Source organism: Thalassotalea agariperforans (assembly GCF_053470345.1).
In genome coordinates this window covers 115343-173013 of sequence record NZ_JBQMWH010000002.1, presented here as the reverse complement: position 1 = coordinate 173013, position 57671 = coordinate 115343, and the positions used below count along the sequence as shown (strand labels likewise).

Sequence of the window (57671 nt, the reverse complement as noted above, 5' to 3'; positions counted from 1 at the left end):
AGTCAGCAAATGAACCAAAGCTTGCTGTAATTGCATCAGCTAAAGCGCCTGTTGGTTCGCCGCCACCGTTAGGGCTTAAGCTGTTCCAGTAGAAAGTATGGTTCCAGATTTGAGCAGCGTTGTTAAATACACCACCTTCAGATGATTTTACGATATCTTCTAAAGACTTACCTGCAAAATCAGTACCTTCAATAAGACCGTTAAGCTTAACAACATAAGTATTGTGATGCTTACCATAGTGGTACGATAACGTTTCAGCTGAAATGTGTGGTTCTAATGCGTTTTGCTCATACGGAAGAGCTGGTAATTCAATCGCCATTATATTCTCCAAGACTATTAATATTAACCAATTTTATGAAGTAAATTGGTGAGTAACTTAAACAAATATTCATTTAAGCAGTAATTCATTATTTATTTTTGCGCAAAAATAAAGAAGTTGTTTGCTTTTGTTAAAAACCTAGTAAAATACTCAAGAATTTATAAAGCCTGCATAGTTTACTGAAAATTATGCGCTTTGCCATCGATTTTTAAAGCGCTAAATGAATTAATTTAGTTCAAAATCAAATAATAGTCGCTATTTCATTGAATATTGCCTTATTTATCACTAAATAATGAAATAGCAATTAATATCAGAGGTTACTATGGAAACTATTGAAAAAATCAAAGCACAAATTGCAGAAAATAATATTTTGTTATACATGAAAGGTTCACCTAAATTACCAAGCTGTGGTTTTTCTGCTCAAACGGCACAAGCGATGATGGCTTGTGGTGAAAAATTTGCTTATGTTGATATTTTACAAAATCCAGATATTCGTGCTGAATTACCAAAATATGCTGATTGGCCAACATTCCCACAATTATGGGTTGAAGGTGAGTTGATTGGTGGTTGTGACATTATTTTAGAAATGCATCAACAAGGTGAATTACAACCGTTATTAAAACAAGCGGCTGAAAAAGACAATTCAGCAGCGGATGCATAATTTATTTTTCAATTTTGTATTGAAAAATAAAATTACAGCACAATACTAGTTGTACTAATAATTAGTAAGTTCAGTGCTTAAACTAATAACTAAGGTTTAAGCAATAAATAGTGGTAGCAATATCACGTTTTAAATAATAAATGGAGAATAAAATGAGTGTACTAGTAGGTCGTCCAGCACCGGACTTTACTGCTGCAGCCGTATTAGGTAGCGGAGAAATTGTTGATAGCTTTACATTAAGCGAAGTGATCAAAGGTAAAAAAGCAGTTGTATTTTTCTATCCTCTAGATTTCACATTTGTATGTCCTTCTGAGTTAATCGCTTTTGATCACCGTATGGAAGACTTCAAAGCACGTGGCGTTGAAGTTATTGGTGTTTCAATTGATTCTCAGTTTTCTCACAATGCATGGCGTAACACACCAGTAAACGAAGGTGGTATTGGTCCAGTTAAATACGCTTTAGTTGCTGATACTAAACATGAAATCTGTCAAGCATACGGCGTAGAACATGAAGCAGGTGTTGCTTTCCGTGGTTCTTTCTTAATTGATGAAGACGGTGTTGTTCGTCACCAAGTAGTTAACGACTTACCATTAGGTCGTGACATTGATGAAATGCTTCGTGTTGTTGATGCTTTACAATTCCACCAAGATCACGGTGAAGTTTGTCCAGCAGGTTGGAACAAAGGCGATAAAGGTATGACAGCTTCTCCAGAAGGTGTTGCTTCATACTTAGCTGATAGCGCTGATAAATTATAATTAGCTTGCTCATTGATAAATGAGCGATGGTTAATTAATTTCTAATTTTTTCATTGATGTTAATTGATGTTCAAAATTAGAAACATTAGCAATAAAAAAAACCGAAACATTTGTTTCGGTTTTTTATTGCTAAAAATTAAATTTTTCAGTCTGGTTAATTAAAATATCGACTTGGCGTTTGTTATTCTGCTCTGAAATCACAATGCGAATATTTTGACCATTATGTAAAAAGGTGAGGGTTAAACGCTTGCGTTTTAATTGCTCAGTTTGTATTTCCCCGTATGCGGCAGTATAAAAGTCAATCACTTGTTGCTTACTCGCCGTGGTAAAATAATTAAGCACGGCAGGTAGCTCGTCGGTAAATGAAGCAAATACTTGAGCATCAGGTAATTTAGCGACATAAATATTGCTATCTTCATTGCCCGCGCTATTTGCTAAGGCGCTGATACTGGCGAGGCTAAGGCAACAAAGTATGCCGAATTGGCGAGTTATTTTTTTTAGATCCATCTTGAGCTCCACAATTTTAAGACATCATTTCACAGCTATTGCTAGCGATATTAATAGTGTTCAGGTATTAATGATGTTACTTATTAACAACACTGTAAAAGGTCATTTTAATTCGGTCAATCTTTATTATAGCCGATGAATGTCTTTAATTTTGGTTACGCGTTACATTTTAGGTGTTTATAACGGTCAACCCATAAAGCGGTTGCGCCACAAATGGCCACCGGCATCACGATAAAATTAATCAGTGGTAACATTGAAAAAATACAGGTGGTGATACCAAAGCTATAACTTAAGCCCTTATGAGCTTGTAATATTGAGCGCATATCATCAAATGATATTTTATGATTATCAAATGGGTAATCTTTGTATTGTATTGCCATCATCCAAGCGACAAATAAAAACCAAATAATTTGCCCGACTACCGGCAATATAAAAAAGAGTAGAAGAAAACCTATAGCGCGTGGAACGTAATAAGCAAACTTTTTCCATTCACGAATAAAAGTACGAGGAATATCTTTAATAATATCAACAACACCGCCATCAGGAGGTGTTTCACCCGTTAACAGCGCTTCTACTTTTTCAGATAATAAGCCGTTAAAGGGGGCAGCCAACCAATTGGCGACAGAGGTAAAGATAAAAGAAAACAAGATCAGCATACCCACCACCGCTAATGGCCACAATAAACTGCTTAACCAAGTTAGCCAATCAGGTAATAGAGTGGTTAATTCCGCCATATAATAATCAAGTTTTTTATAGAGATACTGAAAAGCAAAAAAGAATAAAATGAGATTAACGACTAAAGGAATAAGTACGAATCGTTTGATGCCTTTTTGTCGGATCAATGTGAAGCCGAGAAAAAAATAACCGGCGCCGCTTGTTGCTAAATTGTGTTTTTGAGCTGACATAATTTTTATATAAAACAGAAATAGAATTTTATTATATAGTGATTGTATAGAATGGCATGCATTCAAGAAACGATAAATGTTACAAAATACATCAAAGTAATGATGAAGTTTTAGTGAAATGAATAGAAAACCGGCAAACTTAGCTATGTTTTATTTATTAACAAAAAAAAATCAAATTTTTCACCGTTTTACTCTGGTTTATCAGTCAAGACCGATTTATTATTGTCGGCAATTAATAACTTTATCGTTGATATGTGACATTTAAATACTAATCTCATGCGATCAAAGTTAACATGCGCTAAAAATTATAATTAACCGCATAAATAAACAATTCTTGATTTAAAATTTTTTGACTCATGTCTGGATAAGTAATTTATATCAGACATTTGTGAGTGTTATAACACAGGCGAGATGATGGAATACGATATCAGAACAGCTTTAATGATCATCAGTGCAATTGCAATTTTTGCAATACTTTTACATGGTTTGTGGAAAATTAGAAAAAACAAAAATCCCTACAAATTAAAAGCGAAAAGCGAAAATATAGAACCAATTACTCGTAGCTTTGATGGTTCAGGCTTTGATCAAGACGGTGTTAGCCAGCCACGAATTATTGGAGCGAATGCCTTTACTGGCGAAATTGAACACCCACCAGAAGAGCATGAAATTGCTCATCAGCCAGCACCAGTGCCTGAATTTAATGAAGAGCCGTTACCTAAAGATGTGGTTGAAAAAGAACAAGCGTTAGCACAAGAACCAGAGTTAGGGCTAACAGATACTGTGCAAGAACATGAAGTTACTCAGCAACCTATTGTTATTGAAAAAGAAGAAGAAATAACAACTCAGCCTGAGCCAGAAATTGAGAGTGTTTATCAAGCACCGGTGGAGAAACCTAAACCGCAAAAAATCTCAAAAACAGTAAAACGCAATAAGCCTAAAAAGCCAGTTAATCAGATTGAAATTAACTTTGGTGATGGTTTAGAGTTTGAAGATGAATTAGAGCCTGTTGTTAACGAAGCGCCAGAGCCACCAAAAAAAGCGGCTGATATTGAGCCGGAAGTTATCGTGTTATCGGTTGTTATGCCTGAAGGAACAATGATTTCTGGTGCAGCATTACTACCGACATTGTTAACTTTAGGTATGAAATTTGGCGATATGAATATTTTTCATCGTCATGAAGATAATGCCGGTAATGGTAAAATTACCTTTAGTTTAGCGAATATGATGAATCCTGGAACCTTCGATTTAGACACCATGGAAAGCTTTTCGACTCAGGGGGTTAGTTTATTTATGACCTTACCTAACCCTGGTGATGCGTTTAAAGTGTTTGAGCAAATGTTATCCGCAGCTAAACAATTAGCACAAGAGTTTAATGGTCAATTATTAGATGATAAACGTAGCGTGATGACCAAACAAACCGAGCAACATTACATCAGTAAAATTAGAGAGTTCGATCGAAAATATCGAATTGCAGCTAGCTAACATTTAGTTTAGTTAAGTTAAAGCCTCCAACAGGAGGCTTTTTTCATTATAAAATTTAACACAAAATATGCCGATACAAGCTTGCAAATAAAAGCAAAGCTTGAATATAACAACAAAAATTCATTTTGCTTTAATGCATTAATAGGTGATCGTTCATGTCAGCCATAAAATTTTCTCAAGAGCAGTTAACCATTCTTCAACAAATGAATGAAGCCGTTGAAAGTACTGTAATTGAATCATTACTGTTAGCCGATATTACGGCGTTGTCTACGGATGATTTATTACTTTTACTTAAAACCACCAATGGTTTGTATCGCTCAGGTTTTCCACTGATCAGTGACGCCAGTTATGATCTTTATCATGCGGCATTAAAAGCGAAATCTCCTGAGCATGAATATTTATCAACGGTAGAAGCGGAAGTGTTAATTGATAGCAAAACCGTTGCTTTACCTCAAAAAATGTTATCGACAGATAAAGCGTATTCTTTTGAAGAAATTAAAAAGTGGGCAACGCGGTTATTAAAAGCGGCGCAAGAAGTAGGAGTTGAGCATAAAGATGTTTACGTTAGAGTAACACCCAAATTAGATGGTTATGCCGCCTACGACGACGGTAATATGCTTTATACACGTGGTGATGGTGTCAGAGGTCAAGATATTAGCCGCGCCTTTGCTAAAGGCTTACAAGTGGCCAATAGTGGTGAACGCGGTTTAGGGCCGGGTGAAATTGTTATTAAAAAAAGCTACTTTGATACTGTGTTAAGTCAGCACTTTGAAAACTCAAGAAACATTCAAGCTGCAATTATTGCAGAAAAAAAAGTTGATGACTTAATCCAAACCGCCATTGATGAAGGTGCCTGTGTTTTTTATCCATTTCAATTAATTGATAACTGGACCGGCCATGTTGATGAAGTACTCACTGATTTTGAACGTATCGTTGAACAAATTTGGCATGCGGTTGATTTTGATATTGACGGTGTTATTTTTGAAGTAACCAATGAAGCGATCAAAGCTCATATGGGCGCAACCAGACATCATCATAGATGGCAAATTGCCTTTAAAGTGAATGATGAATCGGCTGAAGTTGAAGTGCAAAGTGTTACGCCGCAAACTTCAAGAACTGGCCGAATTTCACCTGTTGCAGAGCTTGTGCCAACAAAATTAAGTGGTGCTACTATCAGCCGAGTTACCGTTCATCATTACAATATGGTGAAAGAAAAGGGCGTTGGCCCTGGGGCGATAGTGCAAATTGTGCGAAGTGGTTTAGTGATCCCGAAAATTGAAAATGTGATCAAAGCTGTTGAGCCAATGTTACCGAGCCACTGTCCAAGTTGTCAAACACACCTTATTTGGGAATCTGATCATTTAGTTTGCCCAAATAAAACCGACTGCCCAGCACAAACAGAAAATACCTTAATTCATTTTTTTAAAACTTTAGGTAATAACGATGGTTTTGGTCCGAAAGTGATTGAAAAACTGCATGAATACGGAATAAAACGCATTCATGAAATTTACGAACTTAAAAAGCATAAGTTTGTTAGTTTTGGATTTGGCGATAAAACGGCGCAGAATTTAGTCGATCAACTTAAAGCAAGCCAAGACATAGCCATAGAAGATTGGCGTTTTCTAGCAGCTTTTGGTGTTAGTCGTTTAGCCGGTGGTAATTGTGAAAAACTACTACAGCATCATTCATTAGTAGAGCTGTTTGACGTTAGCGTTGATGACATGGTGAAAATTGACGGTTTTGCGCTGTTAAGTGCTGAAGCGATTGTTGAAGGCTTAGCAAATGTTAGATCTGAGTTTTTTAAGGTTTACGAATTAGGATTTAACTTAACAATTACGCCAAAACAAGCGGATATGGCGAACAATGATTCTCCTATTGCAGGTAAACTGGTTGTGTTTACCGGCGCTATGACTCAGGGCTCAAGAGGTGATATGGAAAAACAAGCGAAACTGCTTGGTGCCAAAGTAGGAAAATCGGTTTCAGGGAAAACAGACTTGTTAGTAACGGGTGAAAAAGTGGGTGAAAATAAAATAAATGCGGCTAGAGATAAAGGTGTAAAAGTAATAAGCGAAGCTGAATATTTGGCTTTAATTCTTGCTTAACGTTGCCATAACTTAAAGCCAAGCTTAACTTAATCAAGCCAAGCCATAGCATTGTCTTTGAGCTTTATTCATCAATTGACTCATGACAATCTTTCCTCATAACAATAAAGTAAACTAAATTGTTATGAGGAGAGCGCTTTTAAAATTCTTATTCAACCGCGTTCAGGTTATTTTAAACTCAACTTTTCGGTATTTTTCAATTCTGGGCTGCCGCCTCGATTGCCACTGCCACTAGCAATCCATAAATGATCATCGATAATCGCTACGCCAGTGCCATGGCAACCAAGATTTAGACTAGGGCCTGTTAGCCATTGCTGAGTTTTGATATCAAAAATTTCAGTTTCATGGTGCGCCGGTTTATGTGCCATTGATTCGCCGCCAATCACCCAAATTTGATCTGCTATCGCGGTGGTTATATTACCAGCACGAGGTGTTGGAAGTGGCGAGCGCGAGGTTGACCAAGCGTGTGTGTTAAAGTCATAAATATCAAGTTCATCAACAACTAAATCAAATACTTGTTTCGTTACTTGAGAGGTTGTTCTGCCGCCGGCAGCGTAAAGTTTGTTATCAACTACCGCAGCTTGGAAATGATCACGGCCATTAGGCATGTCTTTTAGCACTCGCCATTGTCCGGTTTTTGGATCATATTCATCAAACCACGATACTGTGCCTGTTCTATGTCCGTCAGTAATGCCACCAACGAGATAAATTTTATTGTTATAAACAACAACTCCGGCACCACCTCGGCGTCTATGCTCTGGTATTTCATCACCTTCTGACCATGTATCTGTACTTGGGTTATAAATCATAATGTTTTTAAGTGGTACTTCACCGGGATAACGCCCTGTCATTGCGCCAATAATGTAAATTTTATTCTCAAAAACAACCGGCTGGAAATGATGTATTTCAAGCGGTGAGGCAGACTTTGTTGTCCAAGTTGCTGTTTTGGTGTCAAAGACATTGACAGGGTTAATGCGTCTACCGCCTAATAAATAAAGCTTATCCTTAAAACCTACTAAGCCCGCTTCATGCCGTGCTACAAGGTTTCCTTTGGTGTTGACTGTTTGCCAAGTCATCTCGTTGATAGCCGTTGATTTAGCCGTTGATTTAGCGGTTATATCAACGCTTGTACAACCAATCAAACCAAACAAGACAATAGTTGCTATGAATAATTGATTAATCGCATTTAACTTAACTTTTAACGCGTCAGTATACCTTGTCATAATTTATTCCCTTCGTAATCACATGAAACGGTATTAAATGGTGTTAGCTTGCCAAGAAGGTTATCTCGGCAATGCCTGCAATTTATTATAAAAATATTGATACGCTTGTTGGTCTCGCATTTTCTGCGCAAGGGTTAAACCTAATTGCAATAACTGGCCGTCATGGATGAATCGGCCACTGATCATTTTTAATTGCGCTAACGCTTTTTTTGTCTCTCCAGTATTGTCTAAGGCTAAAATATAAATATAAGCGTATTGACTATTATTTGGCTGCAGCTTTAATGCCTTAGTAAATGAAGCAATGGAGCTTTTAACTTGCTTTAAGCGTATTTGATACAAGCCATAACTGTAATGAACAAGGTCTGAGTTAGGAACGGCTTTTAATGCGGCAAGATAAGTTTGTTTTTCTTGCTCTATATCGCCAATATTTCGATATAAGTCAGCTAAGTTGATATAGCTAGCTGGAAAATAAGGGTCAACATTAATTGCTTTTTTTAGATGAGCAATGGCTTTGCTGTTATTACCTGACATCAGTTCTAGTATCGAATGATTTAAATTACCTTCACCACGCCAAGCACTCACATCATTAGCCGTAACTAACTCGTTAAATGCTTTGTTTAGTTGAGCTTTGTTAATGTTAGGTATTGTAATTAAATGATTAGCAGCGGCGGTTCTTACCGCTTTATATTTATCATCTAATAAAGTTTGAAATGATTTTGTTCTTTCTTCAGGGGCAATAATTTGTCCGATACTGGCAAGCGCTAAACGAATTAATGGTACCTTTGAACCGACCCAGTTTTTAATATCTTGATCCGTTAATGTTGGTGTCGAGTTTGGCAATAAGCTTAGGGCGGTTGCACGAATAATATCATTACTGTTGATATCATTAATCAAGGCAAGATGAGCAGCAAGAGGTACTTGTTGACCTTGCTGTAATGCCATGTAAGTTTGCTCTGAACTTGTTAGTGCTTTAGGGCTACCGTGCCATTTTTTAATATTTTGTGCGGCCCAGCTATTGTCCTTTTCTTCGTGACATTGCACACAGGCATTTGGTGTTTGAAATTGTTCAGACAGGTGAGGGCGAGGAATTTTAAAACTGTGATCGCGGCGATCATCAACACCCATATAACGGTTTTCGGGCATGTGACAGTTAACACATAAACTACCGGTACTATTTTCTTGATGACCATGATGTTCTGGCTTGTTAAAAATTTCGTTATTATGACATTGCGCACATAAGGTGTTGTCAGGTAGCTTAATTTTCATGGTGTGTTGATCATGGCAATCTAAGCAGTTAACACCTGCTTTATACATTTTACTTTGTAAAAATGAACCATAAACATACACTTCTTCTTTAATCTGGCCATCAGCATGATATAAATTGGGTTGTAAAAAGCTTGGTGAAAATTGATCTAAAAATGCTTGGTCATGCTTAATGCCATCGGTTAATGGCGAGCGCAAGGCATGACAAGCAAAACAGCCATCCATAAATTGATTATCGCGTTTTTCGCCTTGCCATGTTGCTGTCGCCTTGCCAGCTTCAATTAGCCATTGATTAGTGTATTTAGGGATTTTAGTGCTTTTGCTGTTAGTCTTGGGCGCTTTAGCATGTTCAGTCATTTTTCCATGACACGATTGACAGCCAACATTAATGTTGTCCCATGTGGTGTTAAAGCTATTGTCGTTGGATGAATAATTACGTTTTAAACCATCTGAATGACAATCAGCACACATACCATTCCAATTTTGCAATGGTTGTAACCAATGTAAGCGGTCGTTTGGTAAAATATCTTCATCTAAATAGTTAGCGTACCAGCGCTGGCCACCATCGGCTTTTTTTCTACTATCCCAAGCAAACGGGAACACTTGTAACTTACCATTACCATGATCAACTAAATATTGTTGTAACGGGAAATGGCCAAAGGTGTAGATAACTTTGTAGGCTTGCAATTTGTCGTTATAACCATGCTCAGCCCAAAACTCGTTTCCTTTTTTATAAAAACGCGCAGTTTGAGTGAAGTGCTTAGTTTCAGCGTTATTAAAATCACCCAATACCGTGTCTTTTGTTGCTAGTGCCATGGCCTTAGCATGATCAGATTTTTGCCAGTTATGGACCTGTTCTTGATGACAATCGGTACAGACATCAATTGCCGCTGTTGAATGATCGCTAGTTATCATGGCAAAACTTTGAAAAGATAACATTGATAAAAGCATTAAAAAGCATGCATTGAATGATAAGTTACCAAACCCAAACGGATGATTTTTTAAAAAAGCGAACATAATAGACAAACAATAATATAAAAAAGGGCAGTATACATTATTCAAGTTATTGTTGAATAACATTTAAGTGTTACTAAATATGGTTTACCAGTAGAGCCAGTTTATCAGCAATGTCGTTTAGTGACCCACTATTGGATGACTAAACATAAAGGCCAAATAAACCACCAGCACAACTGATGGTTTATTTCTTAAATTAAGGTGGGTTTTGTACTTAAAATTGGCAGGTTTTCCCTTGGTTTTGGTTTTTCAACCAAAGGTGTAGTGGGGCAAAATAATCTAATATGGCACTGGCATCCATGTGTTCATTGCCGGTTAATATTTTATAGGCTTGTTGCCAAGGTTGGCTAGCGCCAAGAGTTAACATTTCATTTAATTTTTTACCTGCGGCTTTATTATTATAAATAGAACAGCGGTGAATTGATTCAGTATTACCGGCAATGTCACATAAGGCACGATGGAACTCAAATTGCTGAATATGCGCTAAAAAATAGCGAGAATAAGGGGTGTTACCTGGAATATGGTATTTAGCTCCTGGGTCAAAAGCATCGCTTGGGCGGGCAATTGGTGAACTGATCCCTTGGTATTTTTTACGCAATTGCCACCAAGCACTATTATAGTTTTCAGGGGTGATCTCGCCTGAAAATACCCCCCAACGCCATTGATCAACTAACAAGCCAAAAGGGATAAAAGCTACTTTATCTAAGGCCATTTTCATTAATAAGCCTATGTCTTTTGACTCATCCGGAATTTGCTCAATTAAACCAATTTCTTTTAAATATTTAGGGGTAACTGATAAAGCGATAGTGTCGCCAATGGCTTCATGTATGCCGTCATTAGCGCTGGTTTGATAAAATACCGGTTGCGCTTTATAAGCTCGTTGATAAAAGCTATGACCAAGTTCGTGATGAATGGTTGAAAAGTCTTCCGCGGTTTTTTCAATACACATTTTTATGCGAATATCATCTTGCCCGTCCATACTCCACGCTGAAGCGTGACAAACAACGTCTCTATCTTGAGGTTTAATAAACAAAGAGTGTTGCCAGAAACTTTCGGGTAGTGGTTCAAAACCAATTGAGGTGAAAAATTTCTCAGCGGTTTTTACCATGGCAATTTCATCAACTTGATGTTTATGTAATTGTTCGGTCAGATCATAACCTGGATCGGCGTTATCTGGCGCCACAAGATCATAAATATTTCCCCACGATTGTCCCCACATATTACCTAATAAATGGGCCGGAATAGTGCCATCACTTGGCATTTTATCGGCGCCGTAAGTCTCGGTAATTTTACCTTTTACGTAACAATGTAAATCATCGTACAAGGGTTTTATTTTTTGCCATTGTTTATCTAGTTCTTGTGAAAACTCATCTGCAGGCATATCGTAATTTGACCGCCACATTGCCCCTAAATCTTGATAGCCAAGCGCTTGTGCACCTTCATTGGCAAGTGTCACTTGTTCTTCATATAAAGGCTTCATTGGCACACTAATTTTTCGCCAACCTTGCCAAATATCTAATAATTCATCGTAGTTACGCGAATGGGCAATAATTTTCGACATTTCACCTAAGTTTAATGTTTCACCTTGCGCGGTGGTATAACTGCCTTTACCGTACATGCTGTTCATGTCGGTAGCTAATTTAGCTAAGCGAGCCGATTTTTGGCTGTCTTGTGGCGCGGGCAAAACAATACTTTGTTTTAACTTTTGTAGCTTTCTACGTTGATCTACCGTAACTTCGACATCATCAAACTTAGCCGCTTCAATGGCAAAACGTACATTTGCTTCGGTCATTTTTTGACTGGCCTTGGCAGACAGTAGCGAAGTGTCGTCAGTAATAAAATTTTGGTTGATCCAAGCCGCTCTTGCTTCTTCAATACCTAACTCGGTTTTTTCTTGTTCAACGGCCGCTAAAAACTCCGCCACAGTAAGTGCGGGCTTATTTTGTGTCGATGCTGCATTGTTGTGCTTATTCGCTTGTGCATTCGTGTTAGCTTGGTCACAACCGGTGAGCAAAATAATACTTGAAAGTAAAATAGGGGAATACTTCGTAAAAGCTTGCATATTATTAGCCTGTTTTTATTATTTAAATCAGTATATTGAATATACAAAAATAGACAATACCTGAACCTAGTTCAATTAAATTTTACCGGTTACTTTTTGTTTATGGCATGCTTTGTTTTGAATAACACTTGTATTGCTACTTTTGTTTAATGCATTATTAACCTTTGATTCTTATAATAATAGCGACTTATTTTTGTGACTCCAGTTAATCATCATCCCGTCGAACATAAAGCCTTATTTACCCTTATTTTATCTGCCTTATTATTACAATTAATTGGTCATTATTTTGCTGGTAAATATTTAGTAATAGGGAGTTTTTATACTTTATGGCCAATACTTAGGGTTGTTATTCCAATTATCATTTTAATGTTGTTAGCTATTCCATTACGCACCTTAAGTTTTCAATTACCGCGCTTTGACAAACACAGTTTAATGGTGATTATTATTGCGGTGTTTGGTTTATGTTTTATGGCTTTTTATTTGGCTAACTTTGCCGATGCTTATTTATCTTATTATCGTAAAGGGGCAACACTTGAATACTTGCACTTAACTCAGCGATTCGAGCGCTTTATGGTTTTTACGGTATCAACAGTAATTGCCTGGGAAATATTTCATCGCGGCTTTTTGTTAGGTAGCCTACGTTTTGTATTAGCACAAAAAATGGCGATTGAGCAAAGATCGGCTGATGTTATAGCTATGCTGTTTTTAGCGGTATTTGAAGCGTTATTCCATATTAAAAAACCAATGGTTGAATCTATACCTTTAATGTTTGCCTCACTTATTTTAAGTTGGTTAACGATCCGAACAGGCAGTTTGTGGCCGGCACTAATTATTCACTTTATGATCGAAGTAATTTTTGGTTATTCTGCATATATTGGTTGGTAGTTACCTTATTATATTGTTAGCTAGCACCAGCAGCTTGATAAGTTCATTGTAAAATTTTAAACGCATGTTTAAAATGAGCTCATTACCTTTAAAATAATATGGTTCTTTGTTATGACAACTAAAGACAAAATTTTAAATGCCGCTGAAAAACTGTTTGCTGAGCAGGGGTTTAACGGTACTTCGTTACGCGAAATCACCAGTGCCGCGGAAGTTAACTTAGCCGCGGTTAACTATCATTTTGGTTCGAAAAAAGAGCTAATTAAAGCGGTAATGTCTCGTTACATGAATGAGCTATCTCCTAATTTATCAGCAACTTTGGCAAGTGTTTGTGCGCTAGAAAAGCCTAATTTAACACAAGTGTTTTCAGCCTTTGTGGCACCGTTAGTGTCGTTAAATGATTTTAGAGAAAATGGCACCGCGATATTTCTTTTGTTATTAGGCCGAGGTTATAGCGATAGCCAAGGCTTTTTACGCTGGTTTTTAACTACCCGTTACCCAGAGGTGATGGAAAACTTTATCACGGCCGTAAAAAAAGCCTATCCAGAACTAAGTCAAGAAGAGATGTTTTGGCGCTTACATTTCACCATGGGAACGGTTGTTTTTACCATGTCGTCAAGTAAGGCATTAATTGATATAGCGTTAAATGATTATCAAAAAGACGTGTCAATTACCCACATTATTGAAAAAATCATCCCTTATGTTGCCGCCGGAGTAGCAGCTCCGATCACACCTTTAGCACCAGACATGGGAGTGTAATTGTTTATGGGACCTTTAATGATCGATGTTGATGGTTGTTTTGTAACCGCAGAAGATAAAGAGATCCTTGAGCATCCATTAGTGGGCGGCTTAATTTTATTTACCCGTAATTATCATGATCCAGCTCAGTTAAGTGAATTAACGCAGCAAATAAAAAAACATGCAAAAAAAGAGATATTAATTGCAGTTGATCATGAAGGTGGCCGAGTACAGCGTTTTCGTGATGGCTTTAGCCGAATACCGGCTATGGGGAAGTTATGGCAAGTATGTGATGAAAATATCCAACAAGCTCAATTGACCGCACGTTATGCGGGGCAACTAATGGCGTTAGAAGTGCACGCGGTTGGTATAGATATTAGTTTTGCGCCAGTACTTGATCTAAATGGTATCAGTGATGTAATTGGAGATCGTGGTTTTCACGCCGATGAAGCCAAAGTTACCTTGTTAGCACAAGCGTTTATCGACGGTATGCAAAGTGTTGGCATGAAAGCGACAGGTAAACATTTCCCAGGCCATGGTAGTGTTAAAGAAGACTCGCACATCGCTTTACCGGTAGATCACCGTAGCAAAGAAGAAATCTGGCAAGGTGATATTAAACCTTTTCAGCAGTTAATTGCTCAGCAGGCATTGGCGGCGATGATGCCGGCACATATTATTTTCCCTGCGGTTGATGATGAAGCGGTTGGTTTTTCTAAAAAATGGTTACAGCAAATATTACGGCAAGCGCTTGGTTTTGAAGGTGTCATTTTTAGTGATGATTTATCCATGGCAGGGGCATCTGTTGTTGGTGGTTTTGTTGAAAGGGCTGAAGCGGCGCAACAAGCCGGTTGTGATATGCTTTTAATGTGTAATGACCGAGCTGCGGCCATTGAGGTAATTGATCAAGCTCAGCTTGATATCAATAAGCAAAGCCAAATGCGTATTCGACAAATGTTAAAACCTCAACACAGTTTATCTGCTTGGTCAGCAAGAGCGCAAAGTACCGTTTGGCAAACCGCGTATAAACACATTGAACAGGTAAATGGTGTTATCGAAAATATGTCGTAAGTGCACTCGAATAATAAATAAAGAGCAATAAAACGAATGACAATTAAACTAAATAAACATGCCTTTTTGTGGCTAGCGCCATTACTTGCAATTGCTTTTTATTGTTTATTAATGTTTTTATCGGTACCTAAAATGGCCGCTATTGCAGCGGCGGTTACCGCTTTAACTGTGTTATGGTGGGTTACCGAAGCCTTACCTATTCCCGCTACTTCAATCGTACCTTTTGCTTTATTACCTTTATTTGGCGTGATTGACCATAAAACGGCAGCTTCGGCCTTAGGTAGTCATGTCATTTTATTATTAATGGGCGCTTTTATGTTATCTAAAGCACTTGAACAAAGCCGTGTTCATGAGCGATTAGCTATCTATATGGTGAAGTTTGTCGGAGTGTCGAGTGGTAAACGGTTAATTTTTGCTTTTATGCTGACCTCGGCCATGCTCAGTATGTGGATATCGAACACGGCAACTACCTTGATCATGTTGCCAATTGCTTTGGCGTTAGTGGCAAAGTTTAATAATAAGAAGCTTGCCTGCGCTTTAGTTTTGGGCATTGCTTATGCTGCTAGTTTAGGTGGCGTAGCAACCCCCATAGGCACACCACCGAATGTAATATTTATGGCGATTTATCAAGAAACCACAACAGCAAGTTTTAGCTTTTTACAATGGATGAAAATAGGCTTGCCTGTGGTGCTCATATCTTTACCTTTGATGGCATTGTGGCTAACTCGTAATATTCAAGGAAAATTAGCGTTAACCCTACCGGAATTAACACCATGGCGGGTGGCAGAAAAAAGAGTATTATTGATATTTTCGTTAACAGCACTTGCTTGGATCACTCGACAAGCTCCGTTTGGCGGTTGGTCTGAACTTTTTAATTTAAAAGGCGTTGGTGATAGTACGGTTGCTTTATTTGCCGTGGTAATGATGTTTATCACTTCTGATGGCAAAAAAGATGGTAAACATGGCCGCTTATTACATTGGGAAACGGCTAAAACCATACCTTGGGGCATGTTATTGTTATTTGCTGGCGGTATTGTTATTGCTAAAGGTTTTGTTGCCTCAGGCTTAAGTGAAATGCTGGGGCAATGGTTAGCATCATTAGCCGCTATTCCGATCATCCTGATGATATTAGTTATTTGTTTAGTAGTGACTTATTTAACGGAAATTACCAGCAATACAGCTACGGCAACTTTGTTATTACCGATACTAGCTGCAGCAGCCATAGCAATAGAACAAGATCCGTTAGTGTTTATGATCCCTGCAACCATTTGTGCGAGTTGTGCTTTTATGTTGCCGGTAGCAACGGCACCTAATGCGATTGCTTATGGCACAGGCTTGATTGATATTAAAGATATGGTTCGAGAAGGCTTTATCTTAAGTTTGTTAACTGTGTTTGTGGTTACTGGAGTCAGCTATTTGATGTTGGTTTAATGCATTTTTGACAGCGTTAATAATCACAACATAGAAACGTAAAGATATAGTAACCAGCAACTTGTTATCAAGTTGCTGGTACATTTTGCACTATAATCTTTTTAGATTGACGACACGAGCGCCAATCACAACAAAAAAGAGGGCAGTATACAGACTATAAATTAAGATCATCCATTGTGGCATTGAATAGCCTAAAAATTGCCAGTTAATATCACCGCAATCGCCAGTTGCTTCAAAGAAGAAAGGTAGCCATTCATGTAACGGTGCCCAAGTTGGAAAATTAGGAATAATGTCACAACTAAAAAATAAAGAAAAAGCCGCACCTTGCATATCAACATGTTCAATCGCAATAATTAAGCCCCAAATAGCGCCAACGGCCCAGAGGCTGTAAGCGAGTAATCGGCCAATAAGATGTTGGCAAGTAAAGTAACCTATTAAGCCAGCAAAAAAAACGGCTAATATAGCAACCCGTTGATAAATACACATGATGCATGGTGCTAAGTCCATGATGTATTGAAAATATAAAGCACAAAGCTCTAAGCTTAAGGCAGTGATCGCGAGTATTAACCAAGCTTTAGGATTATTGGCTAATGCACTTATAAAAGTGAATTTATTCTTATCGGTCATGAATGTGATCTCATAATATTTATTGTAGGTTAAATAATTTTCAGCGGAAAAAAAAGCGCCCTCAGGCGCTTTTATAGTAACAAAAGTTTAATGACCGCCAACCGAATGCTCAATTGCGTCTTTTGCTGAGTGATGTTGTATTAAGCCTGATTCATAAAAACTATCGGTAGAACTTTGTAGATAACCGCTAGAAATCGTTAATAAACCAACAATCGTTAATACAATTGTGTAAGGGAATGCCATGATCACCATACGACCATAAGATAAACGGATCAGCGGTGCTAACGCAGAAGTTAATAAGAATAAAAATGCCGCTTGACCATTTGGTGTTGCAACACTTGGTAAGTTTGTACCTGTGTTAATTGCCACCGCTAATAAATCAAATTGATCACGAGTGATTGTGCCATTAATAAGCGCATTCTTAACTTCAGTAATATAAACAGTACCAACAAAAACATTATCACTAACCATAGACAATAGGCCATTGGCTAAGTAGAACATAACCAGCTGCATATCACCTTCAAAGGTTAATACCCAAGTGATAACCGGGGTAAATAATTGTTGGTCAATAATAACCGCTACTACGGCAAAAAATACCGCTAATAAAGCCGTAAAAGGTAATGCTTCTTCGAAGGCGTGGCCAATTTGATGTTCTTCCACAATCCCAGTAAACGCGGTGGCAAAGATAATAACGGTTAAACCAATTAAACCAACGGCTGCTAAATGCAGTGCTAAAGCAACAATTAACCAAATAGCGATAACACCTTGCATCACTAATTTAACTTTATCTTGAGTGGTTCTGTTGGCGGTTTCGTTTTTATCAAAGTCGTTTAATATTTGGCGAACATTGTCAGATAAACACACGCCGTAACCAAAGACTTTGAATTTTTCAATCAACGCACAAGTTAACAAACCACAAATCAGCACAGGAAAAGTAACTGGTGACATACGAATAGCAAATTCAACAAAATCCCAGCCAGCTTGTTGGCCAATAATTAAATTTTGTGGCTCACCAACAATAGTACAAACACCGCCTAAGGCAGTACCTACGCCAGCATGCATAAGCAAGTTACGTAAGTAACCACGAAACTGCTCTAGATCTGAGCGAGATAAATCGGGAAATTCATGATCTTCCGTATGGTCATGATCGTCATGATGATGAGGTTTACCAGAGGCAACTTTGTGATAAACAGAATAGAAGCCAATAGCAACACTGATGACAACGGCAATAACGGTTAAGGCATCTAAAAAGGCTGAAAGAAAAGCACCGGAAAAACAAAATAATAATGAAACAACTATTTTTGACTGTACCTTTGTGATGATTTTAGTGAATAAAAACAACAAAAGGTTTTTCATAAAGTAAATACCCGCCACCATAAACACCAGCAGTAGCAGTACTTCGATATTGGCAACCATTTCATGCATCACTTGGTCGGGTGATGTCATGCCGATAAATACCGCTTCAATTGCTAATAAACCGCCAGGCTGGAGTGGATAACATTTTAGCGCCATGGCTAAGGTAAAAATAAACTCTAAGACTAAAGCCCAACCAGCTACATAAGGGCTGACATAAAAAAATAAAATGGGGTTAATAACCAAAAAAGCGATGATCGCTAATTTGTACCATTCAGGTGAATTTCCTAAGAAATTCTTTTGAAAGGCGGCTATAAATGATTGTTGCATAGTTAACCTTAACTAAAGTTGTTGTTAAATTATTTAATGTTCAAATTAAATAGGCGGATAAATTTGGGGCGAATAATAGCATAGATAAATAATTCATATTAATAGTGAACGTAAAAAATATTTGGAAAAGCATTATTTACTGATTTGTATCAATATGTTCTTCTGGTACAATCAGTTTACCAACGTTAATTATTTTGAGAAATTTCTTATGGTCATTAAAGCACATAGTCCAGCGGGTTTCGCTGAACAGTATATTGTTGAATCTATTTGGAATGGCCGTTTTGCACCAGGAACAATTTTACCGGCAGAAAGAGAGCTTTCTGAGCTGATTGGCGTAACACGTACTACGTTGAGAGAAGTATTACAGCGTTTAGCTAGAGACGGTTGGTTAACGATAAAACATGGTAAACCTACTCAAGTTAACGACTTTTGGGAGACTTCCAGCTTAAATATTTTAGAAACCTTAGCTCAACTTGATCAAGAAGGCGTACCTGAATTAGTTGATAATTTGATGTCAGCTAGAACAAATATTAGCGCTATTTATATTCGTGGTGCGTTAAAAAATAACCCAGAAAAAGCCATTGAACTATTATCAGCTTATCAGGATATTGAAGATACAGGTGAAGCATTTGCCGACTTTGATTATCAGTTAAATAAAGCGTTAGTGGTTGCATCCGGTAACCCGATTTATTTGCTTATTTTAAATGGCTTTAGAGGATTGTATTCTCGTATGGGCAGTTATTATTTTGCTCATCCCAAAGGACGTGATATTTCAAGACAATATTATCAAAATTTAATTACTCTTGCGCAAGAAGGGAAATTTAATGAAGCGGTTATTGTTGTCAGAAATTACGGTATTGAATCTGGAAAATTATGGGCTGAGCTAAAAGATGATATTTTAAAAGAAATGGCTGATTAAGCTGTCAACTTTTATTCCTTTAATTTATTGCCATTTTCTTACCAAAGTAAACAGGGTTTAGGTTGCGCTACTTAAATCCTGTTTTTATTTTATCAAACACTCTTTTAGTGTTCATTTCACATTACTTAATACTTAATTAGCCCTTCTTAAATTAATATATTTTGTTACATTTAGTTGCGTTTATTAACGATTTTTTATCACTTATAGAGAAAATCATTAACGGATTGTAAATTAATGTAAAGTTAGCCAGTTTTGCTTGCTAATCTAGGTACAATCAAAGGAAATATTTAGGGTAAGCAGCGTTAATTTTACTATCAATTTTTAATATTTAATGATTAACGTTTTATTTGCATTTTATCTCGTTGCGCATAATGATTAATCATGATGAATTTAAGCTTGGTTTATTGGCACTGAGCTGGAGATAAAAAGCAGGCTAACATGATAAAATGAAATGCTTTTTTCTTAGGTCTAAACAAATTTGAGAGGTAATAGCGAGTCTCGGTTTTGATTTAAACGTCGCTCTACCTTCTCAATTATTGAAGGCATAGCAATCAAATTTAACTTAACAAGAAAGAAAAATAACAGCTAGAAAGCAAGTTGTTACCCTGATTCAGGTTATTTACCATAGGTTGACTATTTTATGTTTATTAAGTTTAAACCCTGTTTTCCGATATTGCTTGGTAGCTTGCTGTTTTCATGCAGCAATTTATCTTCAATAAATGAAAATGTGCAAACACCGGTTGTGCCCGAGCAATGGCAGCAAAGCACACCACTATTAACTGTAGATAACAATTGGCTAACCGCACTTGAAAATAGTGCTTTGCAGGAATTAATCAATAAAGCCTTAACTAAAAATTATCAATTACAAGCACAGGCCTATCGTGTTGAAATTAACAAACAGTCAGTCATTATTGCTGGCAGTGAATTATGGCCAGAGCTTGATTTATCTTTTCAAAGCAGACGTAATAAAACGACTGAGCCAGACAGTTATAGTAACTCTCATGATCTCGATTTAAATTTAAGCTACGAGCTTGACCTTTGGGGCAAGTTATCGGCGGCTGAAAGACAAAATCACTATAACTACTTGGCTGAATTAGCCGCTTTTGAAGAAGCTAAGCAACAATTATTGGTTGATGTTGTTACTACCTGGTTTGCTATTGTTGAAGCAGATAAACTGCTAACTTTGTATCAACAACAAGTTGAAAACTCACAGCAAAACTTAGCGATAATTGAAGCGGGTTATAATGCCGGTTTAAATGAATCACTCGATGTGTATTTAACGCGCAATGAGTTAAATAACAAGTTAGCGCAAGTTGCCAATCAAACGACAGAAAAAACTAAGTTAGTAAGAAACTTAGAGCAACTCGTGGGTGATTATCCTGCGGGGCGTTTATTGGTTGAGGCAGAGTTACCATTAATTGAAAACCACATTCCACTAGGTTTACCGTCAGAGTTGATCAGTCGTAAACCTGCATTAAAAGCAAGCTGGTACCAATTGTTGGCACAAGATGCGGGTTTAGCTTATGCCCATAAGCAACGCTTTCCAAGTTTGAGTTTATCAGCTTCTATTGGCGATTCGCAAAATGACATTGGAGATTTATTATCGAGTTCATCATTAGCTTGGTCGTTGCTTGGCAGAATTTCTACACCATTGTTTAATGCTGGCCGCTTAGCCGCTAATGAAGAAAAAGTCCGTTTAACGTTAAAACAAACGGAACAACTTTATTTAGATACCTTATACAGCGCTTTTAGTGATGTTGAAAATGCTATTTCAACTGAACATAGCTTAAAGCAACGTTATCAAGCCATGTTAGCAGCACAAGAAAACGCTAACATTGCGGCTACGCTTTCATTTGAGCAATATCAAAGTGGTTTAGTCAGTTATACCACGGTACTTGATGCTCAAGAGCGTTTATATCAAGCACAAAGTACACTGATTCAACTTAAGCGTCAGTTACTAACAAACCGTATTAATTTACATTTTTACTTAGGTGGTGACTTTGCCACATCATCACTAGACCCTGAAGCACCACAAATTAAGGCTGAATAATTATCATGAATAAGCAAAATAACGCACTAGGTAAAATTATCATTCCCGCTATTATTGTTATTGTGACCGCAATTTTAATGAAAGTTATTTTTGATAATCCACCTGAAAATAATCGTTCAAAGCCATCTAAAGCACCGCAAATGACGGTAGCGACAACGACCTTGGAACCAAAAAACTATCAAGTGATGGTGCAAAGTTTTGGTACGGTTGAGCCAAGAACTCAAAGTGTATTATTTGCTCAGGTTTCAGGGCAAATTAATCAGGTTAGTCCAGAGTTTCGCGCTGGGGGCTTTTTTGAGAAAGGTGATGTTTTAGTACAACTTGATGACCGAGATCATCGTGCCGAAGTTAAAATAGCACAAGCAAGTTTAGTGTCGGCAAAACAAGCATTACAAGAAGAAGAGGCGCGTGTGGCCCAAGCCGAAGCTGATTGGCAACGTTTAGGTAATGGCAAAGCCCCAAGTGATCTTGTCTTACGCAAACCGCAATTAGCGGCAGCACAAGCGAAAGTGTTATCAGCGGAAGCACAATTAGATAAAGTGAAACTAGCGTTAGAGCGTACAAGAATAGTTGCCCCTTATGCTGGTCGAATTCTGAAAAAACACGTTGATATTGGTCAAGTGGTTTCAAGTAATACGGCATTAGCAGATATTTATGCGGCAGATTATGTCGAAATACGCTTACCGATAAAGAATAAAGATTTAGCTTTGATGAAGTTACCTGAAGAGTACTTAACTGAACCAAAACATCAGCAGGGTAACAATGATGTGATGATTTATTCAGATTTGATCGGCAAGCAACAATGGCAAGGCCGTATTATCCGTACGGAAAGTGCCATTGATCAAAGTTCACAACAGCTTTATGTGGTGGCACAAATTAATCGCCCTTACGATAAAAACGAAAATAACAACGGTCAAATTAAAATAGGTCAGTATGTTACAGCCGAAATTACTGGTAGAAATATTGATAATGCCTTAGTTATTCCTAGCAGTGCCATTTATCAAGGGAGTTATGTTTATGTTGTTGAACAAGGTGTATTAAAACGAAAAGACATAAAACTAGGTTGGCAAAATGGTACTGAAGCGATTGTTGCGAATGGCTTGAATGCAGGTGATGAATTGGTATTAACCTCTTTAGGGCAAGTTAATTCAGGCACACCCGTAGCCATTGAAGGACAAGTGGCACAGCGCGGTCAATCATCGCAACAGATGCCAAAACAACGCCGTGAAAAGCTTGAAAAAATGGCTGCAGAAAAAGGCGTTAGTGTTGAAGTTTTATTAGCTGAGCGCAGAAAAATGAACGGTGACAAACCTGAAAGAAAAGCGCCACAAGATAAGGTGAACAACTAATGATTGCTTGGTTTGCTCGGAATCATGTGGCGGCAAATTTATTACTCGTCACCATTTTAATTATTGGTTTATTTAGTTTAACCACACGGATACCGCTTGAGATATTCCCATCGTTTGAAACTGATAACATCAGTGTTAGTGTTTCATTACGAGGGGCAACCCCGGAAGATGTAGAGCAAAGTATTTCTATTCGGATTGAAGAAGCGGTACAAGACTTAGAAGGGGTTGAAGAAATAAGCAGCCGCTCTTCTGAAGGCTCAGCCAATGTAACCATTGAAGTTGAAAGTGGTTATGACCCACGAGAAATGTTGGCAGATATTAAAAGCCGTGTTGATGCTATCAATACCTTTCCGGCCGATGCGGAAAAACCGATAGTTGCGCTCGCAACTCGTAAACGTGAAGTGATTGCCGTGACTATTGCTAGTATTTATGGTGAAAAAGAAACACGTGAATATGCAGAAAAAGTACGTGATGACTTATTAAAAATCCCCACCATCACCCAAGTTGAATTAGCGGGTATTCGTAATTATGAAATAGCCATTGAAATATCACAAGATACCTTACGACAGTACAATTTGAGTATTGGGCAAGTTTCATCGGCTATTGCTAGCTCCAGCACAGATATTTCGGCGGGTAACCTAAAAACGCAAGGCGGCGATATTTTATTACGTTCGAAAGGGCAAGCTTACCGTAAAGATGAATTTGAAAAAATCGTTATTAAAACCAATGTTGATGGTTCTATCATTCGCTTAGGTGATATTGCCAATATAAATGACGGTTTTGAAGAAACGCCAGTACGAGCGCGTTTTAATGGTAAACAAGCGGCATTTATTGATGTTTATCGCATTGGTCAACAAAGCGCTATTGAAGTTGCTGCGGCGGTTAGAAATTATATTGAAGAGCAACAAGATCTATTACCTGAGGGCTTCGATTTAAGTTTTTGGGATGACGATTCACAAATTGTTAAAAACCGTATTGCTACTTTAACCACCAGTGCTTTGCAGGGCGGTATTTTAGTGCTGGCGTTATTAACCTTATTCTTAAGGCCATCTATTGCCTTTTGGGTGTTTATCGGTATACCTGTGTCATTTATGGGCGCGTTTATTCTTATGCCTGTTTTTGGTGTAACCCTTAATATAATGAGCTTATTTGGTTTTATTTTGGTGCTTGGCATTGTGGTGGACGATGCCATTGTTACGGGGGAAAACATATATACCAAATTAAAAACAGCCAAATCAGGAGAAGAGGCCGCAATATTAGGTACGCAAGAAGTAGCAACGCCTGTTACTTTTGGTATTTTAACAACCGTAGCTGCCTTTTTGCCTTTAGCTTTTATTGAGGGCAATAGAGGCGCTTTATTTTCACAAATTCCGGTTGTGGTTATTCCCGTTTTATTATTTTCATTAATCGAGTCAAAGTTTGTTTTACCCTCACATTTAAAACACTTAAAACTTCGCTCTGAAAAAGAGAAAAAATCTAAACTTAGCTTATTACAACAACGTTTTGCCGATGGTTTTGAACAAACCATTATAAAATATTATCAGCCGCTGTTAAAACGAGCGGTTATGCATAAAACCACGACATTATTAGGTTTTATTGCCGTATTTTTAGTTATTTTATCTTTAATTATGAGCGGTTGGACTAAGTTTATTTTCTTCCCGCGTATTCCAAGTGAAACTATCCGTGCGTCAATTACTTTACCTGCGGGCACGCCGTTTGAAGTGACTAATAAGCACATTATTAAAATGGCAGACAAGGCACAAGAGTTACAACAAAAGTACATTGAGCCGTCTACTAATAAAAGTGTCATTATTAACATTTTAGCGTCAACTGGCGGTCGTGGTGGTTCTTCTAATAGCGGTAGTGTGCGTTTTGAAATTACCCCGCCAGAATCACGAGAACTCGCCATTACTTCGGGTGAGTTATTAAGAGAATGGCGTAACTTAATTGGCACCATACCTGGGGCTGAAACGATTAGTTTTAGGGCGGAAATTGGACGTTCATCAGATCCTATCGACGTGCAATTAGCAGGAAGTTCGTTAAATACTTTGCAGGTAGTTGCCGAAAAAGTAAAAGAACGTTTAGCAACTTATCCCACAGTATTTGATATTGCCGATAGTTTATCAAACGGTAAACAAGAGCTACAAATTGAATTAACAGAGCAAGGTAAAGCATTAGGTTTAACTCGTACTAGTGTTTCTAATCAAGTACGACAAGCATTTTTTGGTGCTCAGGTTCAGCGAATTCAACGTGGTCGAGATGATGTTCGTGTGATGGTACGTTTACCGCTAGAAGAACGAAGAACAACTGCCGACCTTGAAGATATCTTGATCAACACGCCAAGCGGTGGTTTAGTGCCGTTATCGCATGTTGCAACATTAATTCCGGGAACAAGCCCATCAACGATCACACGTATTAACTTATACCGAACTGTAAGTATTACTGCCGATATTGAAAAAACAAATACTAATATGACCATTTTACAAGCGGATTTACGCGCTTATATGGACGAGCTGGTTGCGCAGTACCCAAGTGTAAGTTACACACTTGAAGGTGAAGCAAAAGAGCAAAGTGAATCGTTTGGCTCTTTAGGGTGGGCACTAATGTTTGTATTCTTTATTATTTATGCCTTATTAGCGATCCCGTTTAAGTCTTATCTACAACCCATAGTTGTGATGAGTATTATACCTTTTGGCATGGTTGGCTCGGTAGTTGGACATTGGATAATGGGTATGGAATTAACCATTATGAGTGTGTTAGGAATGTTGGCATTAATTGGCGTTATTGTTAATGACTCCTTAGTATTGGTTGATTTTATTAACAAAAAACGCCTTGAAGGCATGGCGGTGATGGAAGCCGTATTAACCGCCGGAGCTGCCCGATTTAGACCGGTTATGTTAACTAGTTTAACAACCTTTATTGGTTTAATGCCTTTGTTATTTGAACAATCGACACAGGCACAGTTTTTAATACCAATGGCAGTATCATTAGGTTTTGGTATTTTATTTGGTACCTTTATTACCTTAATTTTAGTACCCGTGAATTATTTAATTATGGAACGCTTAATTAACTTGGTTAAAGGTGTTAAACCACAAGCGCAAGTACAATATAACCCTGAGTCATAAGGATTAGTTATTATTTAACAGCGTATATTTAGTTAAATTTGTAAATGAACATTCAAATGCAAAAATTTGCATATAAAAGGCGGGTTTTAAATACGGATGTTCTTTTGAGTCGCGTCTTTATATGGTAGATTGTTAACTATAATGTTTATTTTGGAAAATTTTAATGAAAAAATATACGCGATTTATGCCATTAAGCTTACTATTAACAGCGGGCTTAATAGCATGTACTCAAAGTCCTCATGTCGTCGAAAAAACCGATGGTTTTGATATATCACAATACAGCCAAGCTGATTTTGACTATTTAGCGATAAAAGACCCTACCAAATTAAGTGCAGCATCAAAACGAGCATTAGCACGAAACTACCATAAAAATGCAGAATGGTTCGGTTGGTTTAGCAAACAAAAGCTAACCGGTGATTTTGCCTTTGAAGCTGGCGTAACAAGACGTGACCCTTCAAAAGTATTGTTTATTGACGGCCTTTATTACACTTGGTATTCAAAAAGTGTAGGGCCAAGCTTTGGTTTTGGTTCAGACGATCCTGAAGCGAAAGTATTTCCATGGGATAAAACCGAAGTGTGGTACGCCACGTCTAAAGATGGCAACCATTGGGATGAACAAGGTATTGCGGTTGGGCGAGGAGAACCAGGCCAATATGACGACCGTTCTGTGTTTACGCCAGAGGTGATGGCACACAAGGGTAAATATTATCTTGTTTATCAAACCATAAAAGCGCCGTATTTAAATCGCACTAAAAATGAAGTGGGTATGGCAATTGCTGACTCTCCTAGAGGCCCATGGAAAAAATTAGCCAAACCTATTTTAAAACCAGCAGATAATGGTGAATGGTTAGGCGAAGAAGATAATCGCTTTTTAGCGAAAAACCAAGGCGATTTCGACAGCCATAAAGTACATGATCCAACATTGATGTTTTATAACAATCAATTTTATTTGTATTATAAAGGCGAACGTTATGGCGAAAAAACAACTGCCGGTGGTCGTGAAATACGATGGGGTGTGGCGATTGCTGACAAACCAGAAGGGCCATATATTAAATCTGAATTTAATCCTATTACCCAAAGTGGTCATGAACTTGCTATTTGGAAATATCGTGATGGTATTGCCATGATCTCCTGTAAAGATGGGCCAGAGCAAGGCACAATGCAGTTTTCAAATGACGGTATTAATTTTGAAATTATGTCGTATATTCGTAATGTTCCTGACGCGATAGGTACTGTTGAATCACTTGATGGTGATCAATATCCAGGTGCTGCGCTAGCATGGGGCTTATCACATGAATATCATACAGAGCCAGGCCAACAATGGTTTGAAGGATATAATTACATGACTAAGTTTACTTTTAAAGCGAACCGCCCAGGCCCTAAAAGAGAAGCGGTGATGGGTAAAAAGAAAGCCGAATAATAGTTCATTTCTCTGATTGCTCCAATGGAGTATCAGTAACAAGGTGACAACATTAATAATGCCGTTCATTTTTGAGCGGCATTTTTTTATTGGTTATTCCCAATTCGGGCTATTTACTGCTCATATAGAAACTCAATCACCGACGTTTTAATAAATTTTACTCGATTGGCTAATATTGCATGACGGTTCATCGACAAATAAAGGTTTTCACAAACAGGATGGTTAAGTGGGTGGATCTTGATTAAATCTTGTCGATGAAACGCTTTAACAGCATGTAACGGCAATACGGTAAAGCCAAAACCTTTACTTACAGGCGTGAGTATTAAACTGATTTGATTAGAAAAGCCTTTATTATCAAACTGGGCGATGGTTTCAAAAGCCGTAAAGTTCTGACTTAATAATAACTGTCCGTGGTGAGCTGCATCAGGATGAGAAATAAAGCCAAGTGTTAATAATGTTTGCCAGTTTATTGTGCCAACTTGGCTGGAAGTTACTAGCACTAACGGCTCAATGGCAATTTGTTGGCTGACAAGGTTAGTATTATTACTAAGTGTTGTGATCAAACCTAAATCAATATTACGTTCAACTAAATTTTGCTCAATGGTTTTATTCGGCGCAAAGGTATGCTCGATAATGAGTTTAGGGTAACGTTGCTGAATTTCTAAAAGGAAAGGATAAAGCTTTAAACCAACACTTCCCGGTGACGCTATTTTGATTGTACCTTCGTATGGCTGATCATGCTTAATTAAGCTTTCTAACTCTTCTGATGACTTTAACAGCTGTTGCCCTTTTTGATATAACTTTTGACCTGCATCCGTTAACAAAAATGACTTGCCGTCTCTTATCAATAAAGGGATATCTAGCTGTTGCTCTAATTTTTTTATTTGTTGGCTAACACCAGACTGCGTCATAAAAAGTTTATCCGCGGTTTGTGTAAAGTGACCAACATCAACCAAGGTGCAAAATGTTTTTAACCAAATAGGATTAATCATTACAAATCGTACTTATAAATATAATAAATGATAATTTTTTATACTTTATCATGCGGGATATACTTTAACCATCAAATCAGTTGAGGAATTTAAGTATGAATAACACCTATCCAAGAACCTTTTCACATATTGGTATTTCAGTACCCGATCTAGAAAAAGCGGTTGAATTTTACACCCAAGTGTTGGGCTGGTATTTGATCATGGCACCCACGGAAATTACTGAAGATGCAAGCCCTATTGGAGAAATGTGTACCGATGTTTTTGGTGCTAATTGGCAAAAATTTAAAATTGCGCATTTATCTACAGGTGATCGCATTGGCGTGGAATTATTTGAATTTGTGAATCAAGAACAACCGGAAAACAATTTTGAATATTGGAAAACCGGCGTATTTCATTTTTGTGTGCAAGATCCGAATTTAGAAGAGTTAGTCGAAAAAATTGTTGCTGCTGGTGGTAAAAAACGGATGGAAAAACCACGTTATTATTACCCAAATGAAAAGCCTTACCGCATGATTTATATGGAAGACCCATTTGGTAATATCCTTGAAATTTATAGCCACAGTTATGAGTTAACTTACGCAGCAGGTGCTTATTAACTGTTAAGCAAGCATAAACCGCGCTTAGTTTATGCTTGGTATTTTAAGTTGAAAATTTCTTTTTTTTCATTAACTACCTCTAAAAAAGCCGCCAGTTTTGGCGGTTTATTTAAGCCAATACGGTAGACCACTGAAATCGGTAAGTCGTCGTTTAGCCAGTTAGGTAATAAATGGCAAAGTTTACCGGCTTTAATCTCATCTCTTACCGACAACCAAGGCAGTTGTGCAATACCCGTTCCTGCCACCAAGGCATTTTTTAACGCTTCCATATCACTGCATTGAAACGTTGTTGGCATGGCAAGGTTATGTTCGCTTGACGAATTTTTTAGTTGCCAATTTACCGTGGTGGTTGAAAATATTTGTAAACACCGGTGACCGAGTAAATCTTCAGGTTTGTTAATTGTAGGAGCATTCTTTAAATAAGACGGTGCTGCTACCACCACACGGTTAGCGAAGCCGAGGGGTTTTTCGATTAATGACTCATCACGATTTTTACCCATGCGAAAGGCTAAATCCAGTCCTTGTTTAAATAAATCCTCGTATTCATAAGATAATTTAAGGGTTACGGATACCTCAGGCCACTTTGCTAAAAAAGCGGGAATGATCTCAGTTGAAATATAGCGGCCTAAAGTTGGCGGTGCCGCAATGCGTAATTGCCCGTTAACTGACGGCTGTAACGTTTGCATATCGGCTACAATATGTTTAGCTTCATCGAGTAATGATTGCGCGCGAGCATATAATATTTCACCGGCTTCGGTTAACAATACAACCCGTGATGATCGTTCAAATAACTTAATACCTAAATTATCTTCTAGTTTAGCAATCGCTTTACTCAGCGCTGACTTGGGGATGTTTAGTTGTTTCGCCGCTTTGGTAAAGTTCAAAGTGTCAGCAGTAACAACAAAATAGCGTAGCGGCTTTAATTCAATCATCTTAATTCCATCTGCTCAATCTCATACTTTATTGTTTCTAAAATGGTAACGGTAGGTTTCTTTTTATTCTATTGTTTCTTATCTATTAAAGCACGATACTTTCACCATAATTGATGGTAACGAACATCGAGCTAAATTTAGCGCGGTGTAATTAACATTAAAAATACTAGCTTAGAGTCAAACAACGGAGAAATTTATGTCAAACAGTTCAATTTCTAAAAGTAGCAGTTCAGCGGATATGGCGTTGAATAAATCGATGATCAAAGCTTATGCTGCTAAAGAAGCGGGTGGTTTATTAGAAGCATTTGAATATGATGCTGGTGCTTTAGCGAAAGATGATGTTGAAATTGACGTTGAGTCATGTGGCATCTGTCATAGTGATATTAGTATGTTAGATAACGACTGGGGCTTTACTCAATATCCATTCGTACCAGGGCATGAAGTTGTTGGTACTATTGCAGCCGTGGGTAACAACGTTAGCTCGTTACACGTTGGCCAGCGGGTTGGCTTAGGTTGGCATTCGGCTTATTGTAATGCGTGCCATACCTGTAATTCTGGTGATCACAACTTATGTGCAAGTGCGCAACCAACCATTGCTGGTCGTCACGGTGGCTTTGCAGAAAAAGTAAGAGCACAAGCAACTGCAGTTGTTTTATTACCTGAAGGCGTAAATCCTGACTCTGCAGGACCATTGTTTTGTGGCGGTATTACGGTATTTAATCCGCTGGTGCAATTCGACATTAAGCCAACGTCAAAAGTTGCGGTAATAGGTATAGGCGGTTTAGGTCATATTGCATTGCAGTTTCTAAATGCCTGGGGCTGTGAAGTAACAGCGTTTACTTCAAGCGATGCTAAAAAAGCCGAAGCGCTAAAAATGGGGGCACACAAGGTATTAAATTCTAAAAATCCTGAGGAATTAGAAGCCGCAGCCAGTTCATTTGACTTTATTATTTCAACGGTCAACGTCAAACTTGATTGGAATGCTTATATCGCCACATTAGCACCGAAAGGGCGCTTGCATTTTGTTGGGGCAACATTAGAGCCGCTTGATATTGCGGCGTTTCCATTAATTTCAGGCCAACGTTCAATTTCAGGCTCACCTGTGGGGAGCCCTGCCGTTATAAAAGAAATGTTAGATTTTGCCAATTTACATCAGATAGAACCGGTAACTGAATATTTTAGTTTTGACCAAGTGAATGAAGCAATTGCTCGTTTACGTGCGGGAAAAGCTCATTATCGTATTGTTTTAAAACGTTAATATTGAAATTGATTAATATTTCAAAGAACTCCGGCTTATGTCGGAGTTTTTTGTTTTAATGGCTATTAATATTTAACATTTACTATTCCCTTACTAAGAAGAAAAGAATTACTTACATTACTTAAAGTAAGGTTTTCTTTACTTTTGTTATTGTAAGGTATACATTACATAATGTCAGGTATGTAATGTATACCTCAATATTAAAAAGTAAGGATGATAAAATGAAATCTGAACTTCAAAATGAAAAAGAGTTCACCATAAAATTTATGTTAGCGATGATGGTTTTTCTGTTATTGATTGCTCTTCAAACGTTTTCGATAGAATTACTAGATTTGGCAACTTGGTTAAAAGTAGTGGTTACTTTAATACCGGTCTTACCTTTAATTTGGGCGTTTAAAATTTATCAAACACGATTTAAATCTTTAGATGAATACATGCAAAGATTAACCGGAGAAGCGTTTTTATGGTCGATGGGCATCGTTGGCTTTTTATCATTCTCTTATGGCATGTTAGCTATGAAATTTTCAATACCTGAAGTTAGCCTTGCCTTTGTTTTACCTGCAATTTTTGGTGGTCATGGTTTGGTATTGTTTATTTTGCTAATGGTTGACGGTAATGAAGAATAGACTCAAAGTATTACGGGCTGAACGAGATTGGTCGCAGGAAGAGTTAGCTAAACGGCTAGGGGTTTCAAGGCAAGCGGTAAACGCTTTAGAGCGAGGTAAACATGATCCATCTTTAGGGCTAGCATTTACTATTGCCAAAGTCTTTGAACAAGCCATTGAAGCGATATTTTTCCCTGAAGAAGAAAGCGAATAGCGATAAATCGGCCAAGTAATCAAGGTCTATCAACTTGATTTTAAATATAATCATGTAGTTAGAAAAATAGAGGAACTTTAAAAATTGAATCAATTAGCTGAAAAGTCTATTGGCTGTCCTTACTGTGGCGAAATCATTAAAGTGCTGATTGAACCATCTGACGCGGATCAACAGTATATTGAAGATTGCCAAGTATGTTGTAAACCTATAAATTTCATCATTTCTGAAAGTGTTAATGGCGAACTATTGGTTAATGTTTATAGTGATGATGATACGTTTTAATAAATACATAACAAGCTCAAGGCAAAAACATAATTAATACTGTGTGAACGGTTGTAATCTCGGACTTCTTATCGTTCAGATGTATTGGTTCCGGATCTAACATTAACGTCTGCTTGGCGGCGTTGGGTTGTTTACTTAATAAGTGGCTAATGTAAATATCTCATTTCTGTTCAGTACTAAGAATTAAGCTTTTAATTTGGTTAATAAATCGTGAATTTCCGCTTTTAGTTCTTTATCAATAATTTTATTACAACTGATTTTTGCCTGTTCTAAATACTCGATCGCACCTAGTTTATCGCCTAACTCTATTTTTAACGCAGCAATGGAAAAGGCGATAGATGAGCAAAAGTCTTTTGAGTTAATCGCTTGTGCTTTGGCTAATGCTTGTTGATAAATGGTTATGGCCAAGGCTAAATCATCGGTAAAATCGGCTAAAGTTTCCCATTGAACGGGGTGATCTTTGTCGGTATTTTCATGCTCAAGGCATAATTGATTTAATTCGTCATAGAATGCATCGAATCGCTTTTGATTTTTTTGTTCAACCGCGGCCATTAAGCTGTCTGTTAGTGATAGTACACGTTTGTATATTTTGGTATTCATTTTATGGCCTTGTAATTATGGTTAAACAATGAGAGTCAGCCATTATAGGGACTTTGTTTGAACAAAACAGATCTTATTTCGATAGAGATAAAAATGTGAAAGCTAGTCGTTTGACTGTGCAAAAAAGTCTTCGCTAGCCAAGTAGTAATGCAAATGATTTTTGAATAAACAGTGCGGTTAAATAAAAAATCCATGAGCAGAATTTTTGTTTATTCTGGCTCATGGATTTTCAGTTATTAGTAATAATGGTGTTAACCAGTATTAATAATTTGCGAGTACTTTCAAGGTGTATTCTTGCAATACTTTTGGTGACTTAGTCATTAGCACATCTAAACAACGTTTACCTTCACAGGCAATATTGTTGTCAGTAATGTATAACATAGCCGCTTGTTCCAAAATTTTACCTAATACAATTTTATCAAAATGTTTGTCAGGATTTGACAAGCAGAATTGGGTGTAGGCGTATAACACTTCAACAATCGCTGATTTGAAATATATTGGGTGCAAATGCAAGATCAGAGCATCTATTTTACTGGCGAAACTTTCTTCTCTAGGAGTCATAGAGCTTCTGGTTTCGGCGGCGTCTAAGTGCTCATTGGTGTTTTGATTATCGCCAAAAATAATCGCATTGGTGTTTGCTAAACTTTGCCAAATATTATTTAAAAATTCATCGTCAAAACGTGTTACTAAGCCACGAGTTGAGCGCCATTGTAACCAGTCGGTGTCCATGGCATTACCTAGGTTATTACTGGTTGAATTTTCAAGTTGGCGAGCAAAGTTAAACTCTTCATCCTGATTTAAGCTTTCTTGCTGCGCGGTTAGCACATCTGAGATCAATTCTGATAATTGAAACGGTGATTTACTGGCTAAGGTAATTAAGGTTTCTTTATCACATTCATTTTTAGCGTCACATAAGGCTAACAAGCTATTTAATTTTATTGAGCGAATACCTCTAAATATTTGGGGTTTAGTACGAATACTATTACCTAAAATAACCAAAGATTCTTGCACTAGGCTACGTTCAATAAGATCCGTACAGGCACTATCTAATAACTTGATTAACTCTTTTGGTTTCATCAAGGCATGTTCACCAATAAGCACTACGTCATTGTTGTGGCCAATAACAATAGAAATATTACGGGCGCATACTAATGAAACATCATCGGCTAAATCTCGTTGTACAAAGTTTAATAGTGAAAAACAACAGCGAGCGGTTAACCAAAACTGCTCATGTTTTGCTTTGTCATAAATAGCTTCAATGAGTGCTTGAAAGCTTATATTAACGTCAGCATTCTGGCTTAATTCAGAATTTAGCGCGTAGTGGGTTAACCATTGTTGAATTTGCTGATAGCTGGCTAAATCGTCTTCTTCAAATACTTTTAATTGGTTTTGTAATTCTTGCGTAAATACATTGATATCAAAAGGTAACATGCGCGAGCTTGAGGTCATTGGTGATTCTTCCAATGAGGTGATCGCATTGTTTTTCATGATGATGGTGTTTTGTTTTGAAGCTCGGTAGGCGAGGCTGGCTGAAGCATAACCAACATCGGTGTGCTCTATACGCAACTGAAGATTTTTAATAGTGGTTAACAACACATCGACATTCACCGAATCTAACATATCTTGGGTTAATAAATAAGAAAATACCGCCGCTTCTTTGTTGATCCAATATTGGCAAATATAATTAATTTCACGTGTTAGGTTAGCGCTGGCCAGTTCGGCATCAAACAAACGATAGTTATCTTCGTCGTATTGTAAGCTTGAAAGTGATAAATACGCTTGGTTGTTGATCATGTAAGTTTGCGCTGTTGCTAAGCCTTGAAAGCGACGTTTTGGACGACCGGTTAAGCCTAAACTTTCATTTTCACCGACATGGCGATAAGCCTTTACCAGCTCAGCTGCGGTAATAACTTTGATCGGACTGATATCAGAAATTGTTTCAGCAATAACCCCTTTAGCGGATAATTGTTCTTTTACACTGTTGTTTTCAGCAAGTACCACTAAGGCAAGTTGTGAATTTGTAATTTGCGATGAGCGTACACTTAAACGTAATGGGTCTAGATCGGTTTGCTCGATTAAGCCTTCATCTAACATTAAGCCGGTGTAATATAAACTTTGTGCCCATACTAAAGGGAGGTTTTCATTCGGTGTTCTTGGTTGCGAGCCTGGGGCATTACGCTCAGCTTCAATATTTTCAGCTTCAACAAAATACAACTCAGGTAATAATTTTTTACCATCAACTTCTACCATCACGTTTTCTAAACGGTTACGGTATTCTTTGGCTTCATCAAAGTTATTGTCGAATAATGCTTGAATATACAAGTAGGTATAAAATAACGGCCATTCTGATTCAATATTTTCGAAGTTTGCTAGCTCTGAATGCTCGTAATGTATGCGTGAGTGATCTTCAACAGCCGTTTGATGGCCATCCCACAAAAAACGTTTACAACCGAATTGACCACCCAATTCAGATAAAATTTTGTCTTTGGTTTTTTTCACTAAGCTTTTATCGCCAATGGTAAAAGCTGGAAAGCCAATAATACTTAAAATAGCACTATCGACTTCTTTCGAAATTGACTCGCGTGGTAATAAGCGGGCGAGGGTATTACGTGCTCTTGAAATAGCATCAGGAATGGTATGAATAACCGCTCTTGGGTTACCGTCACGGCCAAATAAGTTAAAGCCGTCTAATGCTTCAAGTGCCGCTTTGGCCATACCCACTGAGCTGGCATTAATTTCGGTATTACCATTATTAATTTTATTACCACGTTCCCAGATCCCGTAATCTGGCGTGCGATAAGCAAAAGCAATGTAATAAACTAAGTTTTGAATAAAATCGACTTCGTCGATGGTTTTAATGATGCGTAAACCTGAAGCGCTCATTTGTGCGATCATTAATAGGAATAACGATGTGGCATCAATTTGTAAATGCCCCCATTCGTGATCATCTACAATGGTTAGCCCTGAATTGGTGTCGTATTTAGCGTGTAAACAATCCATTGGATCTAAGGTATGTTTAAATTTTTCAACTTTCGGTGATTGGCGCATCATAGATTGTAATAAACCGCGCATTAGTTTAACGGTAGATTGCTCTAATTCATCACTTCTGATTTTTTCACCTGAGCGACGATAAGCCATGCCAAGTGTCCAAACACTCAGTATTGAATAAACGTTATCTCTAACCCAAGCATCAGTGTAATCACCGTGGGTTGTTATCGCGGTACTTGCGGGTAATAAGCCAGTAACAGGGTGCTGCCTTTTAATAATGATATCGGAAATGTCGCGATAAAGATTATCTAATAATGATACGTTTTTCATAATTTTAATGAGCCTTCGTATAGCCTAAAGAAAATACTATTATTTTTAATAAATATAGTAGTAGCAAAATATTACTATTATTGCTGCAAGCGCTTTTAATCTAAGCAGATATTTATTTTCTGCTTTACCATAGTCGAGAATAGTTATTCTAACAATGTCATTAACTTACCGCATGTTATTTCGATCAAAATAAATTAACTTATCGTTTTTATTATTTTTTGTAGGGTGAGCAAAAGAAATATTTTTGTTTTACGTTAATGGCCAAAAATTATAATAACAATCAAACGTTAAATTCCAATGACACTTATAGTGAAAATGTGCATGTTGATTGTCGATAATAACGCTTTGGGCTGTTAATTATCGTAGAATAAATAGCCCGTCATAGTTAGCTTTATGGTGGATTTATACGTTGGATGTTTTGTTGATTTAACGTGATGTTTTTAACACCAGGGGAATTTAAGCTTGTGATTAGGAAAAACTGATTTAGCAAGTAAGTGTTTATTTCAACTCAGATTCATGTAGCACTTAGAGTACTACTTGAATCTGACAGAAACGGTTAAATACACTTAAACACTAGGTTGATATAACGGAGCTTTTGTCGTTTTTTTGCCTAAAGTAAAGTAGGAAATAACCACAAAGGCACTAACAATTGCGCCTAAAATTTTATAGGTTTCAGGAAACCCAATGGCATCGTACATAGCACCAACTACAACCGATAAGCCGCTGGCAACTACTTGCGACATAAATTGAAAACCAACAATGTAAATGGTGGCAGAATATTTATTGTCAAAGGTTATTGAAATATATTTAAAAATAGCAACTAGCATTATTGGTAATTCGGCAGCATGTAAAAGTTTCATGATAGAAATAGTGATAGTGTCGTCAGCATAACCTGAACCAATAATTCTCATTGCCATAATCACGCCACTTAAAAGTAATCCATTTTTAGCGCCAATTTTATTAACAATAAAAGGCGCAACAAACATACCTCCAGCTTCAAGAAATACTTGAAAAGAGTTTAGGTAGCCGTACATGGCATTACCTTCATCTTTAGTTGGGAATAAGGATGAAAAGTAAATAGGAAATTGTTGATCGTAGACGCCGTAAACGCATGATACCCCCATAATGAAAGTAGCGAATCCCCAAAACTCTTTTAACGTTAGAATTTTTACCGCATCTCTGAGGTTAACTTTGCTGGCTGAGGCGTTATCATTGTTAGCTTGGTTACTCGCTAATTCATCACTGTTAAGAAGTGCTATTGAAAGTAAAAAAATACAAGCAGAAGCGCTGGCCAACATAAAGTTGTATTCGGGATCAATGTTGAATAAAAAACCGGCAAAGAAGGTAGCCGTTGCCCATCCTAATGAGCCCCACATTCGGGCTCTGCCGTATTCAAAATTAGCCGCTCGGCTAACCCGTTCAACATAGGTTTCTACGGCACCAACCCCAGCAGAAAAAGCGGCACTAAAAAATATGGCACCCAATATCGCACCAAGATAAAAATGACTGATCAGGAGCGGGCCATAAATGAAAATAAAAAATGGTCCCGATAAAAAGAGTAAAGCGCCAACGGTTATTAATAACCCTTTACCTAAGCCTAATTTATCTTGTATAAAACCATAACAAGGCATAACAGCTAGTGCTGCAAGCGCACTGATACTAAAAATAATACCTGTTTGTTCACCCGTTAATCCGATGGTTTGATTAAGCCAAATAGGAAATAAAGAAAACCCAAAAGACCAAGTTAGGAAAAATGAAAAGAGGGCGCAACTAAGCAGCCAATATTTAGTGTTATTTGAATTGTTCATTTTTCCTCAACTTAGTTAAATTTGCTTATTTAAAATGGATAGCCGCTCGACAAACTCGCCGCTAACCTTGTGTACTTGTGCTGATTGTTCTTGCGCTATAGCTAATTTCGCTGCTAGCTGTCCCATACTAAAATAAGGTAGGGTTACTGTGCTTAATTGCGGCACTAAGTTTTCAGCGATCATTTTATAGTTATCGTAGCCAACAATTGATATTTGCTCTGGTATTTGGTATCCCATCACGCCTCGAATTAACATAAAAACCCGCATTGCCATTTTGTCGTTACCACACATAATGGCTGTTGGTGGGTTAGGTAATGCCATCAATTCACGTAATACACCTTCTAAATCAACGAATTCGTCGTTATCATCTTTAAACACACCGCGTCGTATTAAGTTGTCATCAATCGGAATATCATGGTGCTTATGAGCTAATTTATAACCTTGTAATCGTAAATTGGTTGCAACCATGTCTTCAAAGAGGGTTAATGATGCAATTCTGGTGTGTCCCTTAGCTATTAAATGCGCGGTTGCTTCAAAAGCCCCTTTTTCATCATCCGGAATAATAGTTGGATGGTTTGTGTTTTTTTCAAAGCAGTTAACTAAAATGAGCGGACATTGCTTAAATGCCTGAGTTATCTCAACTTCTCGGTGATAAACTGTTGCTAGAATTATCGCCTGTGCTCTTTGTCTTCTAAAGTCTTCTACTAATTTTGAAAAGTTCGCCATGCTACCGCCGGTTTCACCAATCATTAGTAGTAGGCCATGCTTTTCACAAATATCTTGTATACCAGCCACAATGCCGTATGAATAAGGCGTTGTTGTTAGGTTGTCGGTAATTAAACTGACAATGCCAGCACCAACACCTTTTAACGCTTGTGCTGCGGCAGACGGGTAATATTCTAATTCCGCCATTGCCTTATTTACCTTTTCTACGGTTTTGGGGCTGACACCTTTAAAACCATTTAAAATACGTGACACGGTTTTTACAGAAACACCTGCATGTGCGGCTACATCTTTAATTGAATTCATTTTTTTCTTCATAATTTGTTGATGTTTCTGCAAGTATATCAAGCTAAATAATCTTTCAGGATTATTTATTTTGATTATCTATCTAAATTTCTATGGTAATAGATTAGCAATTAAATTTATTTATGTCCAACGTTAGACATAAATAAATTTTTAGGGTAAATTACATCATAAGTAAATTACATTGCTGGAACGATATGAAAAATTCAGATATTGCAACGACAGAACATTGGCGCCCATTTATTCATTTTACCCCTGAGAAAAATTGGTTAAATGATCCAAATGGTATGGTTTATTTTGATGGTGTATACCACCTGTTTTATCAATATAACCCTGCCGGCGATAAGCACGCTAATATGCATTGGGGTCATGCTAAATCAACTGATTTAGTGAATTGGCAACATGCAGATATTGGTATTTATGCCAAGCCCGAAGAATTAGGATATGTTTTTTCAGGAGGTGCCGTTGTTGATGTTAATAACACGAGTGGTTTAGGTGATGGGCAAACACCACCTTTAGTTGCAACTTTTACACATCATTCTGTTGATGAAGTGCAAGTACAAAGCATAGCCTATAGTCAAGATGGTGGAAATACTTGGCAGGAATATGTTAATAACCCAGTGATCGCTAATCCTGGAGTAGCTGATTTTCGTGATCCTAAAGTTATTTGGGATGAAAAAAGTAAGCAGTGGGTAATGACATTAGCAGTTGGTCAGGAAATACACTTTTATCGTTCGGACAATTTAATAGAATGGCAGCTTATAGATAAATTTGGTGAAGGTTATGGAGCACATGGTGGCGTTTGGGAATGCCCAGATTTATTTCCGTTAACAACCGCATGTGGGATCAGCAAATGGGTATTGTTAGTGAGTTTAAATCCAGGTGGGCCAAACAAGGGATCTGCGACTCAATATTTTATTGGCGAGTTTGACGGTAATAAATTTATCTCTGATCACACTGAAGAACGTTGGTTAGATTATGGTCCTGATAATTATGCTGGCGTTACTTGGGATGGCTTACAAAGCACAAGCAATAAACGTATTTTTGTTGCTTGGATGTCTAATTGGGATTATGCCAACGAATTACCGACCAATCCGTGGCGAGGGGCGATGACTCTCCCTAGAGAGTTAACGCTGGTTAAAAATAAAGACACCTTTTTACTAGCGAATTTGCCAATTGAAGAAATTCGAGCAAAACGTAATGAATTTATTTTTCAAGGTAAGCAAGAAATCGATCAATCATCAACACCATCTAATTTACCAAAGTCTTGTGCTTATGAAATTACTTGGCAAATAGATAAAACTATGGGGGATAATAGCATCACGCTTTTCAACTCTGCGAATGAAAAATTAGTATTGAGTTATGTTGCTGCTGATAACTTGGTTTTACTTGATAGAACACAATCTGGTTGGACAGAGCATGGCTTTGGCCAGATCGCCAAAGCCCCTTTAAAACATGCGTTAGATACGGAAATTGTCTTTTCGATTATTATTGACCAATCGACGGTAGAAGTGTTTACAGAGGATGGTTTAACCACGTTAACATCGAATATTTTTCCTAAGCTTCCTTATAGTCAATTAAAAGTTAGTGGTGAAGCTCAAGTAGGGTGTTTTACGTTGACTGATTGTTTAGCTGAATAAGTTAATCATTATGAATGTAGGCCATGGCCTTTCAACTTTTTGTTGAAAGGCCATTTTTTTAATTGATTACATATATACCAATTCCATTAAGTTTGTGGTCTTGTTGTGCGTAGGAAAAATTAATCATGGCAAGGCGCTTGATTGCGTAATAGCTGGCAATTGAGGGAAAGCAACTTAGCTATGGAATATTTTAACCCGTGTAAGTGGGCAGTAATTTAATGAAATTGGTATCATTAACCGGCATTGTTAATCTGAGTTTCTCTACTTTACTAAAATACCTACATGAATATCATTTTTGCCTAAACCGTTAGTTGGTCTGACGGGAGCAATTCTTCGAGCTATTTGGTTATTTTCTGTCACCAATCAAAACATTTGTCTGAAAATTTAGGGGCAAGGAGACAGGAGAAAAGCGATGAATGACCATAGCTATTGGTAGATATGATCACAAATTATGGTTTAGCGAGGTATCAATAAAACGGTGCTCATGTTGAACTTAATAATAACCAAGCGTAACTTAAATGTTAGGCTTGGTTATTATTAACAGTAAAATTTTCTGTAAATAGTTTACTAGTACCTTTTAATTATTCATTAGCATTGTTGATGGCGCGTTTGATGATAACGGGTAAATTTCAACTTTGCTAAAGTGTGTACTTGCGCCTTTAGAGTATAAATAAATTTCATCACTGTCGATCCTACTTGGATATATGCGGTTAGCAAATACGGCTTTATCATTGATAAAAACTGAAATAACGGAGTGATCTATAAATACCCGAAACTTTTTGGGCTTGCCAAAAACAACTTCATCATAAGCCGCGCGATATACAGCGGTTTCTTCGAAACCAGCGGTTAAGGTTGATTTAGACTTGTCTATGACTATATTTTCACCATCGTAATAGACTTTCGTTACTTCTTCTTGCTGTGGTGATGCTCCTAGGTAAAAACCATATTCACTTGCTTGAGTGTTATCATCAAGCGTAATTATCATTTCAAGTTGATTGCCGCGGGTTGCAAGTTTGTATTCGCCATTAATATTAAGATTTTGCTCTGAATAAACATTAGCGGTTTGGCGTAAAGTGGTCAGGCTTTTGGCGGGTTGTTGACCAATTGTTTTACCATCGTCTAATAAGCGAAGCTGACGTGGTAAGCTAAAGGTATGTGCCCAACCAAGGTCATGTTGAAATTGCGAATGAGTTCGTTCATCAACAATACCAATGGCAATTAGTTCACCATTTTCATTTCTTACAACAGCTGGCGATAAATGCCCGTGAATAACATCAAAATTCTTCGGTGTTGTTTCGTCGGGTGTAAATTGCCCAGCAATACCATCAATGGCTGTTGTCCAAGTACCTACCCAATAAACGCTACGAACAAAAGGGGCGTGATTTTTTTTCATACGACCACCGATTGGACTAACAATCAGTGCGTATTTTTTTTGGTTGTTATGGGTGCCAATATATTCGAAAACGGGCATTTCCCAGATACCTGAACCTATATCCATGTCTGAAAAAGCGACACTAGAAAAAGGGTGTTTTGCTCGTTGCCAATTACCCGAATTAATATCTTTGGTGGTATAATACTCAATACCGCCATGTTTGCCATTAGCACTGCCAATAATCATGTGCCAGTTATTTCCCTCTTGCCATAAATACGGGTCTCTAAAGTCGGCAATATTTCCTGGATTTGGATGGTTTTTATCAATTATTCCACCATGTTGTGTCCATTTTTCAAGCCGCTCATCGGTACTGGTTGCCCATGCAATGCCGGGGTCGTATTTGCCATCAAAATTAACCGTTGTATAAAAGGCATGAGCTTTACCCTTGTTATCAACTACAACATCTCCTGACCAAATTCCTTTAGAGCCCAAACCAGAATGGGTATTTGTATTTAGTTTCGGGTAGAAAGCATCTTTTAAATTATGCCAGTTGACGAGATCTGTACTGGCCATATTACCCCAATGCATCATCCATTTATAAGGACCATTTGGAGTACGTTGATAAAACATATGGTACTTCCCTTGATAAGCCACTAAACCGTGCGGTTCATTGGTCCAGTTAGCAGGGGGCATAGCGTGATAACGTGGACGTAAATGATCATTTGCAAAACGGCTTGAAGGCACGGCAATAGATTGTTGCCACGGTGTATTTTTACCTTGCTGATACGTTGTTAATAATTCGTTATTTGTTTTTGCTTTATTATCAATTTTTGTTTCATCATAAGCTGCATTAATCGCGTTGACTTCAAACACGCCAAAAGAGAGCTGTGGCTTAAATGCTCGACCAATAGTTAGCGGAGTACTAGCTGAAAATTGAACGTTGCCGGTTGTCGTCATTTTTTCAGCAACCACTTCACCATTAATAAATAAGCGTATTAAGCCGTTATCAACAGTGAAGGCTAAATGAGTCCAGTGATATAGCGGAAAGGGGCTAGGTGCATCAATACGAAAGTTTTGGTGATTGATATTTATATCTAACCACCATTGTCCATAGGTATTAATCCCTAAATTAAAACCGGTATTAACCGACTTTTGATGTATTAATGATGAGGTTTGTAAGTTATTTTCTTCGGTAGAAGGAAAGCTTTCTAAAGCTACCCATGTTTCTAGTGTCATCGCCTTTAGTGGCTGAGAATTAAATTCACCAGCTAACCAGGTTGTATATCCGTTCGTACGAAATGCATTTCCTTCAATACCGGGAACTCGTTCTGGCGCTGTGTTGGAATATTGAATGGTAAAAGGAGTATTGTTAATTCTATTGAGGGTTGTGCTACTGCCATTTTTTTCGTTGTATGCTAGATGAAGTAACGGTTCAGCGAAGCTGTTAGATATACAGGTTATTGATAATATAATAATTAACCAAGGTGATTTTTTCATTAGCGACATTTTTATCCTTATCTTAAACTGTGTTGGTGGTTTCTTTCACTCAGCGCACTTGCATTTTCCGTATGTAAAGTGGTTACCCCAAGCTAAGTTCAATTATTTGTAACCATGTTCAATGAGTCTAGCCGATAACTGATTGCCTTATTCAAACTCTCTCATGGTATTTTAAAAAAAGGCCGCTATAAAAATAGCGGCCAAACGGGTGGTACTGGTTTAAGAGTACCTAGTTAAAAACAGTTTACTTAGAATGTATAAGTTAATGATGCTTTCATTGTTCTACCTAATAACGGACGAGCTACACCAGAATAGCTACCATCAGAGAAAGATAGGCCACTTTCAACAGAAGAACCTTCTGTGAAACTGTCAGCGTCATTTAAATTACTAATGTGAAATTGAAATTCTAAATCATCGCTAAATGAGTAGAGTGCACCAGCATTAATTTGTGTATAAGCTGGGTAGATTGTTACGTTAGTATTACTATCTGACGCGAAGCGATCGCTGTAATACATAATTTGACCATAAATTGTTAATGGTGTTTCTTCAAATTCAAAAGATGGTCTTATGTTAACTAACCATTGAGATTGTCTTCTTGGACGTCTTTTGTCACTTGTTGAAATATCATAAATTCTTGTGTCATTGATATTATCATTGTTAGTATCAATCTCTGATATAGCGTTTCTAACGGCATTACTTTGACTTTGCTCAGGATCTTGCCAAACAATACTACCTTGTAGGGTTAAACCTTCTAAGAAGCTTGGTGAGTAGGAACCTTCTAATTCAACACCGATGGTTTCTAAAGTGGTTCTAAAGTTATCTCTAATTTTTGGACAATCCGCTGGCGCTGGAACTGTTGTACAGCTAACACCACCTGCACCATTAGCATTTAAGTCATCTAAAGCGGTAGATAAGTTTTCTTTAGCGGCAAAGTCGATGTAAAAGCTACTAACAGCTAGGGTAAGCTCTTTATCTGAATATCTAAAACCACCTTCTATTTGACTAATACTTTCAACTAGGTCACCACGAGCAATTTCGCCTGTAGAAGGGTTAGTTGCTGGTCCGCCAAAAATATAATCTTCAAAACCTGGTAAGCGGAAAGAATCTGAAACACTTAAATAAAGTGAATAGTTTTTATCCAGTTTGTAGTTTGCACCGATAGACCAGCCCATATCGTCATATTCTTCAGAGGCAAATTGAGGTGTACCATCAGGGACATTAACAAAGTTATCAGATAGGGTATCACTTGTTGAACCAACAACAATATCGCTTGGTGTAAAGTCGTTTGAAGTATTACCAGGATCAAATGAATTAGTTGTTACACGGTCAACTGATAGCTCTTGCCATCTTAAACCAATATCCACCTGTAAATCGTCATCTAATAATGAGATATGATCAAGGATATATAGGGCGTTAGTACGCATAGTAGAATCAGCACCTAAACCAAATAACGCCGGTTGATCAACCCCGCCTAGTGTAATTGAAGGTCCTACTTGTTGTTCATTTGCATCAACAGCATATAGGTCAACTAAACGTGAGTTTTTACTGATATCACTCCAGGCACTAGCAAATACTGAAGATACATCGTAGGTATAATGACTTGTATACATACCAAAAGTAAAATTATGGTAATTGCCACCGATGTCAAATTCTTTACTTAATTGAAAATCACCCGTGCTGCTGGTTGCATCAACTTTGCCATATACTGGAATGTTGTGTGCTAAAATACTTGGTGCTTCAGTGGCGGTTGATAAATCTGTGCCATTAACCGTATCAGTATAATATGCTTTAACACCAGTAGCATCATCATATGCACCTTGCAAATCACCACCAAGGCTTTGAATACGACTAAACTGCTCTGCCACTAATGCCGAAGTTTCTCTTGCAGGATCATTAAATAGAGCATTAAAACCGTTTGAGCCAGAGGTTGAACGAAGTGATGCTTTAAAACTCCAATCATTAGCGAAATCTTTAATAAATTCAGCCGTATAAATATTGAATTTAGGGGCAATACCATCGGTAATGTCTAGATTTAGTGCCGTACCGTCTTTATTAAATAAGTTATAATTACTGGTTTGATAAGACATTACAGTACCATCACCAAAATCGACCCCTAAACTGTTTACGTCACTAGGTGATATATGGAATGGGTTATCTTCTGTTCCCGGTGCTCTTGTATTATCAATAGAGTAGGGGATGTTTTGATAAAAATTGGTTTTATCATTAATGGTGTGTGCTTGTAACTTTAATTGAGTTGTTCCATCGTCACTGATGTACATTAAGTTACCGCGCATTTGGCCACCTTTGTTACCAGTGTAACCCGGATCTCTTATACCTTCAGCGACACGGTAAAAGCCACCTACGGCAAAAGTTAAGTTTTTATTAATTGGTCCCGCAACATAAAAGTCGTTTCGTACATGACCCCAGTCACCCACTTCAAACTTATAAGCGCCTTCAAATTTTTGTGTTCCTGTACGAGTAATATAGTTAACGGCAGCACCTAAAGCATTTGAATAGATGATAGCGCCAGGACCACCTTTAACAGCTTCAACGGCTACAGTCATCAAGTCAGGTTTGATGAAAACATCATTGTTCATAAAAGGTGCTTCAGGCTCTTCGTAAGCAGGTAAGCCGTCGAGTAGGTTAGGTACATAGCGGTAACCACCAGCTTGCGGTAATCCTCTAACAAGTACGTTATTGTGCGATTCACCCGCAGTTCCACCTTCAGGGAAAAAACCAGGAATATTACCTAACAATTCTGCTGCTCCATGTGGAGCTAATTTTTGAATTTCAGCAGGTGTTATTGTGTTGATTGAGAAAGTTGCATCCAACTTTCGTGTGTCTTTGGCGACACCAGTCACAATGATCACTTCGGTATTTTTATTTTCGACAGCATCTTCGATATTTTTATTTTCTTGCTCTTGTGCATAAACAGCACTAGAACCAGCTAACAAGGATATTGCTGCTAAATGATGTATGGTTTTATTCATGTCATTCCCCTGATATATATTATTTGTATAGTTCAAATATTTATTTTTATCACCATGTCCATCGTTGGACATGGTAATTCAAAAAATATATATTTATTTGTCTAACGATGGTCATTATGGCACCATCTTTAATACTGTCAATACAAATTTTAAACAAATTTAATAAAAACATTTTAATTTATTGTTAATAAATAACTTTTTTATTTTAAGCGGAAAATAAAATAGTAATTAAACGAAAACATTTTTTGATATAAAAAATAATCATGGCAAGGCGCTGATTGAGCAGTAGCTTGTTATTGGGATTGAAAGCAACGCAGTCATGGAATATTTTAACCCGCACAAGAGGGCAAGAATTTAATGAAATTAGTATATGTTTGCTGCCAATTAGAAAACAACTTCACTAATAATATTTTCACTTAACATTTACGTACTGAAAAATGTTAATCAAGGCGGCGGAGATTGCTTGGAGAAATTGCAGTTTAACTTACGCTAACTCTAAATTTTGTGAGGTGTGGACTTGCTAAAATGGATTATTCCGACCAATACCAGCTAGTGATGTTATAGCGAAATTCATCTGTATATTCTTTGTTTAATCGCTTTACCCAATGTTCGGACCCCTTTGATGATGGGGCAAACAAGACACAGCGGTTATATAAAGGTGCGATACTTATTGGTTTATCATCACCGCTAAACACAAGTTCGCCGCCGGCGTTACATCTCCAATTTTTATTTAAATACAATAACATGCAAACCTCTCTTCCTGGGGAGTCATCGGCATGTTGTTCAACAAAGTCATTTGGGCTTAAGCGAAAATAATTTGTGTTAATGTTGGGATCAGCTACATGGATATCGGTTAGTCTGACATTAAAGATGCGTGACAATACCGACATAAATTCCTCGCTACGTAAAAAGGCTAAAAAGTCATGGGCAATTTTTAAGTGTTCTTTATTGCCGTTTGCGCAATTTTCACTTAACGCTGTCCGTGGCAGCACATCACGCTTAACAAAGCGCTGATCTTCAGTGGTTTTTTCCCATTCGCTATTATCAACATATAAACTTGCATAGGTATGCTTTTGTGTTTGCCAGTTTGTCGCTTGGCTCAATACCTTAAGTACTTCATCAAGTTTGTTTTCATCAAATAAGCCATCGATGACAACATGATTAGGGCAAGTGTTTAACAACAAGCTTCTGTATGTGAATATTGCCGAATCGTTTAACAGCTTTTCATTTAACCACATCAATACTGACCGTCTGTATTAGCAATTGAAAACGTAGAGTATACCCCGTTGCCTTGCTATTCGTTAGCTATAGCAAGTACTTAACCGCAATTTTTTAGTATTTAACCTGAACTCGGGAATAAATTAGCTAACAATTGTTTATCGCTTGGAACATGATATCTAAGCGATTATGCTTTGATGAAAAACATTCACTAAAAAATAAAGAAAGTTGTGTTAAATAGGGCATTTTTTTGTAACTATATTGTTAAAATTCCGTAAGCAGATCGCTATAGGTATTTTAGGGTAATGCTTGGTTATTAAAGTGTTCTTTAGGTATTGAATAAGAACGTAAGTTTATTTTATGCGCAAAAGGTTTTTTAAGTGATTGATAAAGAAGAAGTTAAAAACGTCAAATCGGTATTGATGGTCTGTATGGGCAATATTTGTAGATCACCAACGGCAGAAGCGGTTTTTCGTCATAAAGCGAAAGAACAAGGGATTGAACTTGTAATCGACTCTGCAGGTACTATTGGCTCTCATGCCAAAGAAAAGCCCGATCATAGAGCCATCAAAGCAGGTGAAGCACGTGGTTATTCTTTCAAAGGCTTAAAAGCGCGTAAAGTCACAGAAGATGATTTTGAAAAATTTGATCTTATCTTAGCGATGGATGACGATAACCTTGCTTATTTATTACGTAAAGCGCCAGAGCATAGAAAATATAAAATTAAGCTGTTTTTAGAGTTTAGTGAAAACTTTGAAGATACCGAAGTGCCTGATCCTTATTATGGTGGCGCGGGTGGCTTTAAATATGTGCTCGATCTTGTTGAAGATGCAAGTGATGGATTACTTAAATTAATGAAAGGATAATCCGATGGAATGGGGCTTTATCTGGGCAAGTTTTATGAACTTGGCGATTAATTTAAGTTATACCGTTATTGCTTTGTTTGTCGCGGTTTACGCTTTGACATTAATCGATAAAAAATTATTGAAAAATGTCGATATTCAAAAAGAATTAAAAGCCAACAATATTGCGGTGGCTATTTTTTCATCTTCATTATTAATTTTTGTAGCTTTGATCATTTGTTTTGGTTTGAAATCATAAGTTATGGTTATTCAGCTATTACTTGATATGTGTTGATGCGTTTAATAATACTTCTATTATCCCTTTGTATTGCGGTAGTTGCTGGCGGCTATCGTGAAAAGTTAGCTCAATCGCCTTTGGTTGATAAAGACGCGCTTCTTTTTCAGCAGGTACAGCAAAGTATTCATCAAATGCCTGTTGAGCTAACCAGTAATAAACATCAAAAGGGTACAACAACTTTTCTGGCGAATAACCGGGTTATTAGTGAAGACTGGTTACATCAATATTTAAAGAAAAATAACTTAAAAAGTACAAACAGCAGCAGTTTTGTTTGGTATGACGATAATAAAAATACCGCAACTATGTCAGCAATGGGCATAGATTGGCAACATCACTTTGTAAACAGTTATTTAGTGGGGATTCGACCTTTTGCGGTCGAGAACCCTTGGTTACCACTTTATGTTATTGCCAAAACTAAAACGTATCAATTAGATTCAGAGCAATATAATACCTCTGAACTTTGGCAGAACTCAGCTCAAGCCTTTATGTTACCCAGAGGAGATTGTGAAGATCATGCCATTGCGTTAGCTGACTGGTTAATTTCAGAAGGAATTGATGCGCGTGTTGTTGTTGGTGAATACAAAGAAGGTGGTCATGCTTGGGTGGTTGCTTATCGAAATGGCCATGCTTATTTATTAGAAGCTACTCAAAAGCGCGTACGTAAAACATGGAATCATTATCCATTAGCTACTGTTGCTCAGCATTATTACCCTAAATATATGTTTAATCGGCGTGATTTCTGGGTAAATACCGGCCCAACAACCACAAAAAATTATCAAGGCAGCCATTGGGTAAAGCGTTCTACATTTAAAAAATCAAGTTAACCTGTTACAGTGATTGGCTTGTAATCTCATCGAATAAAGCAGCTGTTGTTAAGGAGTAACCATGCAATCGTTAGTCAATAATGTGCTTTTACAAATAGAGTCTGTTGTTTTAGGCAAACCAAAGCAGGTTCGGTTAGCGTTGGCATGTTTGTTAGCCAAAGGTCATATTTTAATTGAAGATTTGCCCGGAATGGGAAAAACGACTTTAGCGCATATTTTGGCTTCTTCATTAGGATTAAGTTATCAGCGTGTGCAATTTACCAGTGATTTATTGCCGTCTGATGTTGTTGGTATTTCAATTTTTAATACGACAAGCCAAAGTTTTGAGTTTCATCAAGGGCCGTTATTTAACCAAGTGATCTTAGCAGATGAAATTAATCGCGCTAGCCCTAAAACCCAAAGTGCTTTATTAGAAGCGATGGAAGAAAGGCAGGTAAGTATTGATGGCCAAACTCATCAATTAGCCGCACCTTTTTTTGTTATCGCCACGCAAAACCCATTATTTCATGCGGGTACTTATCCGTTACCAGAATCACAACTTGATCGCTTTATGATGAAGTTATCGTTAGGGTTTCCGGATCGCCAAGCAGAAAAACAAATTTTATTATCCCCCGATCAACGTGATAAGTTTCATCCTAGTGATGACAACTTAACCATAGAACAACTAACGTCAATGCAAATAGCGGTTGAGCAAGTAACGGTAAAAGAAAGTGTTTTAGATTATATTATTTCATTATGCCAAGTTACCCGTGAAGCCAACAGCCAAGTTAACCCATTATCTCCTAGAGCAGCTAAAGCCTTATTAGCAGCAGCGAAAGCGTGGGCATTTATTGATAATCGTGATTATGTGCTACCTGATGATATTCAAGCCGTTTTTACCGCGGTATGTGAGCATAGAATGGTAAACTCTGACATCAATGTTAATGCCGATGTTTGTCAGAAAATTCTTCAACAAGTGGATGTGCTAGCATTTAATTAAGTGGTTAATATGTTGCGTATTTAGTTTGTAACAGCCTTAATACGTTGAACAAGCAGTTAAAAGGAAGATAAGTTGTTTTATTCAAGCGTTAAATTTCGGCTGAAACATGCTTTAAAACTTCCTTTTCAACACATTTTTGCTAAATGGTTGGCAAAACGTATACCCGCCAATAACCAACAACAACTGACCAGTAAAAACATTTTTATTTTCCCATCTTTGTTTGGCTTTGCGTTTTTAGCCTTTATTTTGCTGTTGTTTTTATTAGGAACCAATTATCAAAACAACATAGTGTTATTACTGTGCTATTTATTGGTGAGTTTTTTTATTACTGCCATGTTGCACAGTTTTTTCAACCTATCGGGGATTCGGTTACAAGCAGATAGCCATGTTACAGGTTTTGCTGAGCAAAACTTACATTTAACTTTAACCATAACTACCGGCAAACCACGCTTTCATTACCAGCTTGCGGTGAAAAAGCAAAACACGGTTGTTTATAATGTAATTGAAGCAGGTAAAACCAAGTTAACCATACCTTATTGTCAGCCGAAACAAGGTGTTTATTCGGTTGAACGTGTCAAAATTAGCAGTTATTACGGCTTTGGTTTATTTGTTACTTGGACCCATTTAGATCTAGCCTATCAGGCGGTAATTTACCCAAAACCTTTACCTTTTGATAACTTAAAAGCGCTTGCTGTGATGCCACAAAATAGTGCTGAAAATAACCGTGGTTACCAAAATCAAATGACATTGCGAGGCAATGATGATTTTTTTGAGTTAAGAGCATACCAAAAAGGGGAGTCGTACAATCATGTTGCATGGAAGCAGCTTGCGAAAGGGCAAGGCTGGTTAACAAAAACCTATGGCGAGCAGCAAAACCAACAAAGGCAATTACAATTATTGCAAATGCCAGCAACCACACTCGAACAAAAATGCCAGCAGCTATGCTTTTTAATTTTAGAATATCATCAGCTTGGCGATGAATTTTCCGTGCAAATATTCGATAACCTTATTCCACTAGGGCATGGCGAACAGCATCTTGAACAGTGTTTAACGGCATTAGCCAAAGTTAAGCTTCCACAGCATGAGGTTGCTTAATATGAGAAAAAATATGGCTAATGCTAAGGCGAAAAATTTCAGTAAGCCACAATCGGCTAATGCCCTCCATATTCAAGCCCCGTTATTAAGCCAAGTATCTGGTTTGCGTGTTAATAGCCTGTGGTTATTGCTTAGTAGTCAGTTATTAAATTTAACTATGATCAGCGATCAGCTCAGTGTTTGGATGTTAGCCATTATTGGCTTATGTTTATGCTGGCGGGCATTAATGAATGTGCAAGAAACCGCAAAACCATCAAAAGGTGTCTTGGTATTATTAGCGCTTTCTGGCAGTGTTTTGCTGGCGGTGATGGGGAAACAACTTGGTTTGTTAAACAGCATGGTGCATTTGTTATGCTTTGCTTATGGCTTAAAAAGTTTAGAACTTAACACCAGAAAAGATATTTACCAGCTGAGCTTATTAGGCATATTTGTTTTAGCATCAGCACTGATTTTTAGCCAGTCTATTTATTTTTCATTGATTGTGTTTTTGTTTGTAGTTTTTAATTTTGTCCTTTTAAATAGCCTATTTATGGTTGAGCAAACCACGTTAAAGCAAGCAAAAACTACCGGGATATTATTTTTACAAAGCTTACCTTTAGCGATAGTGTTATTTATTGTTTTTCCTAAGCTACCACCGTTTTGGAAAGTGCCATTAGCTAAATCAAGCACAACGGGTTTGTCTGATTCTGTGCAAATTGGTGATATTGCCAATTTGGTGGGGTCGGATGCTTTAGCTTATCGTGTTGATTTTGGCGACTTTAGCCCAGCTTATCGTCAGCTATATTGGCGTACCTTGGTGCTAGATCATTTTGATGGCGTAAAATGGACCACGAGTCATTATTTTTCAACTGAATTAACACAACATCAAGCAAACATTAACGCAAACCAGCAAGTTAATCATCAGCCATTACGGCAAAATTCACCCTCAAATATTATCAGACGAAACCCCTCAGCTGATGTGATAAAGGTGACCGATGAAGTGATCAATTATCAAATTATTGCGGAGCCGAGCTATCAGCATTGGTTATTTGCTCTTGATGTTGCAAAAGTTAATGAAGGACAAAAGATAATACAAACACCGTATTATAATTTGTATGCCGAACAAGAAGTGACTAAAACTTTACAATATTCGGTAACGAGCAACCTTTCTATGCCGCTTGAATTAAATCTCTCCAAGTTAGGTCGAGAAACAAATTTAGCCATTCCTGAACAATCTAATCCGCGTTTAACGGCAGAAGGGCGCAGATTAAGAGCAAAGTATAAAACCGATGAGGCGATTATTAGCGCTGTACTAGAGCATTTTCGCCAACAAAACTATTTTTATACCTTGCAACCACCGTTACTCATTAATAATAGTTTAGAGCAGTTTTATTTTGAAACTAGAGCGGGCTTTTGTGAATATTATGCCAGTACCTTTGCCTATTTAATGCGGGCTGCCGGTATTCCTACTCGTTTGGTGTTAGGTTATATGGGCGGAGAATTAAACCCGAATGGTCGGTATTATAGTATTTATCAGCGTGATGCCCATGCATGGACTGAAGTTTGGCTAGCAGGTAAAGGTTGGCAACGGGTTGATCCAACGGCAGCGGTGCACCCATCAAGAGTAGAAAGTGGTTTTAATGACAGTTTATTGGCTGAGCAAGCGAGTTTGTCGAACAGTTTATTTAGCGCTCAAACCTTTGAAAACTTGGCTTTTTTAAATAATATTCGCATGCAATTACAAGCATTAGATTATCAGTGGACCCGCTGGGTGGTTGGTTATTCGAGTGAAAAACAACTTAACTTATTAAGTCAGTGGCTAGGAAAAGTAAAACCATGGAAAATGGCGCTGATCATTGGCGTTATATTAGTCAGTATGATGTTAGTACTTTGGCTAGCCCATTTTATTAAAAATAAAGAAAAAAAACGGGTGTTAAAAAACCATCAACAGCTTTATCAAACGGCGTTAAATATTCTTAGTGCGAAAGGTTATTGTCGTACAAGTAATGAGTCGGCGAAACAGTTCGCTGAACGAGTCATGCAAGAACTCCAAGCATTGCCAAAGTCTTATGCTGGCTTAATTAATTGCTTTTTAAAAATTAGCCAAGCGTTTGAAACGTTAGAGTATCAAACTTTAACCGCGGCGGAAAAATCATTAATGAATGCTAATATGAAAAAACTTTATAAGCGTTTTAAAAGTCATAGCAAACACTTATAATAGCTAGCTTATCAGCGGTTTTTAAAGTTATTTTATGAAATGTATGACAGAGGTTATTGCGCGTTTTTATCTTTTAATTAGTTTTTTATTATTAAGCATCATCACCTTACTGTCGTTATGGCCCGTTGCGCAATTACCCGCCGTACCAGGTACAGATAAAACCCATCATTTTATTGCTTATGGCGCGTTAATTTTACCGGTGGCGATAAAACAACATAAACAGCTTTGGTACTTTGTACTTGGCTTTGCTTTATACAGTGGCTTAATTGAGTTAATTCAACCTTATGTTAATCGCTACGGTGAATGGTTAGATTTAGCGGCGAATAGTTTGGGGTTGTTATGTGGTTTAGCCTTGGCAAAGCTATGGCTTTTTTGCGCAGGACAATCAAGCAAATAGCGCAGGTTAATGTCTATTTGGTGTGGTAGGGCAAAATAGATTGAAACTAAACAATAAAGTATGAAACTGGAACAATAAAGTTTAGAACTTTCTGACTAGTTTTCTCGACCGCTTCTAGCCTAAAGCGGACATTAGCTTTTAAGTTACTAGGACGGCTCAGAGCCTAAAGTGGTCTTGATACTGATTCAAAAAATAGCTAGAGCCTAGGTTTTTAGCATTCGGATAAAGTTGTAATAAAGTTTTTAAATAATTTATACATATTTATCGGAGAAAGCGTGCATTTAACTATCTTTTCACAACCACATTTTTATTAGAGTAATTAATTACTTGATACTATAGGATTATATTAGTAAGTTTTATCCTACTAATATTTACAATATTCGGGGATAGCTTGTTTAAAAAAGGGCTTTTTCACGTTTAATAAGTGTTATATTTTTCTAGAATGCGGAGTTAACATCCATACTTTTATGTAATATTCTCACGATAAATATTTGATTGTTTTTATACTCTTTGTAATAGATAACATGGCTAGCTTGTGGGTATTTTCTGTAACCTTCTCTTATATAATCACAGTTAATACCTAGCTCGGGATCACCAGCTAATAAGTGGAATGTGTTATCTAATACTTTTAGGTAATCATTCCGTTGAGAGAGTCCCCAAGTTATTTGGGTATATTTAGCTATTTTAATTAAGTCTGTTTTGGCTTTCGAAGATAATACAAACTTATTCATTAATGGTTATCTTTATCTAATTCAGTCAATAAACTTTCATAGCTGTATTCGGCAACACCGCTTTGTTCGCCTTCGATTAACATATTACGTAAATTTAAAAGTTTAGCTTCTTGATCTTCCAAAGCTCTTAATCCAGCTCTAACGATTTCACTTGCTGAGCCATAACGACCAGTGTTAAGTTGTTGGTTTATAAACTTATCAAAATGATCGCCTAGTGTAACGCTTGTATTTTTAGCCATAATGTAAAACCTCATAAGTACCTATATATAATACATTATGGTATAAAAAATATAACAAGTCACTCAAAAGGACAAATAACAGTTGGTTTTTGCTCCTTCGTCGCTTATTTTAACCAACTATTACTTGCCTCTTAGTGAGGCGTTATATGCTCAATCAGGCCCTGTATGCTTGTCGTCTATAAGTTGAATGGAGGTCACCGTTTTGAATTCAGCAAAGTTATGGAACTTATCGCCTGAAAAGTTTAATGAATGGCGAAGAAATCACGACTACCCTGCGTTATTTAAGGTCTTTGAAAATAAACTCCCTCATTATAATGAGTGGATAGAAAGTCAAAACCTGTCCTCAGATCTGTTGTTTAAACATGGGTTTGCACGTTTCATAAGCTCAGACGAGCCGTTGATCTTATGTGAATATAAGAACAACGATGCATATATGCTGTTCGAAAAAAGCTTCAAGAAGTTGAATTCTATACGGAAAGCTGGTTGGATTAATAAAGAGGTGGAGTATCAGCCGTATTTTTACTGGCTTAATAACAACTACGATAAAACTACTTACGAAGAGACAAAGCGGGAATTTAGAATATCTAGCTGGATCGGCGGACGTCCTCAGTTTCTTAAAGAACACTTTCTTTTAAATCTTGGAGGTGTTCATTTAACTGCGCCCATGTTATCTGGTCGGTTACTTGACTTCACGTGTTTAGATAATTTAAAAATCATTGGTGCCCATAGTAATACTCATACTTATTTGTGGCATTGCTCTGCAATTGGACTTGAAATTTCTGGCGGTCTAGCATTCCTTGATTTTTATAATACAAAGCTATGGGATAACGGTTACGCTAGCGTTAAAAGAGAACTAACTTTAAAAGACGGAATTTTTCAAGATTTCCATTTTAAAGATTGTGAACTTCACTTTCATGCTACAAGAAGCACTCTCACTCGATGTTCCATCGAAGGTAAAAACTTTGACGCTACCCTTGAGCATAGCAAAGTCGACAATTTCTCGTTTCGTTCAATTAGGTCTAAAACCAATCCTTTCCACTCTAGAAAGAACTTCTATGCTAAAGCTAAAAGTTTATTTTCATCAGTAGGTAACACTTCGGAAGCTGGACATTACTTTTTCAAAGAGCAAAAAAATCATATGTTGTCACTCTTGTTTCCTAAAAAATCTAATTGGGAAGCTTGGCATCATAAAAATACGGTCTCAAAAGTAATTTTGGGATTGAAATCATATTTAAAATTCTTAGGTAGTTTTGCTAATTATGTTGTTTGGGGCTTTGGGGAGCGACCAATTAGAAGTCTATTCTTTTCTTCAGGTGTAATTGCTGCTTCTGCTTTAGTATATTTATTAAGTCCTGACTCAGCCACATACAAAGATCCAGTTAAATCCATTTACTTTAGCATGGTTACTTTTGTTACATTAGGATATGGAGATATTTCACAAGATAAGCCATGGCTTCAAATATATTCATCAATTCAAGCATTTTCAGGAATGGTATTGATGGGTTTATTTCTTGCGGGTTTTGCATCAAAATCAAAGTCATACTAATGTAGGCGCATATAACAAGTCGTTTAAAAGGACAATATAGTTGGCTTTGCTCCTGCGTCGCTAATTTTAACCAACTATTTTTTGCCTCTGATTGAGGCGTTAGCTTTCAAATGAACATCGTCGAAATCAATGCAATGATATTAGCCTTGGAATGCGGGGCTTTAAAACTAAATAATGTCACAGAGTGGGCAGATTCATTGATCTTAAAATCCGATGAGCCTGATCACAGGCTATTTGATGTGTCGGTTTCAAAAAATATTAATGACGCAGTGGTAGCGCTTTACGAATTTGGTATCTCAACTAACTCTAAATTAGTAGCAAAACAGGCTTTTTCTTTATTCGTAAAAGCATTAGAAAGCAATACAACTAGTTACGAAAAAGTGTCACAGAAAATTTATGAGATGGCTTTTGAGCCAAATATTTTCATACCGGACGAACAAGCCGAAGGTCACATGATGAGTTTTTGGGATTCTCTAGATATTGCTAATGATGGTATTTACGGAACCCCTGCAGCAATAAAAATGGAGATGTTGGCTTTTTTAAAGCAATATGAAAGCTAACAAGAATCTTAAGCACGGGACACATAAAAT

47 protein-coding genes (1 of these 47 cut by a window edge) are annotated in these 57671 nt (G+C 37.4%); 28 read left to right on the top strand and 19 right to left on the bottom strand.

Annotation, left to right across the window (positions count from 1 at the left end; genetic code table 11):
* Positions 1-319, bottom strand: partial view of a superoxide dismutase [Fe] gene (gene sodB / locus ACSLUO_RS03965; protein WP_448246399.1) — the 5' portion only. 263 nt of this gene lie to the left of the window's left edge; 319 of the gene's 582 nt are visible here — the first part of the coding sequence; the start codon lies at positions 317-319; the stop codon falls past the left edge of the window.
* A 322-nt stretch (positions 320-641) separates the two neighbouring features.
* Here sodB and ACSLUO_RS03960 point away from each other — a divergent pair, with 322 nt between their 5' ends.
* Positions 642-980 carry a Grx4 family monothiol glutaredoxin gene (locus tag ACSLUO_RS03960; protein WP_448246397.1) on the top strand — a complete coding sequence of 113 codons (339 nt, stop codon included), beginning with the start codon at positions 642-644 and terminating at the stop codon, positions 978-980.
* Positions 981-1132: 152 nt separating this feature from the next.
* Complete coding sequence (locus tag ACSLUO_RS03955; protein WP_448246395.1) at positions 1133-1735, top strand: peroxiredoxin; 603 nt, start codon at positions 1133-1135, stop codon at positions 1733-1735.
* Positions 1736-1864: 129 nt separating this feature from the next.
* On the opposite strand, the gene ACSLUO_RS03950 is transcribed toward ACSLUO_RS03955, so the two are convergent.
* Positions 1865-2242, bottom strand: coding sequence for a hypothetical protein (locus tag ACSLUO_RS03950; RefSeq protein ID WP_448246393.1), 378 nt, complete (start codon positions 2240-2242; stop codon positions 1865-1867).
* 155 nt (positions 2243-2397) lie between these two features.
* Entirely contained in the window at positions 2398-3147 is a 750-nt protein-coding gene (gene cysZ, locus ACSLUO_RS03945) for a sulfate transporter CysZ (protein WP_448246391.1), read from the bottom strand.
* A 414-nt stretch (positions 3148-3561) separates the two neighbouring features.
* Between cysZ and zipA the strand changes: the two genes are divergently transcribed.
* On the top strand, positions 3562-4629 hold the full coding sequence (gene zipA, locus ACSLUO_RS03940; protein ID WP_448246390.1) for a cell division protein ZipA: 1068 nt from the start codon (positions 3562-3564) through the stop codon (positions 4627-4629).
* Positions 4630-4784: 155 nt separating this feature from the next.
* Positions 4785-6731, top strand: coding sequence for a helix-hairpin-helix domain-containing protein (locus tag ACSLUO_RS03935; protein ID WP_448246388.1), 1947 nt, complete (start codon positions 4785-4787; stop codon positions 6729-6731).
* Positions 6732-6898: 167 nt separating this feature from the next.
* Here the strand turns inward: ACSLUO_RS03935 and ACSLUO_RS03930 are convergent, their stop codons facing one another.
* From ACSLUO_RS03930 to ACSLUO_RS03920, 3 genes are all read right to left on the bottom strand, one after another.
* Entirely contained in the window at positions 6899-7954 is a 1056-nt protein-coding gene (locus ACSLUO_RS03930; protein ID WP_448246387.1) for a Kelch repeat-containing protein, read from the bottom strand.
* Positions 7955-8014: 60 nt separating this feature from the next.
* On the bottom strand, positions 8015-10132 hold the full coding sequence (locus ACSLUO_RS03925; RefSeq protein WP_448246385.1) for a multiheme c-type cytochrome: 2118 nt from the start codon (positions 10130-10132) through the stop codon (positions 8015-8017).
* 313 nt (positions 10133-10445) lie between these two features.
* Positions 10446-12293: a M2 family metallopeptidase gene (locus ACSLUO_RS03920; RefSeq protein WP_448246383.1), complete on the bottom strand. Its 1848-nt coding sequence runs from the start codon at positions 12291-12293 to the stop codon at positions 10446-10448.
* A 195-nt stretch (positions 12294-12488) separates the two neighbouring features.
* On the opposite strand from ACSLUO_RS03920, the gene ACSLUO_RS03915 reads away from it, so the two are divergent.
* The 4 genes from ACSLUO_RS03915 to ACSLUO_RS03900 all read left to right on the top strand — a co-directional run bounded on the left by ACSLUO_RS03915 (position 12489) and on the right by ACSLUO_RS03900 (position 16412).
* On the top strand, positions 12489-13178 hold the full coding sequence (locus tag ACSLUO_RS03915) for a CPBP family intramembrane glutamic endopeptidase (protein ID WP_448246381.1): 690 nt from the start codon (positions 12489-12491) through the stop codon (positions 13176-13178).
* Between the two features lie 111 nt (positions 13179-13289).
* Positions 13290-13934, top strand: coding sequence for a TetR family transcriptional repressor PsrA (gene psrA / locus ACSLUO_RS03910; protein ID WP_448246379.1), 645 nt, complete (start codon positions 13290-13292; stop codon positions 13932-13934).
* Between the two features lie 6 nt (positions 13935-13940).
* The gene (nagZ, locus tag ACSLUO_RS03905; RefSeq protein WP_448246377.1) at positions 13941-14981 is read left to right on the top strand and encodes a beta-N-acetylhexosaminidase; all 1041 of its coding nucleotides are present in this window, start codon (positions 13941-13943) and stop codon (positions 14979-14981) included.
* 42 nt (positions 14982-15023) lie between these two features.
* Positions 15024-16412, top strand: a complete 1389-nt coding sequence (locus ACSLUO_RS03900) for an SLC13 family permease (RefSeq protein WP_448246859.1) — start codon at positions 15024-15026, stop codon at positions 16410-16412.
* 90 nt (positions 16413-16502) lie between these two features.
* On the opposite strand, the gene dsbB is transcribed toward ACSLUO_RS03900, so the two are convergent.
* Entirely contained in the window at positions 16503-17039 is a 537-nt protein-coding gene (dsbB, locus tag ACSLUO_RS03895) for a disulfide bond formation protein DsbB (protein WP_448246376.1), read from the bottom strand.
* 87 nt (positions 17040-17126) lie between these two features.
* Positions 17127-18722 carry a Na(+)/H(+) antiporter NhaB gene (gene nhaB / locus ACSLUO_RS03890; protein WP_448246374.1) on the bottom strand — a complete coding sequence of 532 codons (1596 nt, stop codon included), beginning with the start codon at positions 18720-18722 and terminating at the stop codon, positions 17127-17129.
* A 208-nt stretch (positions 18723-18930) separates the two neighbouring features.
* Here nhaB and fadR point away from each other — a divergent pair, with 208 nt between their 5' ends.
* From fadR to ACSLUO_RS03865, 5 genes are all read left to right on the top strand, one after another.
* Entirely contained in the window at positions 18931-19641 is a 711-nt protein-coding gene (fadR, locus tag ACSLUO_RS03885) for a fatty acid metabolism transcriptional regulator FadR (RefSeq protein WP_448246372.1), read from the top strand.
* 640 nt (positions 19642-20281) lie between these two features.
* Positions 20282-21691 (top strand): TolC family protein, encoded by a 1410-nt coding sequence (locus ACSLUO_RS03880; protein ID WP_448246371.1) that lies wholly within the window; start codon positions 20282-20284, stop codon positions 21689-21691.
* 5 nt (positions 21692-21696) lie between these two features.
* Complete coding sequence (locus ACSLUO_RS03875) at positions 21697-23040, top strand: efflux RND transporter periplasmic adaptor subunit (RefSeq protein WP_448246369.1); 1344 nt, start codon at positions 21697-21699, stop codon at positions 23038-23040.
* A complete protein-coding gene (locus ACSLUO_RS03870; RefSeq protein WP_448246367.1) occupies positions 23040-26165 on the top strand; it encodes an efflux RND transporter permease subunit in 3126 nt (1041 codons plus the stop codon). Before ACSLUO_RS03875 ends, ACSLUO_RS03870 begins: the two co-directional genes overlap by 1 nt.
* 163 nt (positions 26166-26328) lie before the next feature.
* A complete protein-coding gene (locus ACSLUO_RS03865) occupies positions 26329-27585 on the top strand; it encodes a glycoside hydrolase family 117 protein (RefSeq protein ID WP_448246366.1) in 1257 nt (418 codons plus the stop codon).
* A gap of 113 nt (positions 27586-27698) precedes the next feature.
* Here the strand turns inward: ACSLUO_RS03865 and ACSLUO_RS03860 are convergent, their stop codons facing one another.
* Positions 27699-28577, bottom strand: coding sequence for a LysR family transcriptional regulator (locus ACSLUO_RS03860; protein ID WP_448246364.1), 879 nt, complete (start codon positions 28575-28577; stop codon positions 27699-27701).
* A 95-nt stretch (positions 28578-28672) separates the two neighbouring features.
* Between ACSLUO_RS03860 and ACSLUO_RS03855 the strand changes: the two genes are divergently transcribed.
* Positions 28673-29173: a lactoylglutathione lyase family protein gene (locus tag ACSLUO_RS03855; protein ID WP_448246362.1), complete on the top strand. Its 501-nt coding sequence runs from the start codon at positions 28673-28675 to the stop codon at positions 29171-29173.
* A 29-nt stretch (positions 29174-29202) separates the two neighbouring features.
* Here the strand turns inward: ACSLUO_RS03855 and ACSLUO_RS03850 are convergent, their stop codons facing one another.
* Positions 29203-30105 carry a LysR family transcriptional regulator gene (locus tag ACSLUO_RS03850; RefSeq protein WP_448246361.1) on the bottom strand — a complete coding sequence of 301 codons (903 nt, stop codon included), beginning with the start codon at positions 30103-30105 and terminating at the stop codon, positions 29203-29205.
* Positions 30106-30361: 256 nt separating this feature from the next.
* On the opposite strand from ACSLUO_RS03850, the gene ahr reads away from it, so the two are divergent.
* The 4 genes from ahr (at position 30362) to ACSLUO_RS03830 (ending at position 32464) form a co-directional block, all read left to right on the top strand.
* Positions 30362-31363: an NADPH-dependent aldehyde reductase Ahr gene (ahr, locus tag ACSLUO_RS03845; RefSeq protein WP_448246857.1), complete on the top strand. Its 1002-nt coding sequence runs from the start codon at positions 30362-30364 to the stop codon at positions 31361-31363.
* A 221-nt stretch (positions 31364-31584) separates the two neighbouring features.
* Positions 31585-31989 carry a hypothetical protein gene (locus ACSLUO_RS03840; protein WP_448246360.1) on the top strand — a complete coding sequence of 135 codons (405 nt, stop codon included), beginning with the start codon at positions 31585-31587 and terminating at the stop codon, positions 31987-31989.
* Complete coding sequence (gene relB / locus ACSLUO_RS03835; protein ID WP_448246358.1) at positions 31979-32182, top strand: type II toxin-antitoxin system RelB family anti-toxin; 204 nt, start codon at positions 31979-31981, stop codon at positions 32180-32182. The genes ACSLUO_RS03840 and relB overlap by 11 nt, the downstream gene beginning before the upstream one ends.
* Before the next feature lie 84 nt (positions 32183-32266).
* A complete protein-coding gene (locus ACSLUO_RS03830) occupies positions 32267-32464 on the top strand; it encodes a CPXCG motif-containing cysteine-rich protein (protein WP_448246356.1) in 198 nt (65 codons plus the stop codon).
* Positions 32465-32647: 183 nt separating this feature from the next.
* Here ACSLUO_RS03830 and ACSLUO_RS03825 read toward each other — a convergent pair whose 3' ends face one another.
* The 4 genes from ACSLUO_RS03825 to ACSLUO_RS03810 form a co-directional block, all read right to left on the bottom strand.
* Positions 32648-33064 (bottom strand): tetratricopeptide repeat protein, encoded by a 417-nt coding sequence (locus tag ACSLUO_RS03825; RefSeq protein ID WP_448246355.1) that lies wholly within the window; start codon positions 33062-33064, stop codon positions 32648-32650.
* A gap of 261 nt (positions 33065-33325) precedes the next feature.
* A complete protein-coding gene (locus ACSLUO_RS03820; RefSeq protein ID WP_448246353.1) occupies positions 33326-36382 on the bottom strand; it encodes a phosphorylase b kinase regulatory subunit alpha/beta in 3057 nt (1018 codons plus the stop codon).
* A 566-nt stretch (positions 36383-36948) separates the two neighbouring features.
* Positions 36949-38190 (bottom strand): MFS transporter, encoded by a 1242-nt coding sequence (locus ACSLUO_RS03815; protein ID WP_448246352.1) that lies wholly within the window; start codon positions 38188-38190, stop codon positions 36949-36951.
* 15 nt (positions 38191-38205) lie between these two features.
* Positions 38206-39231: a LacI family DNA-binding transcriptional regulator gene (locus ACSLUO_RS03810; RefSeq protein ID WP_448246350.1), complete on the bottom strand. Its 1026-nt coding sequence runs from the start codon at positions 39229-39231 to the stop codon at positions 38206-38208.
* Between the two features lie 182 nt (positions 39232-39413).
* Here ACSLUO_RS03810 and ACSLUO_RS03805 point away from each other — a divergent pair, with 182 nt between their 5' ends.
* Positions 39414-40856: a glycoside hydrolase family 32 protein gene (locus ACSLUO_RS03805; protein WP_448246349.1), complete on the top strand. Its 1443-nt coding sequence runs from the start codon at positions 39414-39416 to the stop codon at positions 40854-40856.
* A 577-nt stretch (positions 40857-41433) separates the two neighbouring features.
* Here ACSLUO_RS03805 and ACSLUO_RS03800 read toward each other — a convergent pair.
* The 3 genes from ACSLUO_RS03800 to ACSLUO_RS03790 form a co-directional block, all read right to left on the bottom strand.
* Positions 41434-43734, bottom strand: coding sequence for a GH32 C-terminal domain-containing protein (locus tag ACSLUO_RS03800; RefSeq protein ID WP_448246348.1), 2301 nt, complete (start codon positions 43732-43734; stop codon positions 41434-41436).
* Positions 43735-43973: 239 nt separating this feature from the next.
* Entirely contained in the window at positions 43974-46715 is a 2742-nt protein-coding gene (locus tag ACSLUO_RS03795; RefSeq protein WP_448246346.1) for a TonB-dependent receptor domain-containing protein, read from the bottom strand.
* A 530-nt stretch (positions 46716-47245) separates the two neighbouring features.
* The gene (locus tag ACSLUO_RS03790) at positions 47246-47896 is read right to left on the bottom strand and encodes a 2OG-Fe(II) oxygenase (RefSeq protein WP_448246344.1); all 651 of its coding nucleotides are present in this window, start codon (positions 47894-47896) and stop codon (positions 47246-47248) included.
* Positions 47897-48355: 459 nt separating this feature from the next.
* On the opposite strand from ACSLUO_RS03790, the gene ACSLUO_RS03785 reads away from it, so the two are divergent.
* The 7 genes from ACSLUO_RS03785 (at position 48356) to ACSLUO_RS03755 (ending at position 54565) form a co-directional block, all read left to right on the top strand.
* The gene (locus ACSLUO_RS03785) at positions 48356-48799 is read left to right on the top strand and encodes a low molecular weight protein-tyrosine-phosphatase (protein ID WP_448246855.1); all 444 of its coding nucleotides are present in this window, start codon (positions 48356-48358) and stop codon (positions 48797-48799) included.
* Positions 48800-48803: 4 nt separating this feature from the next.
* Positions 48804-49034, top strand: coding sequence for a DUF350 domain-containing protein (locus ACSLUO_RS03780; protein WP_448246342.1), 231 nt, complete (start codon positions 48804-48806; stop codon positions 49032-49034).
* A 35-nt stretch (positions 49035-49069) separates the two neighbouring features.
* On the top strand, positions 49070-49897 hold the full coding sequence (locus ACSLUO_RS03775) for a transglutaminase domain-containing protein (protein WP_448246341.1): 828 nt from the start codon (positions 49070-49072) through the stop codon (positions 49895-49897).
* Between the two features lie 61 nt (positions 49898-49958).
* A complete protein-coding gene (locus tag ACSLUO_RS03770) occupies positions 49959-50876 on the top strand; it encodes an AAA family ATPase (protein WP_448246339.1) in 918 nt (305 codons plus the stop codon).
* A gap of 72 nt (positions 50877-50948) precedes the next feature.
* On the top strand, positions 50949-51971 hold the full coding sequence (locus ACSLUO_RS03765) for a DUF58 domain-containing protein (protein ID WP_448246337.1): 1023 nt from the start codon (positions 50949-50951) through the stop codon (positions 51969-51971).
* 1 nt (position 51972) lies between these two features.
* Positions 51973-54168 (top strand): transglutaminase TgpA family protein, encoded by a 2196-nt coding sequence (locus ACSLUO_RS03760; protein ID WP_448246335.1) that lies wholly within the window; start codon positions 51973-51975, stop codon positions 54166-54168.
* Between the two features lie 43 nt (positions 54169-54211).
* The gene (locus tag ACSLUO_RS03755; protein ID WP_448246333.1) at positions 54212-54565 is read left to right on the top strand and encodes a VanZ family protein; all 354 of its coding nucleotides are present in this window, start codon (positions 54212-54214) and stop codon (positions 54563-54565) included.
* 437 nt (positions 54566-55002) lie between these two features.
* On the opposite strand, the gene ACSLUO_RS03750 is transcribed toward ACSLUO_RS03755, so the two are convergent.
* Both ACSLUO_RS03750 and ACSLUO_RS03745 read right to left on the bottom strand, forming a co-directional pair.
* Complete coding sequence (locus ACSLUO_RS03750) at positions 55003-55296, bottom strand: type II toxin-antitoxin system RelE/ParE family toxin (protein WP_448246331.1); 294 nt, start codon at positions 55294-55296, stop codon at positions 55003-55005.
* Complete coding sequence (locus tag ACSLUO_RS03745) at positions 55296-55535, bottom strand: type II toxin-antitoxin system ParD family antitoxin (protein WP_448246330.1); 240 nt, start codon at positions 55533-55535, stop codon at positions 55296-55298. The genes ACSLUO_RS03750 and ACSLUO_RS03745 overlap by 1 nt, the downstream gene beginning before the upstream one ends.
* A gap of 202 nt (positions 55536-55737) precedes the next feature.
* Between ACSLUO_RS03745 and ACSLUO_RS03740 the strand changes: the two genes are divergently transcribed.
* Positions 55738-57081 (top strand): potassium channel family protein, encoded by a 1344-nt coding sequence (locus ACSLUO_RS03740; protein WP_448246328.1) that lies wholly within the window; start codon positions 55738-55740, stop codon positions 57079-57081.
* Positions 57082-57191: 110 nt separating this feature from the next.
* Positions 57192-57641 (top strand): hypothetical protein, encoded by a 450-nt coding sequence (locus ACSLUO_RS03735; protein ID WP_448246327.1) that lies wholly within the window; start codon positions 57192-57194, stop codon positions 57639-57641.
* Positions 57642-57671: the final 30 nt, after the last annotated feature.

Coding starts and splice junctions, on each gene's coding strand:
- ACSLUO_RS03960 (WP_448246397.1), top strand. CDS start 642: ATGGAAACTATTGAAAAAATCAAAGCACAAATTGCAGAAAATAATATT.
- ACSLUO_RS03955 (WP_448246395.1), top strand. CDS start 1,133: ATGAGTGTACTAGTAGGTCGTCCAGCACCGGACTTTACTGCTGCAGCC.
- ACSLUO_RS03950 (WP_448246393.1), bottom strand. CDS start 2,242: ATGGATCTAAAAAAAATAACTCGCCAATTCGGCATACTTTGTTGCCTT.
- cysZ (WP_448246391.1), bottom strand. CDS start 3,147: ATGTCAGCTCAAAAACACAATTTAGCAACAAGCGGCGCCGGTTATTTT.
- zipA (WP_448246390.1), top strand. CDS start 3,562: ATGGAATACGATATCAGAACAGCTTTAATGATCATCAGTGCAATTGCA.
- ACSLUO_RS03935 (WP_448246388.1), top strand. CDS start 4,785: ATGTCAGCCATAAAATTTTCTCAAGAGCAGTTAACCATTCTTCAACAA.
- ACSLUO_RS03930 (WP_448246387.1), bottom strand. CDS start 7,954: ATGACAAGGTATACTGACGCGTTAAAAGTTAAGTTAAATGCGATTAAT.
- ACSLUO_RS03925 (WP_448246385.1), bottom strand. CDS start 10,132: ATGATAACTAGCGATCATTCAACAGCGGCAATTGATGTCTGTACCGAT.
- ACSLUO_RS03920 (WP_448246383.1), bottom strand. CDS start 12,293: ATGCAAGCTTTTACGAAGTATTCCCCTATTTTACTTTCAAGTATTATT.
- psrA (WP_448246379.1), top strand. CDS start 13,290: ATGACAACTAAAGACAAAATTTTAAATGCCGCTGAAAAACTGTTTGCT.
- nagZ (WP_448246377.1), top strand. CDS start 13,941: ATGGGACCTTTAATGATCGATGTTGATGGTTGTTTTGTAACCGCAGAA.
- dsbB (WP_448246376.1), bottom strand. CDS start 17,039: ATGACCGATAAGAATAAATTCACTTTTATAAGTGCATTAGCCAATAAT.
- nhaB (WP_448246374.1), bottom strand. CDS start 18,722: ATGCAACAATCATTTATAGCCGCCTTTCAAAAGAATTTCTTAGGAAAT.
- fadR (WP_448246372.1), top strand. CDS start 18,931: ATGGTCATTAAAGCACATAGTCCAGCGGGTTTCGCTGAACAGTATATT.
- ACSLUO_RS03880 (WP_448246371.1), top strand. CDS start 20,282: ATGTTTATTAAGTTTAAACCCTGTTTTCCGATATTGCTTGGTAGCTTG.
- ACSLUO_RS03875 (WP_448246369.1), top strand. CDS start 21,697: ATGAATAAGCAAAATAACGCACTAGGTAAAATTATCATTCCCGCTATT.
- ACSLUO_RS03870 (WP_448246367.1), top strand. CDS start 23,040: ATGATTGCTTGGTTTGCTCGGAATCATGTGGCGGCAAATTTATTACTC.
- ACSLUO_RS03865 (WP_448246366.1), top strand. CDS start 26,329: ATGAAAAAATATACGCGATTTATGCCATTAAGCTTACTATTAACAGCG.
- ACSLUO_RS03860 (WP_448246364.1), bottom strand. CDS start 28,577: ATGATTAATCCTATTTGGTTAAAAACATTTTGCACCTTGGTTGATGTT.
- ACSLUO_RS03855 (WP_448246362.1), top strand. CDS start 28,673: ATGAATAACACCTATCCAAGAACCTTTTCACATATTGGTATTTCAGTA.
- ACSLUO_RS03850 (WP_448246361.1), bottom strand. CDS start 30,105: ATGATTGAATTAAAGCCGCTACGCTATTTTGTTGTTACTGCTGACACT.
- ahr (WP_448246857.1), top strand. CDS start 30,362: ATGATCAAAGCTTATGCTGCTAAAGAAGCGGGTGGTTTATTAGAAGCA.
- ACSLUO_RS03840 (WP_448246360.1), top strand. CDS start 31,585: ATGAAATCTGAACTTCAAAATGAAAAAGAGTTCACCATAAAATTTATG.
- relB (WP_448246358.1), top strand. CDS start 31,979: ATGAAGAATAGACTCAAAGTATTACGGGCTGAACGAGATTGGTCGCAG.
- ACSLUO_RS03825 (WP_448246355.1), bottom strand. CDS start 33,064: ATGAATACCAAAATATACAAACGTGTACTATCACTAACAGACAGCTTA.
- ACSLUO_RS03820 (WP_448246353.1), bottom strand. CDS start 36,382: ATGAAAAACGTATCATTATTAGATAATCTTTATCGCGACATTTCCGAT.
- ACSLUO_RS03815 (WP_448246352.1), bottom strand. CDS start 38,190: ATGAACAATTCAAATAACACTAAATATTGGCTGCTTAGTTGCGCCCTC.
- ACSLUO_RS03810 (WP_448246350.1), bottom strand. CDS start 39,231: ATGAAGAAAAAAATGAATTCAATTAAAGATGTAGCCGCACATGCAGGT.
- ACSLUO_RS03805 (WP_448246349.1), top strand. CDS start 39,414: ATGAAAAATTCAGATATTGCAACGACAGAACATTGGCGCCCATTTATT.
- ACSLUO_RS03800 (WP_448246348.1), bottom strand. CDS start 43,734: ATGTCGCTAATGAAAAAATCACCTTGGTTAATTATTATATTATCAATA.
- ACSLUO_RS03795 (WP_448246346.1), bottom strand. CDS start 46,715: ATGAATAAAACCATACATCATTTAGCAGCAATATCCTTGTTAGCTGGT.
- ACSLUO_RS03785 (WP_448246855.1), top strand. CDS start 48,356: ATGGTCTGTATGGGCAATATTTGTAGATCACCAACGGCAGAAGCGGTT.
- ACSLUO_RS03780 (WP_448246342.1), top strand. CDS start 48,804: ATGGAATGGGGCTTTATCTGGGCAAGTTTTATGAACTTGGCGATTAAT.
- ACSLUO_RS03775 (WP_448246341.1), top strand. CDS start 49,070: ATGCGTTTAATAATACTTCTATTATCCCTTTGTATTGCGGTAGTTGCT.
- ACSLUO_RS03770 (WP_448246339.1), top strand. CDS start 49,959: ATGCAATCGTTAGTCAATAATGTGCTTTTACAAATAGAGTCTGTTGTT.
- ACSLUO_RS03760 (WP_448246335.1), top strand. CDS start 51,973: ATGAGAAAAAATATGGCTAATGCTAAGGCGAAAAATTTCAGTAAGCCA.
- ACSLUO_RS03755 (WP_448246333.1), top strand. CDS start 54,212: ATGACAGAGGTTATTGCGCGTTTTTATCTTTTAATTAGTTTTTTATTA.
- ACSLUO_RS03750 (WP_448246331.1), bottom strand. CDS start 55,296: ATGAATAAGTTTGTATTATCTTCGAAAGCCAAAACAGACTTAATTAAA.
- ACSLUO_RS03745 (WP_448246330.1), bottom strand. CDS start 55,535: ATGGCTAAAAATACAAGCGTTACACTAGGCGATCATTTTGATAAGTTT.
- ACSLUO_RS03735 (WP_448246327.1), top strand. CDS start 57,192: ATGAACATCGTCGAAATCAATGCAATGATATTAGCCTTGGAATGCGGG.